The organism is Acidimicrobiales bacterium (genome assembly GCA_035512495.1).
Lineage (GTDB): Bacteria > Actinomycetota > Acidimicrobiia > Acidimicrobiales > CADCSY01 > DATKDW01.
In genome coordinates, this window is record DATKDW010000057.1 from 1 (window position 1) to 48,472 (window position 48,472).

General features: G+C 72.2%; 48 protein-coding genes, 1 rRNA gene and 1 riboswitch. Of the genes, 6 read left to right on the plus strand and 43 right to left on the minus strand.

The window, feature by feature from the left end; translation table 11 throughout:
* Positions 1-451 (minus strand): 16S ribosomal RNA (locus VMN58_07950); the annotation flags it as partial.
* Positions 452-939: 488 nt separating this feature from the next.
* Positions 940-2,217, minus strand: a complete 1,278-nt coding sequence (gene tyrS / locus VMN58_07955) for a tyrosine--tRNA ligase (GenBank protein HUF33121.1) — start codon at positions 2,215-2,217, stop codon at positions 940-942.
* 83 nt (positions 2,218-2,300) lie between these two features.
* On the opposite strand from tyrS, the gene VMN58_07960 reads away from it, so the two are divergent.
* Positions 2,301-4,682 carry a PBP1A family penicillin-binding protein gene (locus VMN58_07960; GenBank protein ID HUF33122.1) on the plus strand — a complete coding sequence of 794 codons (2,382 nt, stop codon included), beginning with the start codon at positions 2,301-2,303 and terminating at the stop codon, positions 4,680-4,682.
* Positions 4,683-4,734: 52 nt separating this feature from the next.
* Here the strand turns inward: VMN58_07960 and VMN58_07965 are convergent, their stop codons facing one another.
* The 17 genes from VMN58_07965 to infC form a co-directional block, all read right to left on the minus strand.
* On the minus strand, positions 4,735-5,118 hold the full coding sequence (locus tag VMN58_07965; GenBank protein ID HUF33123.1) for a thioesterase family protein: 384 nt from the start codon (positions 5,116-5,118) through the stop codon (positions 4,735-4,737).
* A complete protein-coding gene (gene argH, locus VMN58_07970; protein HUF33124.1) occupies positions 5,115-6,500 on the minus strand; it encodes an argininosuccinate lyase in 1,386 nt (461 codons plus the stop codon). Before argH ends, VMN58_07965 begins: the two co-directional genes overlap by 4 nt.
* Positions 6,497-7,711 carry an argininosuccinate synthase gene (locus VMN58_07975; protein HUF33125.1) on the minus strand — a complete coding sequence of 405 codons (1,215 nt, stop codon included), beginning with the start codon at positions 7,709-7,711 and terminating at the stop codon, positions 6,497-6,499. Before VMN58_07975 ends, argH begins: the two co-directional genes overlap by 4 nt.
* A gap of 85 nt (positions 7,712-7,796) precedes the next feature.
* A complete protein-coding gene (argR, locus tag VMN58_07980) occupies positions 7,797-8,279 on the minus strand; it encodes an arginine repressor (GenBank protein HUF33126.1) in 483 nt (160 codons plus the stop codon).
* Positions 8,276-9,175 carry an ornithine carbamoyltransferase gene (argF, locus tag VMN58_07985; GenBank protein HUF33127.1) on the minus strand — a complete coding sequence of 300 codons (900 nt, stop codon included), beginning with the start codon at positions 9,173-9,175 and terminating at the stop codon, positions 8,276-8,278. The genes argR and argF overlap by 4 nt, the downstream gene beginning before the upstream one ends.
* Positions 9,172-10,356, minus strand: a complete 1,185-nt coding sequence (locus VMN58_07990; GenBank protein ID HUF33128.1) for an acetylornithine transaminase — start codon at positions 10,354-10,356, stop codon at positions 9,172-9,174. Before VMN58_07990 ends, argF begins: the two co-directional genes overlap by 4 nt.
* Positions 10,353-11,210, minus strand: a complete 858-nt coding sequence (argB, locus tag VMN58_07995) for an acetylglutamate kinase (GenBank protein HUF33129.1) — start codon at positions 11,208-11,210, stop codon at positions 10,353-10,355. Before argB ends, VMN58_07990 begins: the two co-directional genes overlap by 4 nt.
* A complete protein-coding gene (gene argJ, locus VMN58_08000; GenBank protein HUF33130.1) occupies positions 11,210-12,373 on the minus strand; it encodes a bifunctional glutamate N-acetyltransferase/amino-acid acetyltransferase ArgJ in 1,164 nt (387 codons plus the stop codon). Before argJ ends, argB begins: the two co-directional genes overlap by 1 nt.
* Positions 12,370-13,386, minus strand: coding sequence for an N-acetyl-gamma-glutamyl-phosphate reductase (gene argC / locus VMN58_08005; GenBank protein ID HUF33131.1), 1,017 nt, complete (start codon positions 13,384-13,386; stop codon positions 12,370-12,372). Before argC ends, argJ begins: the two co-directional genes overlap by 4 nt.
* Positions 13,387-13,426: 40 nt before the next feature.
* Complete coding sequence (locus tag VMN58_08010) at positions 13,427-13,888, minus strand: SRPBCC family protein (GenBank protein ID HUF33132.1); 462 nt, start codon at positions 13,886-13,888, stop codon at positions 13,427-13,429.
* Positions 13,889-13,891: 3 nt separating this feature from the next.
* Positions 13,892-16,240, minus strand: a complete 2,349-nt coding sequence (gene pheT, locus VMN58_08015) for a phenylalanine--tRNA ligase subunit beta (protein HUF33133.1) — start codon at positions 16,238-16,240, stop codon at positions 13,892-13,894.
* Positions 16,241-17,272, minus strand: coding sequence for a phenylalanine--tRNA ligase subunit alpha (pheS, locus tag VMN58_08020; protein HUF33134.1), 1,032 nt, complete (start codon positions 17,270-17,272; stop codon positions 16,241-16,243).
* A complete protein-coding gene (locus VMN58_08025) occupies positions 17,269-18,336 on the minus strand; it encodes an ATP-binding protein (protein HUF33135.1) in 1,068 nt (355 codons plus the stop codon). Before VMN58_08025 ends, pheS begins: the two co-directional genes overlap by 4 nt.
* On the minus strand, positions 18,333-19,133 hold the full coding sequence (locus VMN58_08030) for an RNA methyltransferase (GenBank protein ID HUF33136.1): 801 nt from the start codon (positions 19,131-19,133) through the stop codon (positions 18,333-18,335). Before VMN58_08030 ends, VMN58_08025 begins: the two co-directional genes overlap by 4 nt.
* Before the next feature lie 16 nt (positions 19,134-19,149).
* Positions 19,150-19,518: a 50S ribosomal protein L20 gene (rplT, locus tag VMN58_08035; GenBank protein HUF33137.1), complete on the minus strand. Its 369-nt coding sequence runs from the start codon at positions 19,516-19,518 to the stop codon at positions 19,150-19,152.
* A 48-nt stretch (positions 19,519-19,566) separates the two neighbouring features.
* Positions 19,567-19,761 (minus strand): 50S ribosomal protein L35, encoded by a 195-nt coding sequence (rpmI, locus tag VMN58_08040; protein HUF33138.1) that lies wholly within the window; start codon positions 19,759-19,761, stop codon positions 19,567-19,569.
* Between the two features lie 2 nt (positions 19,762-19,763).
* On the minus strand, positions 19,764-20,498 hold the full coding sequence (infC, locus tag VMN58_08045) for a translation initiation factor IF-3 (protein HUF33139.1): 735 nt from the start codon (positions 20,496-20,498) through the stop codon (positions 19,764-19,766).
* Positions 20,499-20,715: 217 nt separating this feature from the next.
* Here infC and VMN58_08050 point away from each other — a divergent pair, with 217 nt between their 5' ends.
* Together VMN58_08050 and VMN58_08055 are read left to right on the plus strand one after the other, a co-directional pair.
* A complete protein-coding gene (locus VMN58_08050; protein ID HUF33140.1) occupies positions 20,716-21,129 on the plus strand; it encodes a hypothetical protein in 414 nt (137 codons plus the stop codon).
* 38 nt (positions 21,130-21,167) lie between these two features.
* The gene (locus tag VMN58_08055) at positions 21,168-21,680 is read left to right on the plus strand and encodes a hypothetical protein (protein ID HUF33141.1); all 513 of its coding nucleotides are present in this window, start codon (positions 21,168-21,170) and stop codon (positions 21,678-21,680) included.
* Between the two features lie 18 nt (positions 21,681-21,698).
* Here VMN58_08055 and VMN58_08060 read toward each other — a convergent pair whose 3' ends face one another.
* The 15 genes from VMN58_08060 to def all read right to left on the minus strand — a co-directional run bounded on the left by VMN58_08060 (position 21,699) and on the right by def (position 35,897).
* Positions 21,699-22,481 (minus strand): amino acid ABC transporter ATP-binding protein, encoded by a 783-nt coding sequence (locus VMN58_08060; protein HUF33142.1) that lies wholly within the window; start codon positions 22,479-22,481, stop codon positions 21,699-21,701.
* The gene (locus tag VMN58_08065) at positions 22,478-23,737 is read right to left on the minus strand and encodes an amino acid ABC transporter permease (protein ID HUF33143.1); all 1,260 of its coding nucleotides are present in this window, start codon (positions 23,735-23,737) and stop codon (positions 22,478-22,480) included. Before VMN58_08065 ends, VMN58_08060 begins: the two co-directional genes overlap by 4 nt.
* Positions 23,734-24,930: an ABC transporter permease subunit gene (locus VMN58_08070; GenBank protein HUF33144.1), complete on the minus strand. Its 1,197-nt coding sequence runs from the start codon at positions 24,928-24,930 to the stop codon at positions 23,734-23,736. Before VMN58_08070 ends, VMN58_08065 begins: the two co-directional genes overlap by 4 nt.
* A 65-nt stretch (positions 24,931-24,995) precedes the next feature.
* On the minus strand, positions 24,996-26,114 hold the full coding sequence (locus tag VMN58_08075; GenBank protein ID HUF33145.1) for an amino acid ABC transporter substrate-binding protein: 1,119 nt from the start codon (positions 26,112-26,114) through the stop codon (positions 24,996-24,998).
* A gap of 86 nt (positions 26,115-26,200) precedes the next feature.
* Positions 26,201-26,437 carry a cold shock domain-containing protein gene (locus VMN58_08080; protein ID HUF33146.1) on the minus strand — a complete coding sequence of 79 codons (237 nt, stop codon included), beginning with the start codon at positions 26,435-26,437 and terminating at the stop codon, positions 26,201-26,203.
* Between the two features lie 9 nt (positions 26,438-26,446).
* Positions 26,447-27,322 (minus strand): ATP phosphoribosyltransferase, encoded by an 876-nt coding sequence (gene hisG, locus VMN58_08085; GenBank protein HUF33147.1) that lies wholly within the window; start codon positions 27,320-27,322, stop codon positions 26,447-26,449.
* A 100-nt stretch (positions 27,323-27,422) separates the two neighbouring features.
* Positions 27,423-27,911, minus strand: coding sequence for a 6,7-dimethyl-8-ribityllumazine synthase (gene ribH, locus VMN58_08090; protein ID HUF33148.1), 489 nt, complete (start codon positions 27,909-27,911; stop codon positions 27,423-27,425).
* Positions 27,898-29,136, minus strand: coding sequence for a bifunctional 3,4-dihydroxy-2-butanone-4-phosphate synthase/GTP cyclohydrolase II (locus VMN58_08095; GenBank protein ID HUF33149.1), 1,239 nt, complete (start codon positions 29,134-29,136; stop codon positions 27,898-27,900). The genes ribH and VMN58_08095 overlap by 14 nt, the downstream gene beginning before the upstream one ends.
* Positions 29,133-29,723, minus strand: a complete 591-nt coding sequence (locus VMN58_08100; protein ID HUF33150.1) for a riboflavin synthase — start codon at positions 29,721-29,723, stop codon at positions 29,133-29,135. The genes VMN58_08095 and VMN58_08100 overlap by 4 nt, the downstream gene beginning before the upstream one ends.
* Positions 29,723-30,745, minus strand: coding sequence for a bifunctional diaminohydroxyphosphoribosylaminopyrimidine deaminase/5-amino-6-(5-phosphoribosylamino)uracil reductase RibD (gene ribD, locus VMN58_08105; GenBank protein HUF33151.1), 1,023 nt, complete (start codon positions 30,743-30,745; stop codon positions 29,723-29,725). The genes VMN58_08100 and ribD overlap by 1 nt, the downstream gene beginning before the upstream one ends.
* Before the next feature lie 40 nt (positions 30,746-30,785).
* Positions 30,786-30,913, minus strand: a riboswitch (FMN riboswitch).
* Positions 30,914-31,091: 178 nt separating this feature from the next.
* Positions 31,092-31,592 carry a MogA/MoaB family molybdenum cofactor biosynthesis protein gene (locus VMN58_08110; protein HUF33152.1) on the minus strand — a complete coding sequence of 167 codons (501 nt, stop codon included), beginning with the start codon at positions 31,590-31,592 and terminating at the stop codon, positions 31,092-31,094.
* Between the two features lie 23 nt (positions 31,593-31,615).
* Positions 31,616-33,265 carry a SpoIID/LytB domain-containing protein gene (locus VMN58_08115; protein HUF33153.1) on the minus strand — a complete coding sequence of 550 codons (1,650 nt, stop codon included), beginning with the start codon at positions 33,263-33,265 and terminating at the stop codon, positions 31,616-31,618.
* 62 nt (positions 33,266-33,327) lie between these two features.
* Entirely contained in the window at positions 33,328-34,455 is a 1,128-nt protein-coding gene (locus VMN58_08120; GenBank protein HUF33154.1) for a transcription antitermination factor NusB, read from the minus strand.
* Positions 34,455-35,333 (minus strand): methionyl-tRNA formyltransferase, encoded by an 879-nt coding sequence (locus VMN58_08125; protein HUF33155.1) that lies wholly within the window; start codon positions 35,331-35,333, stop codon positions 34,455-34,457. Before VMN58_08125 ends, VMN58_08120 begins: the two co-directional genes overlap by 1 nt.
* Positions 35,334-35,897 carry a peptide deformylase gene (def, locus tag VMN58_08130; GenBank protein HUF33156.1) on the minus strand — a complete coding sequence of 188 codons (564 nt, stop codon included), beginning with the start codon at positions 35,895-35,897 and terminating at the stop codon, positions 35,334-35,336.
* 84 nt (positions 35,898-35,981) lie between these two features.
* On the opposite strand from def, the gene VMN58_08135 reads away from it, so the two are divergent.
* The gene (locus VMN58_08135; protein HUF33157.1) at positions 35,982-36,599 is read left to right on the plus strand and encodes a methyltransferase; all 618 of its coding nucleotides are present in this window, start codon (positions 35,982-35,984) and stop codon (positions 36,597-36,599) included.
* Positions 36,596-37,132: a TrmH family RNA methyltransferase gene (locus VMN58_08140; protein ID HUF33158.1), complete on the plus strand. Its 537-nt coding sequence runs from the start codon at positions 36,596-36,598 to the stop codon at positions 37,130-37,132. Before VMN58_08135 ends, VMN58_08140 begins: the two co-directional genes overlap by 4 nt.
* 105 nt (positions 37,133-37,237) lie before the next feature.
* Here the strand turns inward: VMN58_08140 and VMN58_08145 are convergent, their stop codons facing one another.
* From VMN58_08145 to mihF, 6 genes are all read right to left on the minus strand, one after another.
* On the minus strand, positions 37,238-38,962 hold the full coding sequence (locus tag VMN58_08145; protein ID HUF33159.1) for a hypothetical protein: 1,725 nt from the start codon (positions 38,960-38,962) through the stop codon (positions 37,238-37,240).
* Between the two features lie 23 nt (positions 38,963-38,985).
* Positions 38,986-40,185: a methionine adenosyltransferase gene (gene metK, locus VMN58_08150; GenBank protein HUF33160.1), complete on the minus strand. Its 1,200-nt coding sequence runs from the start codon at positions 40,183-40,185 to the stop codon at positions 38,986-38,988.
* Entirely contained in the window at positions 40,182-41,390 is a 1,209-nt protein-coding gene (coaBC, locus tag VMN58_08155; protein HUF33161.1) for a bifunctional phosphopantothenoylcysteine decarboxylase/phosphopantothenate--cysteine ligase CoaBC, read from the minus strand. The genes metK and coaBC overlap by 4 nt, the downstream gene beginning before the upstream one ends.
* 29 nt (positions 41,391-41,419) lie before the next feature.
* Positions 41,420-41,740, minus strand: a complete 321-nt coding sequence (gene rpoZ / locus VMN58_08160; GenBank protein ID HUF33162.1) for a DNA-directed RNA polymerase subunit omega — start codon at positions 41,738-41,740, stop codon at positions 41,420-41,422.
* A gap of 67 nt (positions 41,741-41,807) precedes the next feature.
* On the minus strand, positions 41,808-42,347 hold the full coding sequence (locus tag VMN58_08165) for a hypothetical protein (GenBank protein HUF33163.1): 540 nt from the start codon (positions 42,345-42,347) through the stop codon (positions 41,808-41,810).
* An 8-nt stretch (positions 42,348-42,355) separates the two neighbouring features.
* Positions 42,356-42,676, minus strand: a complete 321-nt coding sequence (mihF, locus tag VMN58_08170) for an integration host factor, actinobacterial type (protein HUF33164.1) — start codon at positions 42,674-42,676, stop codon at positions 42,356-42,358.
* An 85-nt stretch (positions 42,677-42,761) separates the two neighbouring features.
* On the opposite strand from mihF, the gene VMN58_08175 reads away from it, so the two are divergent.
* A complete protein-coding gene (locus VMN58_08175; protein HUF33165.1) occupies positions 42,762-44,027 on the plus strand; it encodes an S-layer homology domain-containing protein in 1,266 nt (421 codons plus the stop codon).
* 79 nt (positions 44,028-44,106) lie between these two features.
* On the opposite strand, the gene pyrF is transcribed toward VMN58_08175, so the two are convergent.
* The 3 genes from pyrF to carB form a co-directional block, all read right to left on the minus strand.
* Positions 44,107-44,877 (minus strand): orotidine-5'-phosphate decarboxylase, encoded by a 771-nt coding sequence (gene pyrF, locus VMN58_08180; protein HUF33166.1) that lies wholly within the window; start codon positions 44,875-44,877, stop codon positions 44,107-44,109.
* Positions 44,874-45,866 carry a dihydroorotate dehydrogenase gene (locus tag VMN58_08185; protein HUF33167.1) on the minus strand — a complete coding sequence of 331 codons (993 nt, stop codon included), beginning with the start codon at positions 45,864-45,866 and terminating at the stop codon, positions 44,874-44,876. Before VMN58_08185 ends, pyrF begins: the two co-directional genes overlap by 4 nt.
* The coding region (carB, locus tag VMN58_08190; GenBank protein ID HUF33168.1) for a carbamoyl-phosphate synthase large subunit at positions 45,863-48,472 on the minus strand (2,610 nt) is incomplete at its 5' end. The genes VMN58_08185 and carB, both read right to left, overlap by 4 nt.

Consider the following 48,472-nt stretch of genomic DNA (forward strand, 5'->3'; position numbering starts at 1 on the left):
CCCTGCTGAAAGGGGTTTACAACCCGAAAGCCTTCATCCCCCACGCGGCGTTGCTGCGTCAGGCTTTCGCCCATTGCGCAAGATTCCCCACTGCTGCCTCCCGTAGGAGTCTGGGCCGTGTCTCAGTCCCAGTGTGGCTGATCGTCCTCTCAGACCAGCTACCCGTCGATGCCTTGGTGAGCCGTTACCTCACCAACTAGCTGATAGGCCGCGAAGCCCTCCCGAAGCGGAATCCATTTCCTCACCAGATCATGCGATCCGGTGGGGGTATCCGGTATTAGCTCTCCTTTCGGAGAGTTATCCCAGTCTTCGGGGCAGGTTCTTCACGTGTTACTCACCCGTTCGCCGCTAGGTCTTCCCCAGTGTTGCCACTGGTTGGACCTCGCTCGACTTGCATGTGTTAGGCACGCCGCCAGCGTTCGTCCTGAGCCAGGATCAAACTCTCCGTCAAGATCTCTCACAGCCTTCCCAGCCGTAGCCGGTCGTGCTGCTTCGATCGTGGAGAGCCGGTTCGGGTCTGGCGAGACCGTCACCGACTGGCATCAAGATATGGATTGTTGTCCGTATCCAAATGCGGAATTGCTTTGAATGAACGTCGACACGTCGAACCGAAGCTCGTCGTGCGGACGCCCGCACTCGCTTTTGAACCTTCCTCTGTTCTGTTTTCAAGGAGCGAGTCCTCGTCGGCACACCTCTCCCGTGGGAGCGTTCGTACCTTGCGTCCCGGGCCTTGGAGCATCGGACGTGCCGACGCTGCTTGCTCCTCGCTTGATGCTCGGAGCGCTCCGGGGGCGGAGAGCCATCATATCGACTCCGCCGTTGCTGTCAACTTCAGGGCCGATGCCCTTGCCCCTGCTCCTCGTTGCCGAGGCGCGTGCGGGGCGGAGCGCCACTCTACCGACTTCTCCTCGAGCTCCAAAGCGGGTTCCGCGCCCCTGGCTACGCCGTCGCGACGAGGAGGTGGTAGGTGCGCTTGCCCTTGCGCAGGAGCACCCAGCGGTCGTGGAGCAGCTCGGCGGTGGTGACCACGGCCTCCTCGCCGTCAACCCGGGCGCCGTTGACGTAGGCACCCGCCAGGTTGCGCCGGGCGTCACCCCGGGACGACGCCAGGCCGGACTCGACGAAGAGGCTGACGATGTCGATGCCCTCGGCCAGGCGCCCCCGGTCGATCGAGGTGGCATCGAGCTCCTCGACGAGCAGCTCGAAGGCGCCGAGGGGAGCTTCGACGGGGTCGCCCCCGAAGAGGACGGCGCTCGCCGCCTCGGCAGCGGCGGCAGCCTCATCCCCGTGGACGAGCGCGGTGACCTCCCGGGCCAGGCGTCGCTGACCGGTCCGCTCCTGCGGTGCCCCCAGATGGGCGTCGGCCACCGCCTCGCACTCGTCGACGGGCAGCAGCGTCAGCTGGAGGAGGAAGCGGCGCACGTCGTCGTCGGGGACCTGCACCCAGTACTGGTAGAAGGCGTAGCGGCTGGTGCGCTCCGCACCCAGCCAGATGTTGCCGGCCTGGCTCTTGCCGAACTTCTGCCCGTCGGAGCGGACGAGCAGTGGCCAGGTCAGGCCGTGGACGTGGCCTCCGGAGCGACGCCGGACGAGGTCGATCCCGGCGGTGATGTTGCCCCACTGGTCCGACCCACCCACCTGCAGCTCGCACGATTCGTTGGCGTGGAGCCAGGCGTAGTCGTGGGCCTGGAGGAGCATGTAGGTGAACTCGGTGTAGGAGATGCCTTCCTCGCCCGCCAACCGGCTACGGACCGACTCCTTGGCGACCATCTGGTTGACCGTGACGTGCTTGCCGACGTCGCGGAGGAACTCGAGGAGCGTCAGATCGGCCGTCCAGGTGGCGTTGTCGACCATCACCGCCGCCGCCGGTCCGTCGAAGCTGATCATGGCCCCGAGCTGGGCCTTGATTCCGGCCAGGTTCCGGGCGAGCGTCTCGTCGTCGAGGAGGTTGCGCTCCTCGGACCGGCCGCTCGGGTCGCCGATCATCCCCGTGGCCCCCCCGGCGAGGACGATCGGGCGATGGCCGGCGAGCTGCAGGCGGCGGACCGCCAGCACGCCGACGAGGTTGCCGATGTGGAGGCTGTCGGCGGTGGGGTCGCACCCCCAGTAGAAGCGCACCGGGCCCGCCTCGAACCGCGTGGCGAGCGCCTCGCGGTCGGTCGTGTCGTGGATCAGCCCGCGGGCGTCGAGGTCGGAGAGCACGTCCATCGGCTTCATCGTCGCCCCCTCCGGCCGACGGGTCCAACCTGATGCGCCCGCCATGCCACGTACTGGTCGCCGCTGGCGGCGACAATGGGCCCGTGCGCCGCCCCCCTCCCAGACTCCTCGCGACCCTGGTCGTGGTGGTCGCCCTCCTCTCCGGCGCTTGCTCCTACACCCCCGCCGAGCTCACCATCGCCGAGCCCCGGCTGGCGCAGTCGACCCGGATCCACGCCGCCGACGGCAGCCTCATCACCACCCTGCGGGCGGAGGAGAACCGCGAGAACATCCGCCTCACCGAGCTCCCCTCCCACGTCCCCGACGCCGTGCTGGCGGTGGAGGACGCCCGCTTCTGGCAGCACAACGGGGTCGATGTCCGGGCTGTGCTGCGGGCCGCAGCCGCCAACACCGCCGAGGGCCAGATCGTCGAAGGTGGCTCGACCATCACCCAGCAGTACGTCAAGAACACCATCCTCGACTCCACCCAGACCATCAACCGCAAGGTCGAGGAGGCGCTGCTGGCCATCCAGCTCGAGCGGAAGTACACCAAGGAGCGGATCCTCGAGCTCTACCTGAACACCATCTACTTCGGGAACGGCGCCTACGGGATCCAGGCCGCGGCCATGGAGTACTTCGGGGTCCCCGCCGCCGAGCTCGAGCTGGCCCAGAGCGCCACGCTCGCAGGCCTGATCCGGGCGCCCAGCGCCTTCGACCCGCACGACAACGCCGACGCCGCCGTGCGCCGGCGCGACAACGTGGTCCGTCGCATGCGCAGCCTCGACCTCATCTCCGAGTCCGAGGCGACCGCTGCCCTCGCCAGCCCCCTCGAGCTGGCCACCCGACGGGCGGAGGACCGCTACGACGCCCCCCACTTCGTCGAGCAGGTGAAGCGCTTCGTCCTGGACGACCCCCGGTTCGGGGAGACGCCGGGCGAGCGCCGCTCGCTGCTCTTCACCGGCGGCCTGCGCATCACCACCACGCTCGACCCGACGATGCAGGCCGCCGCCGAGGAGGCGGTGGGCCGGGTGCGTCCCCCCGAGCCCGGCCCCGAGGCGGCCCTCGTCTCGATCGAGGCCCCCACCGGCTTCGTCCGTGCCCTCGTCGGCGGTCGCGACTTCTTCGGCGGAGGCGAGCAGGCCAAGCTCGACCTCACCACGGGCGGCCCGGGTCGGCCCGCCGGCTCGTCCTTCAAGCCGCTGGTCCTCGCCGCCGCCCTGGAGGAGGGCATCGAGCTCGACACCGTCTACCGGTCGCCCAGCAGCATCGACATCCCGCTCACCAACGACGTGTGGCGGGTTCGGAACTACGAGGGCAGCGGAGGTGGCCGGTCGACGCTGCGCGAGTCGACGGTGCAGTCCTACAACACCGTCTACGCCCAGCTCATCCAGGAGGTGGGCCCCGCCGATGCCGTCGCCATGGCCGCCCGGCTCGGCGTGTCGTCCCCCCTCTCCGCCTACCCGTCAGCCGTGCTCGGCACCAATGACATCCACCCGATCGACATGGCCGCCGCCTACGCCACCTTCGCCAACCGGGGGCTGCGGATCCCGCCGGCCTTCGTGACCAAGGTGGTCCGCAGCGACGGCACCGTGCTCTACCAGCACCAGCACCGACAGACCCGGGTGATCGAGCAGTACATCGCCGACGAGGTGAACGACGTCCTGCAGGAGGTCGTCGAGCGGGGCACGGGGGTCAACGCCCGCATCGGGCGACCGGTGGCGGGCAAGACCGGCACCGGCCAGGACCACACCGACGCCTGGTTCGTCGGCCACACGCCCGACCTCGCCACCGCCGTCTGGGTGGGCTTCCCCAACGGCCGCGTGCCCATGGTCCCCCCGGTGACGCCGATCCGGGTGACGGGTGGCTCGTGGCCGGCCCAGATCTGGCAGCTCTACACATCCGCTGCCCTTGCCGACGTGCCCATCACGCACTTCGCCGTGCCGAACCGCCCGCAGCCCGACCTCAGCGAGGAGACCGAAGCCGTCAACCCGGGCCGGGAGCTGCCCACGGTGCGCGACGTGGTGGGCATGCCCTTCGAGGACGCCGTGGCCGCCCTCACCCGTGCCGGCTTCGTGGTCCAGACCCGGGAGGTGCCGAACAATGACTACCCGCCCGGCTACGTCGCCGCCCAGGTGCCGCGCGGGGGCGACCGAGCCGAGGGTGGCAGCACCGTCGTGATCGACGTGTCCAACGGCGAGGTCGCGGTCACGGTCCCCGACGTCTTCGGGCTCGAGGAGGCCGAGGCCATCCACCGCCTGCAGTGGCTCGGCTTCGAGATCGCCCTCACCCGTGAGCAAGAGCCGCCCTCACCCGGGAGCGAGGCACGCGCCGGCATGGTCTGGCGGCAGTCCCCCGCGGCAGGCACCACCTTCCCGCGGGGCTCCCGGGTCGCCATCTCGGTGAACCCACCGCCACCGGACCCTCCGCCCGAGGAGGCCGAGGAAGCCGAGGAAGCCGAAGAGAATGAGGACGGCGAGGAGCCCTAGCAACACCGTGCCGAGGAGGTCGGGCGCAACGCGGCGAGGGTCGCGCCGGGGGTCACGCCGAGAGGGCGGACCGGACCCCCCCGGGGGTCACCTTGGGGGTGTTGGCCCCGGGCTCCACGCTCACGTAGGTGATGGTGGCGGTGAACACCCTCCGCTCGCCCACCGAGCCGGTGAAGCCCACGTCGAAGCTGCTCGACCCCCACCGCGCCACGGCGACGTCGATCACGATCTCGTCACCCACCGTTGCGGGGCCGTCCCACTCGAGGACGGCCCGCTTCAGCATGAAGTCCCACTGGTGGGCTGACGGATCGAGCTCGATGGTCCGCAGCCAGGTCTCCACAGCATCGTCGCAGTAGGCGAGGTAGTGGGCGTTGAAGACCACCCGCTGCATGTCGACCTCGCCGTAGCGGACCAGGATCCGATGGCGGTAGGTCATCGCAGCGCCGCCAGCTGCTCGCGCTCTGCCGTGAGGTGGTCCCGGAAGCGGCCGAGCTGGACGGCGACGGGCACAGGCCCGGCCCCACCGGGGGTGGTGCGCCGTGTGACGGCGACCCCGGGGACGAGGAGGGCGGCCGCCTCCGGGCCGAGCTCGGGGCTGGCAGCCACCAGGTCCGCGAAGGAACCCTCTCCGCCGAGCGAGCGGCGGACGAGGGCCCCGACGATGGCGTGGGCGTCGCGGAAGGGCGTCCCACCGGCCACCAGGTGCTCGGCCAGGTCGACCGCGGCGGCGCCGGGGCTGTCGGCGGCAGCAGCCATGACGTCGGTGTGGAAGGTGGAGGAGGCCAGGAGGCCGGCCATGGCACCGAGGGCCAGCGCCACCTGCTCGACGGCGTCGAAGAGGGGTTCCTTGTCCTCCTGGAGGTCGCGGTTGTAGGCCAGCGGAAGGCCCTTGAGGGTGGAGAGCACCCCCGTGAGGTGCCCGATCAGACGACCCGCCTTCCCCCGAGCCAGCTCGGCGATGTCGGGGTTCTTCTTCTGCGGGAGCATCGACGACCCGGTGGACCACGCGTCGTCGAGGCCGAGGAAGCCGAACTCGTCGCTCGACCAGAGCACGACCTCCTCACCGATGCGGGAGAGGTGCACACCGATGAGCGCGAGGTCGAACAGCGCCTCCGCCACGAAGTCGCGGTCGCTCACGGCGTCGAGGCTGTTCTCGAAGCGGGAGGCGAAGCCGAGGTCGGCGGCGGTGCCGTCGGGGTCGAGCGCCAACGACGAGCCCGCCAGGGCGCCGGCGCCGAGGGGCGAGACATCGAGGCGGCGACGCGTGTCGAGCAGGCGGTCGAGGTCACGGCCGAGCGCCCAGGCGTGGGCCAGGAGGTGGTGGGCCAGCAGGACGGGCTGGGCCCGCTGCAGGTGGGTGTAGCCGGGGAGGTAGGCGTCACCCGCCTCCTCGGCCCGGTCGAGCAGCACCTGCTGGAGGCCGACGATGCGCTCGGCCACGACGACCAGCTCCCGCTTGCACCACAGCCGCAGGTCGGTGGCGACCTGGTCGTTGCGGCTCCGGCCCGTGTGGAGCTTTGCGCCCGCAGGACCGGCGATCTCGGTGACCCGACGTTCGACCGCGGTGTGGATGTCCTCGTCGCCGGCCCCGAAGGCGAACGACCCGTCGGCCAGCTCGGCCTCGACGGTGTCGAGGGCGGCGAGGACCGACGATGCCTCGTCGCCGTCGAGGATCCCGGCACGTACCAACCCCCGGACGTGGGCCCGGGAGCCGGCGATGTCGTCGGCCGCCAGACGACGGTCGTAGTGGAGGCTCACCGTGTAGGCGAGGAGCTCCTCCGCCGGGCCACCGTCGAAGCGGCCGTGCCAGAGGGTCATGTGGTCGGTGGGACCGGGGCCGTGCCGACGCCCTGCCGGGCAGCCCAGGTCTTGACGCCGAGGCCCCAGAGGCGCACGAAGCCCTCAGCATCTTCATGGCGGAAGCTGTCGGCGGCCTCGTAGGTGGCGAGGTCGTAGTCGTACAGACCGACGGGGCTGCGGCGGCCGGCCACGATGCAGCGGCCCGGGACCTCGCAGCGCAGGCGCACCTCACCGGTGACGTGGCGCTGGCTCTCCTCGACGAAGGCGTCGAGGGCCTGCTTCAGGGGCGAGAACCACAGGCCGTCGTAGACCAGGTCCGCGTAACGGGGCTCCAGGCGGGCCTTCTCGTGGGCCAGGTCGCGCTCGAGGGTGAGGTCCTCGAGGTCGGCGTGTGCCATCAGCAGCGCCAGCGAGCCGGGGCACTCGTAGATCTCACGGCTCTTGATGCCGACCCGGCGGTTCTCCACCATGTCGATCCGACCCCAGCCGTAGGAGCCGACCACCCGGGTGACCTCGTCGATGAGATCGTGCAGCGCCAGCGAGCGGCCGTCGAGGCTGACCGGCACACCCTGCTCGAAGCCGATCACGAGGTCGCGTGCCTCGGTGGCGGTGGGCGTGGTGATGTCGTAGACCTCCTCCGGCGGTGACTCCCAGGGGTCCTCCAGGATCCCGCACTCGATGGTGCGGCCCCACAGGTTCTGGTCGATCGAGTACGGGCTCTTCTTGGTCACCGTGATCGGGATCTCGTGGCGCTGGGCGTACTCGATCGACTCCTCGCGGGTGAGGCCCCAGCCCCGCACCGGCGCCAGCACCTCGAGGTCGGGCGCCAGCGCGGCGGTGGACACCTCGAAGCGCACCTGGTCGTTGCCCTTGCCCGTGCAGCCGTGGGCGATGGCGTTGGCGCCATGCTCGCGGGCGGCCGCCACCATGTGCTTGACGATGATCGGCCGCGAGAGCGACGACACCAAGGGGTACTTGCCCTCGTACTTGGCGTTGGCCCGCAAGGCCGGCACGACGTACTCCTCGGCGAACTCACGCCGACAGTCGACCACGATGGCCTCCACCGCCCCGGCAGCGAGCGCCCGCTGACGGATCTCCTCGAAGTCGCCACCCTGGCCGACGTCGGCAGCCACGGCGATCACCTCGGTGCCGAGCTCCTCCTGCATCCACTTCACGGCCACGGACGTGTCGAGGCCACCGCTGTAGGCCAGCACCGCTCGCTTCGCCATCGTTCGATCTCCTGTGCTCTGGGGGGTCGTCGGGGATGTGTCGGGAGTGTGTCGGGGTCGCCCGCTGCTCGATCGATCGAACGGGTCAGAGGCCGGCGAGGCCTCGGAGCCTGTCGGCCACTTCGGCGCCGGTGGCGTCCTCGGCGACGACGAGCAGCAACGTGTCGTCGCCGGCGACGGTGCCGAGCAGCTCCGGGAGGGCCGAGCGGTCGAGGGCCGAGCCCACCACGTGGGCCGAGCCCGGCGGGGTGCGCAGCACCACCAGGTTGCCAGACGAGCCGACCTCGACCACCCAGTCGGAGAACACCCGGCGGAGGTGGTCCTCCGGGGCGATCTGGTCCTTCGGGAGCTCGGGGATGGCGTAGACCGTCTCGCCACCCGGCACCCGGACCTTCACGGCTCCCAGCTCGTCGAGGTCGCGCGAGACCGTGGCCTGTGTGGCCACCACGCCGTCGCCCGCCAGCAGCTCGACGAGCTGGGACTGGCTGGTGACGGCCCGGTTCTCGAGGAGCCGGGTGATGCGGTGCTGGCGCTGCGTCTTGCCGAGGGGTGCGGTCGGCTCGCTCATCGCTCACCCCCGGCGAGGAGGTGGGCGAGGAGCCCTCGTGCCGCGTGCATCCGGTTCTCGGCCTGGCGCCACACCATGCTCCTGCCTCCTTCGAGGACCTCGGCCGACACCTCTTCGCCGCGGTGGGCGGGAAGGCAGTGCAAGAAGATGCCGGTCGGCGAGGCCGCGGCCATGAGGCGGTCGTCGACGGTGAAGCCCTCGAAGGCGCGCCGGCGGGTAGCGGCCTCCGCCTCCTGGCCCATCGATGCCCAGACGTCGGTGTAGACCACGTCGGCGCCCTCGACGGCGTCCTCCGGGCGCTCGGCCACCACCACCGACCCGCCGAGGGAGCGCACGCGGTCGAGGTCGACCTCAGGGCACTGGTACCCGCTCGGGCAGCCCAAGCGGACCTCGGCGCCCACCATGGCGCTGGCGATGGCCAGCGAGCGGGCCACGTTGTTCCCGTCGCCGACGTAGGCGATCACCCGGCCGGCGAGGTCACCGAAGTGCTGGCGGATGGTGAGCAGGTCGGCGAGGGCCTGCATGGGGTGGGCGAGGTCGGAGAGGAGGTTCACGACCGGCACCGGGCTCACCGCGGCCATGCGCTCGAGCTTGGCGTGCTCGAAGACGCGCGCCGCGATCACCGCGTGGTGGCCGGCGAGGACCCGGGCGATGTCCTCCGCGGTCTCCCGCACGTCGAGGCCGACCTCCTCGTCCCGCAGCGAGACGGGGTGCCCGCCGAGCTGCACGACCGCCATCTCGGTGGCGCTCCGGGTCCGGAGCGACGGCTTCTCGAACAACAGCACCGCCCCCCTTCCCTCGAGCACGCGGGGGGGAGCGGCGTGTTCGGCCAGGTCGAGCACGGAGGTGATCTCGTCGGGGGTCAGGTCGTCGACCTCGAGCAGGTGCCTGGTCATGCGAGGACCTCGGTCAAGATGGTCACGGCCTGGTCGATCTCGTCGTCGGTGACGATGAGGGGCGGCGCCAGGCGCAGGGCGGTGGGGGTGACGGCGTTGACGATGAGGCCACGTTCGAGGGCGGCGGCCGCCACGGCCGGGGCCTCGCCAGCCTCGAGCTCGGCGGCGATGAGGAGCCCCATCCCCCGCACCGCCGTCACGCCGGGGATGGCGGCCAGCGCGTCGGTCAAGCGGGCACCCTGCCGGCGGGCGAGGCCCGGGGCGTCGATCGATTCCATGGTGGCGAGCACGGCCCTGGCCGCGGCGGTTGCGAGCGGCCCGCCCCCGTAGGTGGTTGCGTGGTCACCGGGCCGGAAGGCCGCGGCGACCTCGGCGCGGGCCCAGCAGGCGCTGATGGGCACGCCGTTGCCCAAGGCCTTGGCGATGGTCACCACGTCGGGCCGGACGTCGAAGTGCTGGAAGCCGAACCACTCCCCCGTGCGCGCCAGGCCCGTCTGCACCTCGTCGACCATGAAGAGGATGCCGCGCTCGTCGCAGAGCCGGCGGACCCCGGCGAAGTACTCGGTGTCGGCCGGCTGCACGCCGCCCTCTCCCTGCACCGACTCGAGGAGCACGGCGGCCACGGTGGGGTCGAGCGAGGCCTCGAGGGCGTCGAGGTCGTGCCAGGCCACGTGCCGGAACCCCTCGGGCAGGGGCTGGAAGGCCTCGTGCTTGGCGGGCTGTCCGGTGGCGTGGAGCGTCGCCAGGGTACGGCCGTGGAACGACCCGTAGGCGCTCACCACCACGTGACGCCCACGGCCGCCGTAGCGGCGCGCCAGCTTGATCGCGCACTCGTTGGCCTCCGCCCCCGAGTTGGCGAAGAAGATCTGGCCGCCCCCGCCCACGAGGCGGTCGAGGGTCCGGGCGACGTCGGGTGCCACCACGTTGGCGTACAGGTTGGAGACGTGGACCAGCGTCGCCGCCTGCTCGGCGACCGCCTGGGCCACCGCCGGGTGGGCGTGGCCGAGCGACACGACCGCCAGGCCGGACAAGAAGTCGAGGTACCGCCGACCTTCGGTGTCCCACAGCTCGGTGCCCCTCCCCCGGACGAAGGTCACCGCGGGAGGGCCGTAGGTGGGCATGAAGGGGCAGCGCTCGTCGTCCGAGGCGCTCATGGCGGCGGCGTGGGACTCGGCGTTCACCGGCTCACCATGGTGCCGATGCCCGACCGGGTGAACACCTCGAGCAACAAGACGTGGGGCACCCGGCCGTCGAGGATGTGAGCGTGGCCGACCCCGGCGCGCACGGCGCCAGCGCACGACGCCACCTTGGGGACCATGCCGGTGGTCACGGCACCGCTCTCGACCATGGCGTCGAGCTCGTCGACGGCGACGGTGGAGAGGAGGCTCGCCTGGTCGTCGACGTCGGCGCGGATGCCCTCGATGTCGGTCAGGTACACGAGCTTCTCGGCCTCCAGGGCGATGGCGATGGCGCCGGCGGCGGTGTCGGCGTTGATGTTGTAGGACTGGCCCTCGGCGTCGGCGCCGATGGTCGCCACCACCGGGACGAGGTCCTGTGAGAGGAGCCGCTGCACCACGGCCGGCGCCACCGACTCGATGTCGCCCACGAAGCCCAGCTCGGGCGACCGGGGCCGTGCCCGGAGGAAGCCGGCGTCCTCGCCCGACAGGCCCACCGCCAGGGAGCCGTGCACGTTGATGGCCCGGACGATGTCGCGGTTGACCTTGCCGACGAGGACCATCCGGGCGATGTCGAGCGTCTCGGCGTCGGTGACGCGGTGGCCCCCGATGAAGGTGGTCTCCTTGCCCAGGCGCGACATGAGCTCGCCGATCTGGGGTCCGCCCCCGTGGACGACCACGACCCGCATGCCCACCGAGTGCAGGAGGGCGACGTCCTCCGCGAACAGGGACAGGTCGTGGCCCATGGCGTTGCCGCCGAACTTCACCACGATGGTCTTGCCGTAGAAGCGGCGGATGTAGGGCAGGGCCTCGGCCAGCACCGCCGCCTTGTCCCCCACGCTGATCTCCACCGCGCTCATTAGGAGGTCCCCATGTTCTCGTCGACGTAGGCGTGGGTGAGGTCGTTGGTGAGGATGCGTCCCCGACCCTCGCCGAGGCCGAGGTCGACGACGATGGTGATCTCCCGCTCGGCCATCACGGCGGCGAGGGCGTTGGCGTCGTGGGCAGCGGCGACGCCCCGGCGGCAGCTGGTGACACCGCCGTACGACACAGACGCCCGGTCGGGGTCGAACTCGACGCCGGCCGAGCCGACCTCGCTGAGGATGCGCCCCCAATAGGGGTCCTCGCCGTACCAGGAGCACTTGCAGAGCTGGCTCTCGGCCACCCGGCGGGCGGCGCGACTGGCCTCCTCGTCGGACGCGGCCCCGACGACCTCGATGGTGACCACCTTCGTCGCCCCTTCGGCGTCCCCCGCCATCTGCGCGGCGAGCGAGGTGCAGGCCTCGGCCACGGCGGCGGCGAGGGCGTCGGGGTCGACCGGGCCGGCGGCCCCGCCGGCGAGGAGGATCACGGTGTCGTTGGTCGAGGTGCACCCGTCGATCGACAGCGCGTTGAAGGACCGGTCGACCGCCGCACGCAGCAGCTCGACCAAGCCCTCCTCGGGGGCGGCGGCGTCGGTGGTCAGCACCGCGAGCATCGTGGCCATGTCCGGGGCGAGCATCGCCGCGCCCTTGGCCATGCCCCCGACGGTGAAGCCCCCGCCGTCGACGACGACCTCCTTGCGGACGGTGTCGGTGGTGAGGATGGCGGCGGCGGCGTCAACCCCGCCCTCGGCGCGCAGCGAGCGGGCCACCACGGGGATGCCGGCGAGCAGCGGCTCCATGGGCAGGGGGATGCCGATCAGGCCGGTGGAGCACACCAGGACGTTGTGAGCCCGGCAGCCCAGCTCGTCGGCCACGAGGGCGCAGGTCCGCTCGGCGTCCTCCCGCCCGGGCTCGCCGGTCGCCGCATTGGCGTTGCCACTGTTGAGCACCACGGCGCAGGCCTGTCCGCCGCCAACCTCGAGGTGGGCCCGGCTGACCTGCACCGGTGCCGCCGTCGCCCGGTTGGCGGTGAAGACCGCTGCCGCCGGGACCGGGTGGCCGTCGGCGGTGGCGACCAGAGCGAGGTCAAGGTCACCGCTGGCCTTGATCCCACAGGCGACGCCGGCGGCCACGAAGCCCGATGGTGCAGTCACACTCACGACACGAACCCGCTCAGGGGCAGACCGGTGGCCTCAGGCAGGCCGAGGGACAGGTTGGCGCACTGCACCGCCTGGCCCGACGCCCCCTTGACCAGGTTGTCGAGGGCACAGAGGACCACCACCCAGCCGGTGCGGGCGTCGTGGCGGGCACTGAGGTGGGCGCAGTTCGAGCCGGTGGTGGCCTTGGTGGAGGGAGGAGCCTCGTCGACCACGACGAAGGGCTCGCCCGCATAGGCGTCAGCCAAGGTGGCGAGGAGCTCCTCGGTGGAGGTGGTCCCGCTGGGTCGGGCGTAGCAGGTGGCGAGGATGCCTCGGCTCATCGGGGCGAGGTGGGGGGTGAAGAGCACCGAGGCGCCGGTGGCCTGTTCGATCTCGGGGGTGTGGCGGTGGTCGAGGAGGCCGTAGGCGCGGAAGTCCTCGTTGGCGGCACCGAAGGTGAAGCGGGGGTTCGGGGCCCGACCGCCGCCAGAGACACCGGTGGCGGCGTCGACGATCACCCCGGTGGTCTCGATGGCACCCGCCCGCACCAACGGCGTCAGGGCGAGGGCGGCCGCCGTCGGGTAGCAGCCGGGGACGGCGATGGCGGTGGCGCCCACCACGTCATCCCGAAAGAGCTCAGGGAGGCCGTAGGCGAAATCGGCGAGGTGACCGGGCGCGCGGTGGGCTTCGCCGTACCACGTCGGGTAGAGGGACGCGTCCCGGAGGCGGAAGTCGGCGGCGAGGTCGACGACTGCGCCCGCCCGCTTGCGCAGGTCGGGCACCAGCGCCTGGCTGGCCCCGTGGGGCAGGGCGAGGAACACCAGGTCGAGCCCCTCGGCCCTTGCCTCGTCGTACGGCTCGAAGACCAGATCGCCCGCCAGCGCTGCCAGGTGGGGGTACAGCGTCGCCACCCGGGTGCCCGCCTGGGTCTCCCCGGTGGCCCAGGCGACGTCGAGGTCGGGGTGCGCCAGGCAGAGCCGGAGCAGCTCCACCCCGGCATAGCCCGAGGCCCCGATGATCCCGATCCGTTGCACCGCGCCACCATACGCATCAGTGCATGACTATGCAACCGATCTACTGCAGGGCCCGTCTCCGGAACTGGCGGACACCGACACCGACGATCCGGTCGTGGCCCCAGACCATGGCGGGGCGCGCCACCCGGCCGAGGGCCACCAGGGTCGGCCGCTGGAGGCGCAAGGACCAGACGAGGCGGGCCTCGGTGCCCGCGTCGCCCGTGGGCGACGCGCACGCGGTCAGCTCCAGGCGGGCCGAGCCGGCGAGGTCACCGCTCACGGTCGTCGCCACCAGGCGCCCCGGTTCGACCTTGTCGAGGTGCAGGCGGATGTCGAGCCGGTACGGCAGAGGTGGTCGTACCGAGAAGGCGGCGGTGGCGCCGGTGTGCAGACCCCCGGCATCGAAGTCGTCCAGCCACGAGAACCACCGTGGGTACTCCTCCGTGCGGGCGAGGACGGACCACAGCTCGTCCGGACCGACGTCGAAGCGCCACCGCCGGTCGAAGGTGAACGGCGCCGCCAGGGCTCAGGCCCTGAGGGTGGCGGGGTGCGCGTCCTCGACGGCCTCGATCAGACGACCGCGGACGGCGGCGACGTCGTCGTCGGTGAGGGTGTGGTCCGGCGCCTGGAACCGAACGGTGTAGGCGAGGCTCCGCCGGCCGTCGGGCACCTGCGCGCCCCGGTAGACGTCGAAGAGCCACACCCCGGCCACCAGGTCGCCACCGGCGGCACGCAGGGTCGACTCGATGTCGGTCGCCGGCACCGCGTCGTCGACCTCGAAGGCCAGGTCGATGTCGCTCGAGGGGTAGCGGCTCACCGGCCGGAACGAGGCGGAACCGTGGGGGGCGGCGAGCAGCGCCTCCAGGTCGACCTCGAGCCAGGCGACCCGCTCGTCGATCCCGCTCGCCTCGAGCACGCCCGGGTCGATCTCACCGAGGGCGCCGACGGCGGTGCCGCCGACGACGACTCGGGCGGTGCGGGTGGGGTGCAGACCCGGGGCCGTGGCCGTCTCGATGCAGGCGCCCTCGAGGAGCAGGCCCTCGATGAGGAGCGACCAGATCCCGACCGCCTCGGTGGCGTCGCAGCCCGCCAGGGCAACGGCGACCATCTCACGCTCCACCGGGAGGTCCTGGCCCACGGGAGGGCGCCGGAACACGTTGCCGACCTCGAAGAGGTGGACGCCACGCTGCCGCCGACCGGCGTTGTAGGCCACCGACGTGAGGAGGCCCGGCAGCAGCGACGGGCGAAGCAGGCCCTCGTCGGCCACCAGCGGGTTGGCGACGACGACCGCGTCGTCGACGTCGAGGCCGCAGCGCCGGATGGCGTCCGCCGACAAGAAGGTGGTGCTCCAGGCCTCCGACGCACCGGCGCCGGCGAGGATCTGACGGACGAGGCGACGGTCGTGCTGGTGGGCCGTCAGGGCGCCGGTGAGGGTCGAGGTGGGAACGGTCTTCGGCACCGCGCTGTAGCCGTGGAGCCGGGCGACCTCCTCGATCACGTCGATCTCGGTGGCGCTGTCGGGCCGCCACGACGGGATGGTGACGTCGTGGTCGTCGCCGGCGGTCTCGGCGGTGAAGCCGATCGGGCCGAGCAGGTCGCGGATCCGGGTGGCGCTCAGGTCGGTGCCGAGGATGGCGTTGACCCGGTCGGTGCGCACCCGGACCGGCGTCCGGTCCGGCACCTGCCCGGCGACGTCGACCGGCGGCCCCGCCGCCACTGCCCCCGACGCGGCCAGCAGCTCGCAGAACCGGGCGGTGGCCAGGGCCGGCACCTCCCAGTCGCAGCCCTTCTCGAAGCGGGCCGACGCCTCCGTGCGCAGCTTGAGGCGACGGGAGGTCCGGGAGACCGCCATCGGGTCGAACCAGGCCGCCTCCAGCAGCACCTCGGTGGTGGCGGCGTCGATCTCCGAGGAGGCGCCGCCCATGATCCCGGCGATGCCGACCGGTACGTCATCGGCGTCGCAGATGAGGAGGTCGTCCGGGCCGAGGCGTCGCTCGGCGTCGTCGAGGGTCACGAGCACCTCGCCCTCCCGTGCCCGACGGACCCGCAGGCCACGGCCAGGAAGCCGCGCCAGGTCGTAGGGGTGGGTGGGCTGACCGAGCTCGAGCATCACGTAATTGGAGGCGTCGACCACGTTGTTGATGGGTCGCATGCCGGCGAGCGTGAGCCGGTTTGCCAACCAGGCCGGGGACGGACCCACGGAGATCCCGGCCACGACCTGGGCGACGAAGCGCCCGCAGAGCTCGGGTGCCTCGACCTCGACGGTGGCCGTGCCGGCGGCGGCGGCCTCGGCGGGCTTGGGCGTGGGGATGGAGAACGGGAGGCCCAGGCGGGCGGCGAGGTCGCGGGCCACACCCGCGACCGACATGGCGTCGGGCCGGTTGGCGTTGACCTCGAGGTCGACGACCACGTCGACGGTGATCCCCATGGCGTCCGCGAAGGGAGTGCCCACCTCCAGGCCCTCGGGGAGGACGAGGATGCCGTCGGTTCCGCCGGGCAGGCCCAGCTCGTCGGCAGCGCAGATCATCCCGTGGGACTCGACGCCCTTCATCTTGCGGGCGCTGATGGCAAAGTCGCCGGGCAAGACCGAGCCCACCGTGGCGAGGGGCACGAGGTCGCCCTCCTCGAAGTTCCAGGCGCCGCAGACGATCTGGACGGGCTCGCCGCCGGCATCGACGACGACCCGGCGGATCTTGTCGGCCTTCGGGATGGCGCCGATCTCGAGGACCCGGGCCACCACGACGCCGTCGAGGCCCTCGCCCACGCGCTCGACCGACTCGACGGCGAGGCCGAGGTCGTTGAGCGTGGCGACGATCTCGTCGAGGGGCTGGTCGATGGGCGCGAAGTCGCGGAGCCAGGAGAGGGGGAGGCGCATCTAGAACTGCTCCAGGAAGCGGATGTCGTTGGTGACGAGCTCGCGCATGTCATCGATGCCGTGTCGCTGGATCGTCATGCGGTCGATGCCGAAGCCGAAGGCGAAGCCCGACCACTCGTCGGGGTCGTAGCCCACCGCCCGGAAGACGTTGGGGTGGACCATCCCGCACCCGCCGAGCTCGAGCCATCCCGTCCGACCGCACGACTTGCACCCCGTGCCGGTGCAGAAGACGCACGTGATGTCGAACTCGGCCGACGGCTCGGTGAAGGGGAAGTACGAAGGACGCAGCCGCGTGGTGATGCCCTCGCCGAAGTAGGCACCGGTGAAGGCGTCGAGGGTGCCGGCCAGGTCGCCGAAGGTGATCCCCCGGTCGACCACGAGGCCCTCGATCTGGTGGAAGTTCGGCAGGTGAGAGGCGTCGGCGGTGTCCTGGCGATAGCACCGCCCGGGCATCACCGAGTAGATCGGGGGCTCCATGGACTCCATCACCCGGATCTGGACCGGCGAGGTGTGGGTCCGCAGCAGGATCGTCTCCGGCTCGCCCAGCTCGAGGTAGAGCGTGTCGTACATGTTGCGGGCCGGGTGGCTGGGCGGGAAGTTGAGGGCGCCGAAGTTGTACCAGTCGGTCTCCACCTCGGGACCCTCCGCAACGGTGTAGCCCATGCCGACGAAGACGTCCTCGAGGCGGTCGCGCGCCTGGGTGACCAGGTGGAGGTGGCCACGGCGACGGGACGGCCGCACTTCGGTGAGGTCGAGCCGCTCGGCCTCGAGGCGTACGGCTCGCTCGAGAGCCTCGAGCTCGGCGCGACGCCCGGCCAGCACGGCCTCGACGGCCTGACGGACCTCGTTGAGGGTCCGACCGGCCTCGCGTCGGCGTTCGGGCTCGAGCTCGCCCAGGCCGGCCTTGAGCGACGAGAGCCGGGAACGCTTGCCCAGCACCTCGGCCTCGACGGCCTGCAGCTCGGTCAGGGTCGTCGCGGCGGCGGCGCGCTCGCGTGCCTCGGTGGTGATGACGGTGATGTCGTCGGTCACGAGGGCTCCATCAGCTTTTCGAACGCGTCGGTGGGCAGGGTGAAGCGGAACACGCTCCCCTCCCCCACCGCCGACTCCGCGGTCAGGCGCCCCTCGTGGGCCTCCACGAGGCCTCGGCTGATCCAGAGCCCGAGCCCCGATCCCGTCGGGCGGCCGTGGTCGCGCCGGAAGAACTTCGTGAAGACATTCGGCAGATCTGCCTCGGGAATCCCCTCGCCCCGGTCGTGGACCGCCACGACCACGTCAGCCTCCTCGACAGCGACCATGATGCGGATCTCGGTGGGGCTGGCGTACTTGGCGGCGTTCTCGACGAGGTTGGTCAGCACCTGTTCGACCTTGTCGGGATCGGCGTAGACGAGGGGGACCGCGGCGTCGATCTCGACCGCGCACGCCAGGTCCTCGTACTCGAGGCCGACCTTCTCGACAACCGAGGTGGTGAGGGCGGCGAGGTCGACCATCTGGCGGCGCAGGGTGAGACGTCCGGTCTCGAGGCGGCTGATGTCGAGCAGCTCGGTCACGAGGCGGGTCACCCGGTCGGCGTCGTGGTTGACCTGCCCCAGCATCATCAGCTTCTGCTCGTCACCGAGGCGGTCCCACCGGTTGAGCAGGAGCGACGTGTAGCCCTTGACCGACGTGAGCGGCGATCGCAGCTCGTGGCTCACCGTGGAGATGATCTCGATCCCTGACGGTGCCCGCCGGCCGCGACGGGACCGCGCCCGGAGGACGAGCACGGCGCCGGTGAGCGCGCCGTCGGACGACCGCTCGTAGCGGCCCGCCACCGCGGCGGCCACGGTGGTCCCGTCGGGGCGGCGCAGGGTGACGTCGTGTTCCGGGATCCCGCGCACGGAGGTGAGGTGGGCCGATGGGTGCCACCCACTCGTCCAAACCGGCACCTCGGCGCTGGTGTCGGGCGCCAGGAGGTCGCCACAGGGCGTGCCCACCAGCTCGTCGAGCGGTCGGCCGGTGAGGGTGGCGGCTGCCGGGTTGGCGGCGGTGACGACACGGTCGGCATCGACCAGCAGCGTCGCCACCGGCAGCGCGTCGATGGCGAGTGAGGCCGTCATCGGGTGCACCTCCGGCGCTGTCGGAGCGCTTCGAAGCAGACGATGGCGGCGGCCATGCCGACGTTGAGCGACTCGGCCCGCCCTGCCATCGGGATGGTGACGGCCTCGTCGAGCGAGGCGCTGAGACCTTCGGGGAGGCCGTGGGCCTCGTTGCCGAGCACGAGGGCCACCGGCGTCGTCAGGTCGGCCTCGTCGTAGGCCGTGCCCCCGCGAGCCACGGTCCCCACTCGGCGCAGACCGGCGGTCGCCAGGTGCCCGAGGACGGCGGCGGGCTCGCCGCCGTTGACGACGGGGACGTGGAACAGCGAACCGGCCGAGGCGCGCACCGTCTTCGGGTTGAACACGTCGACGGAGCCATCGCAGAACACCACCGCCCCGGCACCGGCGGCCTCGGCGCTGCGAAGGACGGTGCCGGCGTTGCCGGGGTCGCGCACATCGACGCAGACGACCACGAGGGTGGCCTCGGAGACCGACGTGAGGGCCACGTCGCAGAACGGCGCCAGCGCCACCACCGGCTGCGGGGTGACGGTGCCGCCGACGCGCTCCAGCACGCCCGGCTCGAGGTGGTGGACCCGCGCGCCGGCGTCGAAGGCCCGCTGCACCACGTCGTCGACCCCTGTCGCCCCGGGCGCGACGAAGACCGCCTCGAGGGCGGCGCCGGCATCGAGGGCCTCGCTCAGCAGCTTGGCTCCCTCGAGCACGAAGACCCGCTCCGAGGCGCGGACGCTCCGACGCCGGGTGAGACGCCGGAGCCGGTCGACCTTCTGGTGTCGGGTGCCGAGCGCACCCTGGGTCACCACCCCCGGATGTCCGCTACGACGCCTGGCTGGCGCCGGCGTCCTCGGCCACCTTCACCAGCGCCGCGAAGGCGGTGGGGTCGGTGACCGCGAGGTCGGCGAGGACCTTGCGGTCGACCTCCACCTCGGCGAGGCGAAGGCCGTTGATGAAGCGGCTGTAGCTCATGCCGTGCTCGCGGGCAGCGGCGTTGATGCGCTGGATCCACAGCTTGCGGAAGTCGCCCTTGCGGGCCCGGCGGTCGCGGTAGGCGTAGCGCCCGGAGTGCATGACCTGTTCGTTGGCGGCGCGGAACGAGCGGCTCTTGTTGCCGTAGTAGCCCTGCGCCTGCTCGAGGATCGCCTTGTGGTGCTTCTTCGCGTGGACGGCGCGCTTGACCCTGGCCATCGTTGGCTCCTTTCAGAGTGGGGTGTGCGGTCGGTGGGGTGGTGGGGCCTAGCGGCCGAGGAGCTGACGGACGGTTGCCGCGTCGTTCGGGGAGAGCTGGGTCTCGCGGTTGAGGCGCCGGGTGACCTTGGACGGCTTCTTCTCGAGGATGTGGTTCATCCCGGCGCGGCGGCGCATGATCTTGCCGCTGCCGGTGATCTTGAAGCGCTTCTTGGCGCCCCGGTGGGTCTTGGTCTTCGGCATCGCTATGTCTCCCTGTCGTTCGATGCGGCGTCGCTCGGTGTGGCGTCGTTCGGTTCGGTGGCGTCGGTGGCGTCGGTGGGGTCGCTCGGTGCGGTGGCGTTCGATGTGGCGTCGTTCGGTGCCGTGGCGCCGTCGGTGGCGTCGGGTGCGGAACCGTCGGTGGTGGCGGCGTCTACGGCCTCGAGCGCCTGCTTGCGTGCCCACTCGGCCTGGACCCGCTTGTCGGGCGCCAGGACCATGGTCATGTTGCGCCCGTCGAGCTTGGGCGCAGCCTCGATCTTGGCGAGGTGCTCGTTCTCCCTGGCCACGCCCTCGAGGATCTTCATCCCCAGCTCGGGGTGGGCCACCTCGCGGCCGCGGAACATGATCGTGATCTTGACCTTGTGGCCCTCCTCGAGGAACTCGGTCACCTTGCGGGTCTTGGTGTTGAAGTCGCCCTTGCCGATCTTGACCCGGTACTTCATCTCCTTGATGGAGATCTGGGTGGTCTTGCGCCGGGACTCCTTGGCCTTCTGCGCCGCCTCGTACTTGAACTTGCCGTAGTCCATGATCCGACAGACCGGCGGACTGGCCTGGGGTGCGACCTCGACGAGGTCGAGGTCGGCCTCACGCGCGATGGTGAGGGCCTCAGGAAGGGGCTTGATCCCGATCTGCTCGCCTTCGGCGGACACGAGACGGACCTCTCGTGCCCGGATGCGATCGTTGATCCGGGGCTCGTTGGTGACCGGTGCGGCTATCGGGCATCACTCCTGTGGTGGTGGCCGGCGGCGCAGGGCGTCGGCGGCGGCGTCCGGAAGTGGAGGGCCCGCCACGCTGCGCACGACCCGGGGGCCATGTACCACGAAGAGGTGCGACCCGCCGCACACGCCCGAGGGCGGTGGACGGGTGGGGCTGGACGCCCGAAACCTCCGAGCGGGCCCGCTTCCGATGGAACTGCGCCGTTAGGGTACCACCATGAGCTCGATCTGGACACCTGGCGGCGAGCGACCCGTGCCGAGGCCGGGTGACGCCCCGCAGCAACCCCCCGCGGCTGACCCGGCCGGGGCCCCGGGGGCGGCGCCGACCACCGACGAGGAGGCACAGGTGCGCGCCGAGATGGAGGCCATGGAGCGCGAGCTGGCCTCCACCCCCGCGGCGGTGGTCATCGCCAACCACGCGGTGGGCCTCTTCCAGCTGGCCGCCATCCACCTCAACCAGCGCCCACCCCAGCTCGACGACGGCCGCCTGGCCATCGACGCCCTCGCCGCCCTGCTCGACTCGGTGTCGGGCCGCCTCGGTGACGACGAGACCGCCCTGCGTCAGGGCCTCGACCAGCTGCGCATGGCCTTCGTGCAGCTCGCCGGGACGGAGGCGCCCGACGAGGGCTGACGGTTTCCCGGCCCCCGCGCAACGGGTAGCCGAAGGGCATGGCCAAGCCCCAGCAAGCAGAGCTCCGTCGTAGCGGCTTCACCGCCTCCCTCGACCCCGACAGCGTCGCGTCCGAGCGGGAGGCCCGGGATCACCCCGGCACGAGCGCGGGTCCGGACGGACCGGTCCCCGAGGACAACCTCCCCGGTCACCACCCCGACGAGGAGCAGGACAAGCCCAGCGGCGACGACTTCGTGGCCAGGGCCAAGGAGCTCGCCGAGGAGGCGCAGCAGGCACCAGCGACGAAGGCGGGCGCCAAGAAGGCTGGGGCCAAGAAGGCCGTCCCCAAGAAGGCCGTCCCCAAGAAGGCCGTCGCCAAGAAGTCCACCCCGGCGTCGCCCACCACGACGAGCGCACCCACCGCTGCGCCCGTGTCGGCAGCCAGCCCGCCGGCGCCCCCGGCGACCGGCTTCCTCGTGCCTCGGACCACCTACGGGAGGATCGTCGGCGTCGTCGCCGAGACCCCCATCCGCCTCGCCGGCCTCGTCATCACCCATCTCCGCCGCCGGTAGGCCACCGGGTACCGCCAGCTAGAGGATCTGGGAGAGGAAGAGCTTGGTGCGCTCCTCGTCGGGGTCGTCGAAGAAGTGCTGGGGGGTGCCGACCTCGACGATCTCGCCGTCGGCCATGAAGACCACCCGGTCGGCGACCTCACGGGCGAATCCCATCTCGTGGGTCACCACGATCATGGTCATGCCCGAGCGGGCCAGCTCCTTCATGACGTCGAGGACCTCACTGATCATCTCCGGGTCGAGGGCCGAGGTCGGTTCGTCGAAGAGCATGACCTTGGGCTGCATGGCCAGCGCTCGGGCGATGGCCACCCGCTGCTGCTGGCCGCCGGAGAGCTGGCCGGGGTACTTGTCGGCCTGCTCGGGGATGCGAACCCGCTCGAGCATCTCCATGGCCACCTGGCGTGCCTTGGCCTTCGGCCACCGTCGCACCTGACGGGGGGCCAGGATGACGTTGTCGATGACCTTCAGGTGCGGGAACAGGTTGAACTGCTGGAAGACCATGCCGACCTCGCGCCGGATCTCCGCGATGTTGCGGATGTCGTCGCCCATCTCCGTTCCGTCGACGACGATCCGGCCCCGGTCGTGCTCCTCGAGCCGGTTGATGCAGCGGATGAGGGTCGACTTGCCCGATCCGGAGGGCCCGATGACCACCACCACCTCCTGGCGCGCCACCGAGAGGTCGATGGCGTTGAGGGCCTGGAAGTCGCCGAACCACTTCTCCACCCCTTCGCACAGGATCATCGGGGTATCGGGCGACCCTGCTGCCCCCGCCCCTGCATCGGTCTCGGTCACGTCGCTCATCGCTCCCCCACCCCGAACCGGCGCTCGAGGCGCTGGCTCTCCCTCGACATCGTGTACGAACCGACCCAGAACACGAACATGGCGAACACCAGCGTCTCGGTGAGGCGGCCCTGACCCCGGAAGTCGGCCTGCTGGGGGATGATGAACGCCACCCGCAGCACCTCGGGCAGCCCCACCACGAACACCAGGGACGTGTCCTTGAACAGGCTGATGAACTGACCCACCAGCGCCGGGATCGACGCCCGTAGCGCCTGGGGCAGGACGATGAACGCGGTGATCCGGGTCGGCGAGAGCCCGAGCGCCTTCGCTGCCTCGGTCTGGCCTCGGGGGACCGACTGGAGGCCACCGCGGACGATCTCGGCCACGTAGGCCGACGTGAAGACGGTGAACACCGCGATGACGCGGACGATGTCGCCCGGGGCGAGGCCCTGCGGCACGAAGAACCCGAGCGTGAGCACCCCCATCAAGATGAGCGCGACCAGGGGGACCCCCCGGAACAGCTCGATGTAGGCGACGCTCAGGACCCTCGCCACCGGGAGGTTGGAGCGGCGGCCCAGGGCGAGGACGAGGCCCAGCGGGAAGCAGAGGCTGATGCCGGCGGCGGCCAAGAAGACGTTGAGCAGGAGGCCGCCCCACCCGCCCCAGGGCACTCCGCCGAAGCTCGAGAGCACGATCACCATCGCCACCGGCACGAGGGCGACGGCCACGAACCCGGCGGTACGGCCCCGGCCGCGGAGGCGCCGCCCGAGGGCGCGGCACCCGAGGATGAGGGCGATGTCGATGACCACCAGGAGGAGGGGGCCGAGGCTGCGGGTCAGGGCGAGCAGTGCCACCACCAGGAGGGCGAGCGGCCACGTGCGCCCGGCCACCGAGCGCACGGTCCGGGCCCGGCTCCGGTGCGGCCCCGCCACCCCCTGGAGGAGGCCGGCCAGGAGCCCGGCCCCGGCGGCCCCGATCGACACCGCGGCCGAGGGTCGCCACAGCTGGGTGCGGTCGTAGCGCCCCACCATGAAGGTGGTGAGGTTGCGGCGGACGATCTCCCACTCCGCCGTCACCAGGACGAAGCGGAGGAAGCGATAGCCGAAGTAGGCCAGCAGGCTGCCGACCACGACGGTGATGATCCCGTCGGCCGGTGTGCGGAAGAGGTTGGCCTTGACCCACTGGCGTGGCGGGAGGCGCAGCTCGGGCTGCGTGGGATCGGGCGCGGGGCCCGCGTCGACACCGGCGGCCAGCGAGGGCACGGCCGGGTCGGTCATCGCTCCACCAGGGTGAGCCGGCGGTTCACCAGGTTGGTGAGCATGGCGATCGACAGCGAGACCCCCAGGTAGATGACGATGAGCAGGGCGAAGGACTGCAGTGCCGGGCTCCCGTTGGCGATCAGGTCGCCGGTGATCTTGGTCAGCTCGAAGTACGAGATGGCCACGGCCAGCGACGAGTTCTTGGTGAGGTTCAGGTACTGGTTGGCCAGTGGCGGGACCGCGATCCGGAACGCCTGGGGCAGGACCACGAAGCGCAGGCGCTGACCGCTCGACAGCGCCACCGCCTTGGCCGCCTCGTCCTGGCCTCTGGGCACCGACTGGATGCTCCCCCGCACGATCTCAGCGATGTGGCTGGCGGTGTAGAGCACGAGCGAGACGAGCAGGGCGAAGTACTCCGGCCCCATCCGCATGCCACCGGCCACGAGGCGTCCGTCGGCCTCCGGGACGGTGATCCCGATGGGATGTCCCAGCGCCACGAAGGCGGCGCCGGCCGCGACCATGAACGCCACGAGGCCGAGGCCGACTCGATGGTGCGGTATCCCGGTGGCATCGAAGCGACGGGTGCGCCACCAGGCGGTGGCCGCCGCCGCGACCAAGCCCACCAGCGCCACGACCAGTGCCGGCCCGGCGCCGTCGGGCAGGGTCGGCCAGGTGATGCTGTTGCCCCGGTTGGACAGCACCAGCACCCCGGGGATCTCGATGGCCTCCACCGCCGGCGGCAGCTGCAGGACCACGACCAAGTAGGCGAAGATGATGATGATCAGCAGCGGGATGTTGCGGATCGCCTCCACGTAGAGGCGGGCGCCGGTGCGCAGCAAGAAGTTGCCGGAGAGCCGGGCCACGCCGAGCGCGACCCCGAGGACGGTCGCCAGCACGATGCCGGCCACCGACACCCGCAGGGTGTTGCCCAGGCCGACCCAGATGGCGTCCATCCGGCTCTGGCCAGCGCGGAAGTCCGAGCCGGGGACCTGGAAGCCCGCCGACTGGTCGAGGTAGCTGAAGCCGGTGTCGATGCCGAGGCCGGCAAGGCCCGACCGCACGTTGTTGAGCAGCCAGGCGAGGATCGCCCCGACGACCGCGAGCACGACGACCTGAGCCACCACCCGCAGCACGCGGACATCGCGCCACGGCGGCGGGCGGGTGGCGTTGCGCTGGGCGTCAGCGGGGCTGCGCGGCGACGTGGTCGTCATGGCCGGTGGTGCATCCCGCTGCCACCGGCCCAAAGGTCGGTGGCAGCGGGCTCACCCGATCGCGCCTAGCGGTAGGGCGGGGCGTAGAGGATGCCCCCGTCGGTCCAGAGCGCGTTGATGCCGCGCTCGAGGCCGAGCGGCGTGAGGTGCTCCTCGAAGATCTCGGCGTAGTTGCCGACCTGGGAGATCACCTGGTAGGCGAAGTCGGCGGGGAGGCCGAGGCCGGGATCGGGCTCGGCACCGCCCTCCTCCTCGGGCTGGCCGAGGAACCGTCGGATGTCGGGGTTGTCGCTGTCGAGGAAGTCGTCGACGTTGGCGGAGGTGATCCCGAACTCCTCGGCCTGGATGGTGGCGAAGATGGCCCAGTTCACGGCGTCGAACCAGCCGGTGTCACCGTCGCTGACGGCGGGGCCGAGGGGCTCCTTCGAGAACACGTCGTCGAAGATCACCAGTGCCTCGGGGCCGCCCTCGGACTCGGGGTAGGTGGACCGCAGCGACAGCAGCTGGGTGGCGTCGGAGGTCCAGCCGTCGCACCGGTCGGCGACGAAGGCCTCCTGCACCAGGTCGGTGTCGGCGAACGAGAGCGCCTCGGTGAGGGTGATGTCCCGGCGCTCGTACTCACCGGTGAGGTTGAGCTGGGTGGTGGTGCCCTCGACGAGGCAGATGGTCGTGTTGTCCATGTCCTCCATGGAGCCGAAGCCGCTGTCTTCCTTGACCATCATCGTCTGGCCGTCATAGAGCGTGGTGGCGGCGAACGAGGCGGCCTCGCTGCCGTCGCGGGTGGCGGTCCAGGTGGTGTTGCGGACCAGCACGTCGATCTCGCCGGACTGGAGGGCGGTGAAGCGGTCGGCGGTCTCGAGGGGCACCATGTCGACGGCCTCGGCGTCGCCGAGCACGGCGGCGGCGATGGCCCGGCAGAAGTCGGAGTCGAAGCCGGTGTACTCGCCGTCCTCACCCAGCACGGCGAAGCCGGGCAGGGCGTCGCGGGTGCCGCACTTGACCACGCCGGCGTCGAGCACGGCTTGGAGGCGGTCGCTGCTCTGGCTGAGCTCGACCTCGCGGGTCGTGTCGGTGCCGTCACCATCGGCGGTGCCGGCGTCGTCGCCGGCGCACGCAGCCGCCAGCAAGCTCAGCACCACTGCGGCACAAACGGCCTTCCACACTTGGGTCTGCTTCGTCTTCACACGCACTCCTCTGCTCGGCGGCTCCCGGCCCACCACGCCGACGCGTCGAGGCGGCGAACGGTGGGGACCGCGACGTGACGCTGACCCTACCCGCGGCCATCGGCCGAGGCGATGACCTCCATCTCGATCGCCGTCGCCTCCCAGCGCCCGAGGCGCCCGGCGACGACGTGGAAGGACACCGCCACGGCCTCCTCGATGGTGCGCGACCCATCGGCGATGGCGGTGCAGTGGAAGAACAGGTCGCGGCCGTCGTCGGTGCGCACCGTGCCGTAGCCGCGATGCTCGTCGAACGTCGAGACCACCCCGTGGCGCCGCTCCCCCACCCGCTGCCCCTAGTGGATGATCTTGGAGAGCGGAAGCTCGATGATGTCGGTCGCCCCTGCGTCCTTGAGCGCCGGGATCAAGGTGTTGATCTGGGACTTGGAGACCACGGTCTCGACCGCGTAGCCACCGTCACCGAAGAGCTTGGACACCGTGGGGACCTTCATGGCGGGCACGATGTCGATCACCCGGTCGAGGTCGGCCTCGCCCACGTTGAGCTTCACCAGCACCTTGCCCCGCGCCTCGAGCGACCCCTGGAGCAACGTGTGCAGCTGCTGCATGGCGTGGCGCTTCTCGGGGTCGGCGAACGCCGCCGGGTTGGCGATCAGCTCCGTGTAGCTCGACAGGATCGTGTCGACGATGCGCAGGCGGGCGGCGCGCAGGGCACGCCCCGTCTCGGTGCCGTCGACGATGCAGTCGACGATGTCGGGGACCTTGGCCTCGGTGGCGCCGTAGGAGAGGATCACCTGGGCGTCGATGCCCTTCGCCTCGAAGTAGCGGCGGGTCAGCTCGGGGTACTCCGACGACACCCGCACCCCCTTCGGGAGGTCTTCGATGACCCGGACGTCGGACTCCTCGGGGACGGCCACGACGATGTTGAACGGCTTGGCCGTGGCCTTCGAGTAGTTGAGGGTGCCGAGGGTCTCGACCTCGCTCGCCGTCTCCTCGATCCAGTCGCGCCCCGTGATGCCGACGTCGAAGAGCCCGTCGGCGACGTAGCGCGGGATCTCCTGCGGGCGCAGGATCCGGACCTCGGTGACGCGGGGGTCGGCGATGGTCGCCTTGTAGGCGACTTCGGAGCTGCGGTTCACGGCCAGGTCGGCCGACTCGAACAGCTCGAGGGTGGCCTTCTCGAGGGAACCCTTGGGGAGGACCAGCTTCAGCACGGGTGACGACCCTACCGGTGGACCGCCGATCGGACCGAACCGGTTCTGGCACCAGATCCGCGCCGGGCGACGGCGCGGTGCTGGTGCCAGAACGGTCTGGTCAACCGCCCTTGGGGAGCTGGCGCAGCAGATCGACCATCTCGATTGCTGCCTCCGCCGACTCGTACCCCTTGTTGCCGGCCTTGGTCCCGGCCCGCTCGATCGCCTGCTCGATGGTGTCGACGGTGAGGACCCCGAAGATCACCGGCACGCCGGTGTCGAGCTGGGCCCTGGCGACCCCGGCGGCGCACTGCCCGGCCACCTGCTCGTAGTGGCCGGTGGCGCCCCGGATGACGGCGCCGAGGGTGATGACGGCGTCGTGGTCACCTGACTCGGCCAGGCGCTTCGCCACCAGGGGCAACTCGAAGGCACCGGGCGCCCACGCCTCGGTGATCGAGGCGGCGTCGACGCCGTGGCGCAGGAGGCCGTCCCGCGCCCCCGCGAGGAGCCGCTCGGTGATGAGGTCGTTGAACCGCCCACAGGCGATGGCGATGCGCATGCCGTCACCCCGCAGGCGACCGACGTAGTTGGTGTGGTCAGCGGACGTCATCGAGGCCCTCCAGCAGGTGACCCATCCGCTCCTTCTTGGTGCGGAGGTAGGTGATGTTCTCGGGGTTGGGGACGGTCTCCAGCGGCACCCGGTCGACGATCTCGAGGCCATAGCCGGCGATGCCGTCGCCCTTGGCCGGGTTGTTGGTCATGAGGCGCATGGTGGTGATGCCGAGGTCGACGAGGATCTGGGCGCCGATGCCGTACTCGCGGCTGTCGACGTGGAGGCCGAGGTCGGTGTTGGCGTCGACGGTGTCGCGGCCCTCGTCCTGCAGGACGTAGGCCTTGAGCTTGTGGCTGATGCCGATCCCGCGCCCCTCGTGGCCGCGGAGGTAGACCACGACGCCCAGGCCCTCGTCGTCGATCTTCTGCATCGCCGCCTGGAGCTGGACCCCGCAGTCGCAGCGCAACGACCCGAAGACGTCACCCGTGAGGCACTCGCTGTGGACGCGGACCAGGACGTCCTCCTGGCCCTGGACCGCGCCCTTCACGAAGGCGAGGTGGGTCTCCCCGTCGAGCACCGAGTCGTAGGCGTAGCAGGTGAAGTCGCCCCAGTCGGTGGGGATCCGCGCCTCGGAGACCCGCCTGATCAGCTTCTCGCCCTGCCGGCGGTACCGGATGAGGTCGGCGATGGTGATCATCAACAGGCCGTGCTCGTCGCAGAAGTGCTCGAGCTCGGGCATGCGTGACATGGTGCCGTCCTCGTTGACGATCTCGCAGAGCACGCCAGCCGGGAAGAGCCCGGCCATCCGGGCGAGGTCGACGGCCGCCTCGGTGTGGCCGGCGCGCTTGAGGACGCCGCCCTCGCGGTAGCGCAGCGGGAAGATGTGCCCGGGCCGGGCCAGGTCCTTCGGCGTGGTGGCAGGGTCGATGAGGGCGGCGATGGTGGCGGCGCGGTCGGCGGCGGAGATGCCCGTGGTGGTCTCGTGGCGGTGGTCGACCGAGACGGTGAAGGCCGTGCGGTGGATCTCGGTGTTGTCGGCCACCATGAGCGGCAGGTCGAGGTCGTCGCAGCGGGCGCCGGTCAGCGGCATGCAGATCACGCCGGAGGTGTGACGGACGAAGAAGGCGATCTTCTCGGGCGTTGCGAACTCCGCCGCCATGATGAGGTCGCCCTCGTTCTCGCGGTCCTCGTCGTCGACCACCACCACGATCTCGCCCCGGCCGATGGCCGCGATGGCGTCCTCGATGTTGGCGAGGCGGTCGCTCGGCGCGGCGCCGGTCACGAGAGGTGTCCAGCGAGGAGCTTCTCGGCGTACTTGGCCATGACGTCGACCTCCAGGTTGACCCGGTCGCCCGGGCCCTTGTGGCCGAGGGTGGTGACCTCGGCGGTGTGCGGGATGACGGCGACGGTGAAGCCGCCGTCGTCGACGTCGACGACGGTGAGGCTCACCCCGTCGACGGTGATGCTGCCCTTGGCGACCACGTAGCGCGCCAGCGCCGGCGGCAGAGAGACCTCGAGGTCGGGCACCGGGCGGACGACCTCGCCGACCGCGTCGACGTGGCCTTGCACCAGGTGACCGCCCAGGCGGTCCATCAGGCGCACCGGGCGCTCCAGGTTCACCGGATCGCCTGGCGCCAGAGACCCGAGGTCGGTGCGGGCCAGGGTCTCGTCGCTCACGTCGGCCTCCCACCACCCTTCATCGCCGTCACCGCCAGGAGCCTCGAAGGCGACCACGGTCAGGCAGCAGCCGTTGACGGCGGTCGAGTCACCGATGTGGACGCCGTCGAGCACGGCGCGGGCGGCGATGCGGATGCGACCGCCATCGCACCGGACCACGCGTCCCAGCTCCTCCACGATGCCTGTGAACATCAGGCGGGCACCTCCTCGGGGCGACGGACGTCGCCGAGGTCGGACGTGGCCGGCACCAGGTCGAGGCGGACGTCGGCGCCGAGCTGGGTCACCGCCGCCACCCGGCCCTCCCAGACGTCGGCCATGGTGGCGGCGCCGGCACCCGCGAGGGCGCTGCGCCCGTCGTCGCCACCGAAGAGCTTCGGGGCGAGGTACACGACGTAGCGGTCGACGACGCCGGCCCGGTGGAACGCCCCGGCCACGCCTGCGCCGCCCTCGACCAGGACCCGCAGCACGCCCCGGCGGCCGAGCTCGTCGAGCACCGCGCCGGGCTCGCCGCTCAGCTCGAGGGCGGGGTGGACCCGCGCGCCCTCCGGCGCCTGCCCGAGGACCACCCGCAGGGGGTCGGGGCCCTCCACGTGGCGGACGGTGAGGCTGGGGTCGTCGGCGCGCACCGTCCCCGCTCCGACGACCACGGCGTCGGCCTCGGCGCGGAGGGCGTGGGCGTCGGTGCGGGCCTCGGGACCGGTGATCCACTGCGAGGTCCCGTCGGGGGCGGCGGTGCGCCCGTCGACCGACGACGCCCACTTGAGCACGACCCACGGCCGGCCCGTCCGCCGGTGCTTGAGGTACGGCGCCAGCTGGCGGGTGACCTCGTCGCCTTCCACGCCGACCTCGACCTCGATGCCGGCGGCTCGCAACCGGTCGATGCCCCGCCCCGCGACGCGCTCGTCGGCGTCGACCACGCCCACGACCACCCGGCGGACACCCGCGGCGACCAGTGCGTCGGCGCACGGTGGGGTGCGCCCGTGGTGCGAGCAGGGCTCGAGCGTCACCCATGCGGTGGCGCCACGGGCAGCGGGCCCGGCGGAGACGAGGGCGGCGGCCTCGGCGTGGAGGCCCCCGGGCGGGGCGGTGGCGCCCTCGTGGACGCGCCCGTCGGGCGTGGCGAGCACGCAACCGACCCACGGGTTGGGGGCGGTGGTGCGGCGCACGGCGTGCGCGAGGGCCATCGCCCGCCGCATCGCCTGCTTGTCGTCCACGTGCCCTCCTCGATCGGCGGGCGCGCGGCGAGAACGCAGCGCGCCCTCGCTCCCATCCGGACTGTCACCGTCGGCCCCGGAGTTCCACCGGATCGGCCCCCGCCCGGGAGCGGGGGTTCGCGGGCTCTCACCGCCGGTCTGGGCTTCCACCATTCCCCGCGAGGGGCGTGTTGTGTGACCTATGGCTTGTGTGACCTGAACGTGTCGTTCTTCAGGAAGACGACTCTACCGCACCGACCGGTCGTTCCGCCACCGAGCGTTTCGGATTCGACCGCGCGTCGCGGGGCCCGTCGCCCGCTCAATCTCCGTTCAGCGGACTCAGCCTGCGGCTGAGGTTTCTTCCTCCTCAGTGGAGGCGGTCGCCGGCCTGGAGGCGCAGGGCGTGGGGGACGACGTCGAGGACGGCGGCCAGGCACTCGACCGCGCCGCCGGTGGAACCGGGGGTGTTGAGCACGAGGACCCGTCCCACGGTGCCCGCCACGCCGCGGGAGAGGCGGCCCAGGGGGTTCACCAGGCGCATCGCCTCGGCCATGCCCGGCGCCTCTCGATCGAGGACCGCCCGCGTGCCCTCCGGGGTGAGGTCGCGGGGCCCGAACCCGGTGCCGCCGGTGGTGACGACCAGGCCCGCCCAGCCGCCGCACAGCTCGCGCAGGGCGGCGGCGACCTCTTCGACACCGTCGGACACGACGCGCTGCTCGACGACCTCGAAGCCGGCGTCGAACAGCGCCGTCGCCAGGGCGACACCGGAGCGGTCCTCGCGGGTCCCGGCCACCACGCCGTCGGACACGGTGAGGACCTTGGCCTCCAGACCCTCTCCGGGTCGGCGCGCGTCGTCGACGTCGGTCACCCGCCCGACCGTAGTGCCGGCGCTCAGGCCGTCGGGTCGCTCGGGGGGTGGTCCCGCTCGGTGCGGGTGAGGGTGCGGAGGCCCGCGCCACCGGCGGCGAGGATCAGGGCGAGGAGGATGGCGATGGCCCAGCCGGGCACGTCCCGATCAGTGCCGAGGTCACGGCCGGCAGTTTCCAGGGTGATCCCGGTCGTCGGCGCCCTGCGCTGGACCCGAACCCGCTCGGGCGGATCGAGCGCCACGTCGGCGACGTCGTCCGGTGACGCCTGGAACAGCTCGCCGTCCGGTGCCGGGGGCGGCGGCGGCGCCTCGTCGGCCTGCTCGACGCGGACCGTGAAGAGGTTCGAGAGCAGCCCGAGCGACGAGGTGAAGCGGCGGCCGGTGACCGTGCGGACCCCGGCGTCGCCGTCGAGCTCGATCTCGAGCGCCCGGCCTGACGGACCTGCCTCAGCAACCCGCACCGACCGGAGGCTCCCCGGGTAGCCGAGGCGGGCGGCCACGTCCGCGGTACCGACGGTGACCTGCCAGGGTCGAGGATCCCGGGTGAGGTAGGGCGCGGCGCGCAGGTAGGAGACGTTGCTGACGCTCGTGCCGAAGCCCTCCTGTGGGGTCCCGGTGTGACCGCCGGCGTTGGCGGAGTAGAAGCTCAGCGCCAGCCGGTCGGCATCCATCAGCACCACCCCCCGGGTGGCGACGACCGCTCGGTCCATGGCGGCGTACTCGGCCTCTTGGCCCAGGTACACCTGGCAGCGCTGCGTGTCGCAGATCTGGCCCGAGACGGCCATGGCCCGCAGCGCGTAGGTGCGCGCCGCGATGGCCTGGGCCTCCAGCCCCGACGCCGGCCAGCTCGGGTCCCGGACCTCGCCCATGCCTCGGAGGTAGTCCTCGACGTCGACGTGGTTCACCAGGCGGAGACCGCCACCGGCGTTCGTCGCCTCGATGACGCCCCGGTAGTGCGCCCCCCGGTCGGGCACCCCGACCTCTCCCTCGGTGGGGACGGCCCAGAGCGGCTCCGGCGAGCTCGGGCCCGTCGACGGGTTGGGTTCGCCGTCCGGGGGCGCCTCGTCGTCGGCAGACGGGTCGGACTCGTCGGGCGCCGCCGTCGTGGTGGTGACGCCGGACAGCGGCGAGGTGGTGGTCGTGGTGGAGGTCGACGACGTCGAGCTGGTCGGGAGGCTCGGCAGCGGGGAGGTGGTGGTGGGCGACTGCGCGGGGAAGGCGGCGACGCGCTCCTCGCGCGCCCCGCCGGTGGACGCCGGCTGGACGACGCCGGCGCGCTCGGCCCGGTAGGTGCCGTCGAAGGAGAGCACGGCCGTCTCACCAGGCGCCATGCGGAGGGGGAACCCGGCGTGCTGGGCGCCCATGAGCGGGCTGCGCACCTCGCCGCCCCCCGGGAAGGTGACCTCGGCCCGACCGTCGTCGCGTGCCACGACCACCACCCGCACCGGGCCGCTTGCGCTGCCGAGCTGGGTGCCCGGGTAGAACTGTCCGAGGATCTGGCCGGTGGAGGCGCCGTCGGTGCCCATCCAGAAGGCGCCGTCCTGGGCCATGCCCACCCCGTGGCCCCACCCGCGGCCGTCGATCACGACCACCTCGAACGAGGCCCGGGCCGGCACCACCGAGACGGCGACCGCCGCGGTGACGGCGAGCAGCGACGCGACGAGGACGGACACGGCACGGCGCGCGGCACCATGGTGACGTACGTCCGGCGCGCCCGACGCCCCCGGTGCCATCGTCACCCGGCCTCCGGTCGACGCAGCCGCAGGAGGCCCATCCCGTCGGTGCCGGCAGCCTGGGGCAGCAGCAGCGCACCACGCCCGTGCGGACGCCAGGGCTCACCCGGGGCCGGCAGCGCTTCTAGGACAGGGTGGCGCTCGCCCAGCCAGGCATCGACCTCGACCGTCTCGGAGGCGGTGAGGGTGCACACGCTGTAGGTGAGGGTCCCGCCCGGTGCGACCAGCGCGACCGCGGCGTCGAGCAGCTCCCGCTGCAGCGCCGCCAGGCGGATCACCTCTTCGGGGCCCACCCGCCAGCGGGCATCGGGGCGACGGCGCAGGACGCCCAGGCCCGAACACGGCGCGTCGACGAGCACGTGGTCGAAGGCGCCGGGACGCCACGGCGCCCGCCGGCCGTCGGCGACTGCCACGTGGACCGTCTCGGCACCCGTTGCCTCGGCGTTGCCCGCGACCATGGCGACCCGGGCGGGGTTGATGTCGCTGGCCAGCACGACGGCCCCGGTGCCGGCCATGAACGTGGCCTTGCCCCCGGGAGCGGCGCAGATGTCGGCCACCCGCTCCCCCGCGGCCGCGCCCACGCTCGCCGCCACCCACTGCGACGCCAGGTCCTGGGTGTAGCCGTCGGGGCGCTCGGAGACCTCGGGCGCCTCGTTCATCTGCTCCAGAGCGGCCACCGCGTCGTCGTGGCCCAGGTCGTCGGTGAGGCGGTCGAGCACCCAGTCGGGGTAGCTCAGGCGCACCGCCTCGCTCGGCCACTCGACCGGTGCTGTCGAGACCCGCCGCAGCACGGCGTTGACCAGGCCCCTCGACCGGCGTGGTGCGACCTCGACCGTGGCCGACACCGCTGCGTGGGCGGGCGTGCCGAGCATCTGGAGCTGATAGGCGCCGAGGCGGAGCGCGGCCCGGGTTGGCGGGTCGAGTTGGCGCATCACGAAGCGGTCCACCAGGTGGTCGCACGCCCGGCGCATGCGGGTGGTGCCGTAGACGAGCTCGGTGGCGAAGCCGCGGTCGCGCATCGTCAGCCCGCTGTCCGCCAGCATCGACGGGAGCAGCAGGTTGGCGTAGGCGCCGTCCTCGATGGCGATGAGGGCGTCCGCCGCCAGGCGCCGGGCGTCGGGTTCCGTCACTACTGGCCGAGACGGTCGTCGGGGCCTGGGCGGGCGCCGTTGCGCCAGGCGTCGGCGGCCTGGGCGCCCTTGCCCTCGGGCTGGACCTCGACCAGCTCGAGCCACCCGTCGCCGGAGCCGACGGCGACGCCGTCGATCCCGCCGGGCTCGAGGGAGCGCGCCCCTTCGCCCGGGCGGGCGGCCAGCACCTTGAGGCGCTTGCCCCGGAACGTCGTCCAGGCCCGACCGAGGCGGGTGAGGGCGTGGATCTCGGCGGCCGGACGGGACCAGTCGATCCGCAGCTCGGCCGGGTCGATCTTGGCCGCGTAGGTGGCGACGCCCTGCTGGGGTTCAAGCTCGCCGAGACCGGCGGTGAGGTGGGCCACCAGGAGGTCGGTGCCCACGGCCACCAGGCGGTTGCGCAGGGACTCCACCGACTCCATCGGGTCGATCGCCACCACCTCACAGGCGTACACCGGCCCGGTGTCGAGCCCCTCCTCGAGCGCCATGAGGCACACGCCGGTCTCCCCGTCGCCGGCGAGCACCGCCCGCTCCACCGGGGCGGCGCCCCGCCAGCGGGGCAGCAGCGAGAAGTGGAGGTTCACCATCGGGAGCCGGTCGAGGACGTGAGGCTTGACGAGGCGCCCGTAGGCGACCACCACCCCGAGGTCGGCGCCCGCCTCGACGACGTCGTCGACCCGGTCGGTCACTGGGATGCCGAGCTCGACGGCGGCGGACTTGACCGGGCTCGGCACCAGGGCGCCGCCCCGGCCTCGCTTGCGGTCGGGCTGGGACACGACGAGGGCGACGTCGAAGCCGGCTGCGACGAGGGCGCGCAGCGGCGGGACGGCGGCCTCGGGACTGCCGAGGAAGACGAGCCGCTCGGGGCGGGGACCCACCTAGGAGAGGCCGGGCAGGCGCAGGCCCCGCTGGGTGCGGTCGGCGTCAGCCTCGTCGAAGCCGGTGGAGGCTCGGAGCTGCTGGTCGCGCAGCGCCCGCTTGGCCTCCTTGCGCTGGTCGTCGTCGAGGCGCTCGAGGAGGAGGATCCCGTCGAGGTGGTCCAGCTCGTGCTGGAAGATCCGGGCCAGGTACTCGTCGGCCTCGATCGACAGCTCGTTGCCGTCGAGGTCGTAGCCGGTGAGGTGGACCTCCTTCGGGCGCACGATCTCCCATGACAGCCCGGGGACGGAGAGGCACCCCTCCTCATAGGTCCACTCACCCCGGCTCTCGCTGATCGTGGGGTTCACGATGACCTTCGGGCCTTGCTCGTCCTGGGCGTCGTAGACGAAGATCCGCTTCTGGACGCCCACCTGGGGGGCGGCCAGCCCGACGCCGGGAGCCTCGTACATCGTCACGATCATGTCGTCGGCCAGGCGTGCCAGACGGCCGTCGATGTCGGTGACCTCGGCGGCGCGCTGCTGCAGCACCGGGTCGCCGACGAGGCGGATCTGGTAGGGAGCCATGGACGGCAAGGCTAGCGTCGGCCACTGCGCGATCCGCACGCCCGGATCACCGCGCGCCTGCCGTCCGACCAGGAGCGACCGCCCGTGGGGCACTACTTCGACGCCGACCCCGCCGTCGCCTCGCAGCGCCGCACCGTGTCCCTGACGCTGCCCGACCTCACGCTCCAGCTGGCCACCGATCGGGGGGTGTTCGCGCGCGATGCCGTCGACCCCGGGACCAAGCTGCTGCTGCTGGAGGCCCCACCTCCGCCGCCAACCGGCGACCTCCTCGACCTGGGGTGCGGCTACGGCCCCATCGCCGTGACGCTCGCCCGCCGCTCACCGGGCAGCACCGTCTGGGCGCTCGACATCAACCGGCGGGCCCTCGCCCTCACCGCCGCCAACGCCGAGGCAGCGGGCGCCACCAACGTGCGCGTCGCCGAGCCCGACGACGTGCCCGAGGACCTTGCGCTCGACCTCATCTGGTCGAACCCGCCGGTCCGCATCGGCAAGGCCGACATGCAGGCGATCCTGACCCGGTGGCTCCGACGCCTCTCCCCCGCTGGTCGCGCCGTGCTGGTCGTGCACAAGCACCTGGGCGCCGACTCCCTCACCCGCTGGCTCGAGTCCTCCGGCTGGCCGACCTCGCGCCTGGCCTCGCGCATGGGCTACCGCCTCCTGCAGGTCGATCCACACGCCGGCGCGGCGGGAGCGGGGACGTGAAGAACCTCGGCGACACCGACCTCAAGCGCCTCCACCGCGAGTGGCGCCGACGCACCAGCGGGCGACTCGCCCTCCTGCTCGACAGCGTGCAGACCCCATTCAACGTGGGCACCATCACCCGCACCGCGGCCGCCGAGCGGGTCGACCACCTCTTCCTCGCCGGGTCCACGCCCGCACCGTCGCACCTCAAGGCCCGCAAGACCTCCCTCGGCACCGAGCGCTACCTCACCTGGACGCACTTCGAACAGGTGGCCGGCGCCATCGATGCGGCCAAGGATGCCGGCTACCGACTGGTGGGCATCGAGCTCGCCGACGGTGCCGTCCCCCTCCACGAGGTCGAGATGGGCGACGACGTCTGCCTCGCCCTCGGCCACGAGGACAAGGGCCTCTCCTCCTTGACGCTGGCGGCCTGCGACGCGGTGGCGTTCATCCCCCAGCTCGGCCGGGTCGGCTCGCTCAACGTCTCCCAGGCCGCCGGCATCGCCATCTACGAGGCCCGCCGCCGCTCCTGGAGTGCGGCTCACGGGTCCTGACCCCGAGCGGGGCCTTCCCACCCTCCGCAAGCTCCGGGCGGGCCCCTCCCCTCGGCGCCACCCGCTCGCAGGCTGTCATGCAGACTCGGCTTCGCCGAGGCGATTTCACAGGCGGTGGGGGTCCACGGCGACCCGCAGGCGACCCGGTGGCCGGGGGACGGCGGCGAGGGCGTCGCACAGGAGGCCGTGGTCGGGGGCGCGCACCAACCAGGTGCCGTCGACCGGGCCGAGCACCTCGACGCCGAGCGCGCCCTTCGCCCGGAGGTCGGCGGCGTAGCGCTCGGCGCTCGCTCCCGACACCTGCGCCAGGGCGGTGACCGGGGGGAACTGCAGCGCCTCGCGGCGCTCGACCTCAGCGGCCGACACCCGCGCCGGGTCGGCCAGCAGCGCCGCCTGCACCACCTCGTGAGACGGCAGGCGGGTCTGGAGCACAAGCCGACCACCGCCCGACTTGCCCCCGAGGAGGCGGGCGGCCCGGGCGACCAGCGCCATGGCCTCCTCGGCCGCCCGGTGACGGGGCGCCAGAAGCTCGGCGTCGAGGTCGAGGAAGGCCACGGCGTCGGCCCCGGTCACGCGGTGGAGCACGGCCTCGGTCCCGACCAGCACCGTGGCGGCGTCGATGTCGGCGGTGGTGTCGGAATCACCGGTCACCTCCACCACGGGCACACCGCCCAGGCGCTCGAGGTCCTCGCGGGCGCGCGTGACGCCGAGCCTGCGCACCTTCAGGCGCCCGCCGCCGCAGACGGCGCACACCGGCGGGCGAGACGTGGCGCACCGACCGCACACCAGGGTGGTCTCCTCCCCGGTCGACACCGCCGCTCCGCACGCCTCACAGCGCGCCAGCTCGGCACAGGCAGCACACGCCAGGAGGCGGTGGCGGCCCTTGCGGTTGAGGACGCAGACCACCCGACGCCCGGACCGCACCAGGTCGACCAGCGTCGACGAGTAGAGGTCGACCCGGAGCGGGTCCTCCCGCCGGCGGTCGACCACGTCGACCACCGGCCACCCGGCTCGCTCCGCCGGCCGTGACGGGACCACCAGGGCCATGGCGGCCTGGGCCTCGAGGGAGGGGCACGGTGAGGTGAGCACACAGCGAGCCCCGGCCCGACGCGCCCGCTCGACGGCCACGTCGCGCGCGTGCCACGTGGGGGCTGCCTCCTCTTGGTGGGCCTCGGCGTGTTCGTCGAGCACGATCACGCAAGCGAGGTCGACCGCCGGTCCCCACGCCGCGGCGCGGGCGCCCACCACCACCCGGGCCCCGGCGGCGGCCGAGGCCCACTCCCTCGGCAGCAGCGCGGTGGAGAGCCCGGCGCGCCGCAGCCGCTGGGCGAGGCCGCTGGCGTCGGCCGACCCGGCGGCCACCACGAGCGTCGTCCCGATGGCGGCGGCGGCCACCACGAGGGGCAGGACGTCGGCCGACGGAGGCAGGCGGACCACCGACTGCCCGGCGGCCAGCGCCCGGTCGGCCAGCGGGTCGCGCACCGTCGCCGCCGGGGGCTCCGCTGCGTCGGTCCGGGGCAGGCCACGGACCGCGCCCGGCGGCGACGCGGTGCGCAGCAGGTGGGCGGGCCGCCCGGCCCAGCGCCACGCCGCCCACCGGGCCAGCTCGATCAGGTCAGGGGCGGGACCCCAGCCCGTCACCTTGGCGAGGGGCAGCAGTGTGACGCCCGCCGGCGGCGACACGTGGTCCTCGACCACCCAGCCGCCGACGCGGCGGCCGTGGAGCACCACTCGGACCATGGTGCCGACCCGGACCGCATCGCCGAGCGCTTCGGGGACGAGGTAGTCGAACGTCTTGTCGACAGCGGGGCTGTCGGGCAACACGCGCACGACGCGCTGCCCGGCGGCGCCCGCTAGAGCGCCAGTGCCGACTTGAGGTCGTCCAGCTTGGGCGTGGCCTCCCACGAGAACTCCTTGGCCGAGCGGCCGAAGTGCCCGTAGGCGGCGGTGCTGCGATAGATCGGCCGGCGCAGGTCGAGGTCGCGCACGATGGCGGCGGGACGGAGGTCGAACAGATCGTCGACGGCACGCTCGATGGCCCCGGGGTCGACCGTTTCGGTCCCGAACGTCTCGACCAGCAGCGACACCGGCCGGGCCACGCCGATGGCGTACGCGACCTGGACCTCGCAGCGGCTGGCGGCGCCGGCGGCGACGACGTGCTTGGCCACCCACCGCGCGGCGTAGGTCGCCGAGCGGTCGACCTTGGAGGGGTCCTTGCCCGAGAAGGCGCCGCCGCCGTGGCGGGCCATGCCGCCGTAGGTGTCGACGATGATCTTGCGGCCGGTGAGGCCGGTGTCGGCGTGAGGGCCGCCGAGCTCGAAGGTCCCGGTGGGGTTGACGTAGACCTCGAGGTCGTCGTCGGCCAGGCCCGCGGGCAGCAGCGGGTTGATCACGTGCTCGCGCAGGTCGGGCTTGATCAGCGTCTCGGCGTCGAGGCCGGGCTGGTGCTGGGTGGAGATCAGCACGGTCTTGAGCCGGACGGGGCGGCCGTTCTCGTAGTCGAACGTGACCTGGGTCTTCCCGTCAGGGCGTAGGTACGGGAGGATCCCGGCCTTGCGGACCTCGGACAAGCGGTGGGCGAGGCGGTGCGCCAGCCAGATCGGCATGGGCATGAGGTCGTCGGTCTCGTCGCAGGCGTAGCCGAACATCATCCCCTGGTCGCCGGCGCCCTGGGCATTGAGCTCGTCCTCGGTGGACACGCCGGTGCGGCGCTCGAAGGCGCGGTCGACGCCCTGGGCGATGTCGGGCGACTGCTCGTCGATGGAGATCATGACGCCGCAGGTGTGGCCGTCGAAGCCGAAGGACTCGCGGTCGTAGCCGATCTCGCAGATCGTCTGGCGAACGATCTTGGGGATGTCGACGTAGGCCTCGGTGGTGATCTCGCCCGCCACGACGGCCAAGCCGGTGGTGAGCATCGTCTCGCAGGCGACCCTCCCCATGGGGTCCTCGGCGAGGATGGCGTCGAGGATGGCGTCGGACACCTGGTCGGCCATCTTGTCGGGGTGGCCCTCGGTGACGGACTCCGAGGTGAAGGTGTGGTGGCGACTGCTCACGTTGTCTCCTGATTGGGGGCGGTGCGGGAGGCCAGGGCCGCGTCGATGACGGCGCGGGCGACCGCCCGCTTGTCGGCCAGGGGCACATCTTTGTCGATCCCGGAGGCGGTGATGATCGTCACCGCGTTGGTGTCGTGCTCGAAGCCCACCCCGACAGCCGACACGTCGTTGGCCACGATGAGGTCGAGGCTCTTGCGGACCAGCTTGGCGCGGGCGTTGGCGCTGACGTCGTCGGTCTCGGCGGCGAAGCCGATGAGGGTCTGGCCGGGGGGCTTGGCGCGCCCCAGCCCGGCGAGGATGTCGGGCGTGGGCTCGAGCACGACCTCTGGTGTGCCGTCGGCCTTCTTCAGCTTGGCCTCGGCCGCGACCTTGGGGCGGAAGTCGGCGACGGCGGCGGCCATCACGATGATGTCGGCGGTGGCCGACCGGGCGAGGACCGCCTCCTCCATCTCGGCGGCGCTGTCGACGCGGACCACCTCGACCCCCGGGGCGACAGGCCGGTCGACGGTGGTGACGATGGTGACCTCGGCCCCGCGTCCGGCGGCTTCGTCGGCCACGGCGTGGCCCTGCTTGCCCGACGACCGGTTGCCGAGGAAGCGCACCGGGTCGATCGCCTCGCGGGTGCCGCCGGCGGTCACCAGCACGCGCAGGCCGGCCAGGTCGGCTCCCCGAGCGAGCACCGCCTCGCAGGCGGCGACGATGTCGGCGGGCTCGGGCAGGCGTCCCATGCCGACGTCACCACCGGCGAGGTGCCCGGCCACCGGCTCGACCACGTGGACCCCCCTGCCCCGCAGGGTGGCAAGGTTGGCCTGGACGGCGGGCTGCTCCCACATCTCGGTGTGCATCGCCGGGCACACCACGACCGGCGCCCGGGTGGCGAGCAGCGTGGCGACGAGCAGGTCGTCGGAGAGCCCCATGGCGTAGGCGGCGATCACCCTGGCGGTGGCCGGGGCCACGACCACGAGGTCGGCACCCTGTCCGAGGGAGGTGTGGGGGCTGGGCTCGGGGCTGTCCCACAACGACGTGCGGGCCGGCTCCGACGCCAGGGCAGAGAACGTGGTGGTGGTGACGAAGTGCTGGGCGTCGGGGGTGAGCACCGGGCTCACGTGGGCGCCGGCGTCGACGAGCCGGCGGCACACCTCGATCGCCTTGTAGGCGGCGATGCCGCCTGAAACCCCGAGGACGATGCGACGACCGGCCAGCATGGGCGTTCCCGGGGCGTTTGCGCCGGGCGTCAGGCCTCGTCGGGCGACTCGGCCGCGGCCAGGGCGTCGGCCTCGGCCTGGGCCTCGGCGGCGAGGGCGGCCTCGTCGATGCGCTCGTAGGTGATCTTGTCGGCGGCGATCTCCTCGAAGGCGATCGAGAGCGGCTTGCGGGAGGTGGAGCTGACCTGGGGCGGCACGATCGCGCCGAGGCCCTCGCCGAGGTGACCGAAGTAGGAGTTGACCTGGCGGGCCCGGCGCGAGCCGAGGGTCACCAGGGTGAACTTGGAGTCGACCCGCTCGAGCAGGTCCTCGATGGGCGGGGTGATCATTGAGTCCTGCGGCCACGACATGGGTGCCAACGCTACCAGCGCACGCCCCCGGGACCCGCACCGGGCTGACCGGCGGCGGGGTTCAGGGCTAGCCGGTGGCCCGCCGGGCGGCGAGGGCAGCGGCGGCATCGGCGACGGCGCGGTCCAGGTCGTCGTTGACGACGACGTGGTCGGCGATGGCGAGGCCGCGCTCCTCCTCGCTGTCGCCCTTGGCGAGGCGCCGGGCGATGCTCTCGTCGTCGTCGCCCCGGTCCCGCATCCGCCGCTCCTGCTCGGCTCGGGACGGCGGCCGGATGAAGAGCACGAAGGCGTCGGGGAACGTCTCCTTCACGATCTGTGCGCCCTGGAGGTCGATCTCGAGCACGACGTCGCTGCCCCGGGGCGGGTCTGGACGGGGGGTGCCCTTGAGGTCGCCGTAGACCTCGAACCACTCGAGGAAGCCGTCGGCCTCGGCGTGGGCGATGAACGTCTCGTGGTCGACCCAGACGTACGCGTCCTCGGCCTCCTCCGGCCGGCGGGGCCGCGTCGTCCACGACCGGCTGAGCCACAGGCGCGGGTCGTCGGCCACCAGGCGGGAGACGATCGACCCCTTCCCGGCTCCCGACGGTCCGGCCACGACGACGATCAAGGGCCGGGTCAGACCGGGGGGTACTTGCTGAGGAGCTCGTCGCGCTGGTTGTGGCCCAGGCCCCGCAGGCGCCTCGTCTCCGAGATGCCGATCTCCTCCATCAGGCGCCGCGCCTTGATCTTGCCCAGGCCGGGCAGCGACTCCAGCACCGAGAGGACCTTCATCTTGCCGACCATCTCGTCGACGTCGGCCATCGCCAGCAGCTCGGGGAGCGAGGTGGAGCCCATCTTGAGCTTCTCCTTCAGCTCAGCCCGCAGGCGCCTGGCCACAGCCGCCTTCTCGAGGGCGGCCTGGCGCTGTTCGGGGGAGAGGCTGGGGGGCATCGGCATGGCGGTGGACCATAGCGCAGCCTCAATGTCCGATCGCTCCCCGCCGACACCTCCAGTGATGTCCTCACGTGTACCGTTGCCAGCCATGGCCCGCATTGCCCCCTCCTCGGCGCGCGCCCTCGCGGGTCTCACCCTCGCCCTGGCGCTGGGCCTGGCCCTGATGGCGGTCCCCGTGGCGCCGGCTGCTGCGGAAACGACGATCGACTCGGTGGTCGACATCACCTACCCGGCAGAGCCCGGGACCTCCTTCACCGACGACTACGACGACCCGCGGGGCGGCGGCCGGACCCACTGCGCCACCGACATCATCGGCCCCAAGCACTCCGAGATCTACGCCGCGGTGGGGGGCACGGTCACGTTCATGCCGATGGAGAAGCCCTCGTACGGCTACATGATCCGCATCGCCGGCGACGACGGGCGCAAGTACAGCTACGTGCACCTCAACGACGACACGCCCGGCACCACCGACGCCAGCGCCGGGCCCGAGCACGCCTACGCCCCCGGCCTCGAGGAGGGATCCGTGGTGACCCGCGGCCAGCACATCGGCTGGATGGGCGACTCCGGCAACGCCAAGGGGGGCCCCGACCACCTCCACTTCGAGATCCACGACCCCGCCGTCGAGCACGCGCCCTGCGAGGTCGGCGGCATCAACCGCATGAACCCCTTCGGCTCCCTCGAGTCGGCGGTCGAGCGCGGCGACTACGCCACGGCGTCCGCCTCCGGGACCAGCACCGCCAGGGGGATCGAGCAGGCCTGCCCGCCCGACCGCGTAGAGGCCGCCCGCTACCCCGACGTGGCCGGCACCCACCAGGACGCCGTCGACTGCGTGAGCTGGTGGGAGATCGCCCAGGGCCGCACCGACGGGACCTACGCCCCCGTGGACCCGATCAGCCGGGCCCAGCTGGCCTCGTTCGCGGTGCGCCTGGCCGAGGCGGTCGGGTCTCCCCTACCACCGGCGACCCACGACCACTTCGACGACGACGACGGCTCGGTGCACGAGGACGCCATCAACCGGGTGGCCGACGCCGGGATCATGGGCAGCGCCGACCGCAGCTTCTCCCCCGACCTGGCCGTCACCCGCGGCTCGATGGCCACGGTCGTGGCCGGTACCCACCGAGTCCTCGCCGGCGCCGAGCTCCCGAGCAGCGACGTCTCGTTCAGCGACGTCCCCTCCACCCACCCGCACCACGCCAACATCGGTCGCGTCAACGGCGCGGGCATCGCCGTCGGCTACGGCGACGGCACCTTTGGCCCCGACGTCGCGGTGACGCGCGAGCAGATGGCGACCTTCCTCGCCCGCCTCCTCGACCTCGCAGTCGAGGATGGCTGGGCCTCTGTGCCTGCCAGCTGACCCCACCCACGGGTCTCGAGGAGCTGTTCTGGCACCAGGAACGCGCCGGAACCCAGCGCGGATCTGGTGCCAGAACGGATCAGGTCGTCTTGGCCGGCGGCGACAGGCTGGCGACGAGGTCGTCAGCGGCCTGCTCCGGATCGGCGGCGCCGGTCACGGTGCGCCCGATCACCAGCAGGTCGGCGCCGTCGGCGAGCGCGGCATCGGGGGTGGCGGTGCGGGCCTGGTCGTGGGTGTCGGCGCCCGCCGGGCGGGTGCCGGGCACCACCTTGACGAGGCGTGGTGCGAGCTCTCGCACGAGCGGGAGGTCGGGCGCCGCGCAGATGAGCCCCCCGCACCCGGCCTCGAGGGCGGCCGCCACGCGCTTGGGGAGGATGTGCTCGGGGGCATCGCCATCGCTGGTGAGCACCGTCACCGCCAGGGCGGTGGGAGGCTCGAGATCGGCCCGGAGCGCGGCGTCGATGAACCCGTCGACGCCGGCCCGAAGCATGACCGGGCCCCCCATGGCGTGGATCGTGAGGTACTTGACCCCGAAGGCGCCGATCACCGCTGCCGACTTGTTGACGGTGGTGGGGATGTCGTGGAGCTTGAGGTCGGCGAAGACGTCGTAGCCGGCATCCTGGAGAGCGCCGATGGCGGTGGGTCCGGCCGCGGTGTAGAGCTCGAGGCCCACCTTGGCCACGCCGAACCAGGGCTTGAGCATCCGCGCCATGCGCATGGCGGCCACGAGGTCGTCGACATCGAGCGCCAGCGCCAGCTTGGCCTGCAGCTCCGGCGGCGCCCCCTCCTCGTCGTCCTCGAGGTCGTCCTCGTCCTCGGTCGTGGTCTCGGTCGTGGCCTCGTCGCTCACCGTTGGCTCCTCCCCGGGGCGTGCACGGCCCCTATCACCTCGTCGATCGCCGTCACACCCTGTCTCGTCGCCCACCGTCCGAGCTCGTCCAGCACCCTCGCCGGCGCCCTCGGGTCGGCGAAGGTGGCGGTGCCCACCTGGACCGCAGAGGCCCCCGCGAGCAGGAGCTCGGCGGCGTCGGTACCGCTCACCACCCCACCCACCCCCACGATCGGGAGCTCGGGCAGCACGGCGTGGACATCGTGCACCGCCCGGACCGCGACCGGGTGGATGGCGGCGCCGGAGAGACCGCCCCCACCCGCCCCCAGGCGGTAGGTCCGGGCCTCGACGTCGATGGCCATGCCCGCAACCGTGTTGATGAGGGTGACCGCCTCGGCCCCGCCCCGATGCGCCGCCCTGGCCACCTCCACGAGGTCGGTGACGTTGGCGGTGAGCTTCGCCCAGCGGGGCCGACCGCACGCGGCCGTGGCTGCCATGGCCTCCTCGGTCTGGGCGGCCGACTGCGCGAACAGGTGTCGGCCGCCGTCGAGGTTGGGGCACGAGAGGTTCACCTCGACGGCGACCACCTGCGGCGGCGCACCGGCGAGGAGGGCGGCGGCGGCGGCATAGTCGTCGATGCTGCGCCCCCAGATGCTCGCCACCACGCGGGCACCACCGGCGACCAGGTCGGGCAGCTCGTCGGCCAGCCAGGCGGCCACCCCGGGGCCCTGGAGCCCCACGCTGTTGATCATCCCCGCGGTGGTCTCGTGCACCCGGGGGGCGGGGTTGCCCGCCCACGGATCGGCCGAGAGCGACTTCACCACTACCGCGCCGAGCGCCCCGAGGTCGAGGTACCGCCCGAGCTCGGCGCCATGGCCGGCGGTGCCCGACGCGGTCATCACCGGGTTGGGGAGGGTGACCGAGCCCACCCGGGTCGTGAGGTCGACGCCACGACGCCTCCGGCCGAACGGCAGCAGCCGGCCGAGGCTCCCCGGCCGGCGCACCGTCACAGCCCGAGGCCGAGCTGCCGGGCAGCCGGGTGGTGGTAGTCCTGCAGCGCCCGTACCCGCAGCTCGTGCGCCGACCAGTCGGCCATGCCGTTGGCGGCTGCAAGCGCCGCCGCCACGGTCGTGAGGCATGGCACCCGGTTGGCCGCGGCGGCGGAGCGGATGTACGCCCCGTCGGCCCGCGGCCCACTGCCCCGAGGGGTGTTGATGACGAGGTCGATGTCGCCTGCACGGAGGAGCTCGACGGCCGTGACCGCCTCCGGGTCGGCGATGCTGGTGCCGTCGGCCACCTTGTCGACCACGGTGGCGACCACGACGCCCTCCTTCTGGAGGAAGGCGGCGGTGCCGCTGGTGGCGGCGATGGCGAAGCCGAGATCGGCGAAACGTCGGGCGGCGATGAGCCCGTTGGCCTTGTCGCGGTCGGCGAGCGACAGGAAGACCGTGCCGCCGCTCGGCAGCCGCTCGCCCGCCGCGATCTGGCTCTTGGCGAACGCCAGGCCGAAGGTGCGGTCGATGCCCATGACCTCACCGGTGGAGCGCATCTCGGGGCCGAGCAGGGTGTCGACGTCGGGGAAGCGGTTGAACGGCAGCACCGCCTCCTTCACCGACACGTGGCCATCGGTGTTGGGCTCCACCAGCAGACCCTCGGAGCGCAGCTCGACGAGGGTGGCGCCGAGCATGACCCGGGCCGCGCACTTGGCGAGCGAGGTGCCGGTGGCCTTGGCCACGAAGGGCACGGTGCGACTCGCCCGGGGGTTGGCCTCGATGACGAAGACCTGGCCCTGGCGCACGGCGAACTGGATGTTGATGAGGCCCCGCACGTCGAGCTCGTCGGCGATGGCGCGGGTGTAGCCCTCGATGACCTCGATGACCGAGGCCGGCAGCGTGGGGGGCGGGATCACACAGGCGCTGTCGCCGGAGTGCACGCCCGCCTCCTCGACGTGCTCCATGACCGCGGCGATGAGAACGTCGCCGGTGGCGTCGCGGAGGGCGTCGACGTCGACCTCGATGGCGTCCTCGAGGAAGCGGTCGATCAGCACGGGCCGGGTGGACGACAGTCCGCCCTCGCGGCCGAGGCTGCCGGCCCCGGCAAGCTCGGCCATGGCCGAGGTGAGGGCGTCGGCGTCGTAGACGATCGACATGGCCCGCCCGCCCAGCACGTAGCTCGGGCGCACCAGGGCGGGGAAGCCGATCCGCTCCACCACGGCGAGCGCCTGGTCGAGGTCGAAGGCGATGGCACCCGCCGGCTGGGGGATGTCGAGACGGGCGCACAGGGCGTTCCAGCGCTCGCGGTCCTCGGCCAGGTCGATCGATTCGGGCGACGTCCCTGCCACCAGGTGGGCAGGCAGCCCCGCCGCCAGCTTCAGCGGTGTCTGGCCCCCGAGGCCGACGATGATGCCGGCGATCTCGCCCGAGGCCATCTCGGCGTCGAGGACGTTGGCCACGTCCTCGGCGGTGAGCGGCTCGAAGTAGAGGCGGTCGGAGGTGTCGTAGTCGGTGGAGACGGTCTCGGGGTTGCAGTTGATCATCACCGTCTCGTAACCGGCCGCCGAGAGGGCGAAGCTGGCGTGGACGCAGCAGTAGTCGAACTCGATCCCCTGGCCGATGCGGTTGGGGCCCGAGCCGAGGATGATGACCTTGGGCTTGGCGCTGGGCTGGACCTCGTCCTCGTCCTCGTAGGTCGAGTAGTGGTACGGCGTGGCGGCCTCGAACTCGGCTGCACAGGTGTCGACGGTCTTGTAGACGGGGCGCACGCCGGCCGCGAGGCGAGCCGCCCGCACGGTGCCTTCGTCGGCGTGCCACAGGTGGGCGAGCTGGGCGTCGGAGAACCCGAGGCGCTTGGCCCGCAGCCACGACCGGCGGGTCATCGCCTCGAAGCCGACCTCGGCGAGGTGGGCCCGCTCCTCGGTGATGAGGCTGATCTGATCGAGGAACCACGGGTCGACGCGGGTGGTGGCGTAGAGGCGGTCGATGGTGATGCCGCGGCGCAGCGCCGCTTCCAGCTGGAAGGGGCGGTCGGGGGTGCCGATGGCGGCGCGGCGAACCAGCTCGTCATCGTCGAGGTCGTCGAGCGCCGCCTCGCCTGGATCGCAGTTGAGGCCGTGGCGGCCGGTCTCGAGCGAGCGCATGGCCTTCTGCAGCGACTCGGGGAAGGTGCGGCCGATCGCCATGGCCTCGCCCACCGACTGCATCTGGGTGCCGAGCACGCCGGTGGAGCCAGGCAGCTTCTCGAAGGCCCAGCGGGGCACCTTGGTGACCACGTAGTCGATGACCGGCTCGAAGCTGGCCGGGGTCTTCTTGGTGATGTCGTTGGTGATCTCGTCGAGCGTGTAGCCCACGGCCAGGCGGGCCGCGATCTTGGCGATGGGGAAGCCGGTGGCCTTGGATGCCAGCGCCGACGAGCGGCTGACACGGGGGTTCATCTCGATCACCACCATGTCGCCGGTATCGGGGTCGAGGGCGAACTGCACGTTGGAGCCGCCGGTCTCCACGCCCACGCGGCGGATGCAGGCGAAGGCGGCGTCGCGCATGCGCTGGTACTCGACATCGGAGAGGGTCTGGGCCGGCGCCACGGTGATGGAGTCGCCGGTGTGCACGCCCATCGGGTC

What these genes read in the sequence shown, in the direction of transcription:
- tyrS (HUF33121.1), bottom strand. Translation starts at nt 2,217, where the DNA reads ATGAAGCCGATGGACGTGCTCTCCGACCTCGACGCCCGCGGGCTGATC.
- VMN58_07965 (HUF33123.1), bottom strand. Translation starts at nt 5,118, where the DNA reads ATGACCTACCGCCATCGGATCCTGGTCCGCTACGGCGAGGTCGACATG.
- argH (HUF33124.1), bottom strand. Translation starts at nt 6,500, where the DNA reads ATGACCCTCTGGCACGGCCGCTTCGACGGTGGCCCGGCGGAGGAGCTC.
- VMN58_07975 (HUF33125.1), bottom strand. Translation starts at nt 7,711, where the DNA reads ATGGCGAAGCGAGCGGTGCTGGCCTACAGCGGTGGCCTCGACACGTCC.
- argR (HUF33126.1), bottom strand. Translation starts at nt 8,279, where the DNA reads ATGAGCGAGCCGACCGCACCCCTCGGCAAGACGCAGCGCCAGCACCGC.
- argF (HUF33127.1), bottom strand. Translation starts at nt 9,175, where the DNA reads ATGACCAGGCACCTGCTCGAGGTCGACGACCTGACCCCCGACGAGATC.
- argB (HUF33129.1), bottom strand. Translation starts at nt 11,210, where the DNA reads ATGAGCGCGGTGGAGATCAGCGTGGGGGACAAGGCGGCGGTGCTGGCC.
- pheT (HUF33133.1), bottom strand. Translation starts at nt 16,240, where the DNA reads ATGCGCCTCCCCCTCTCCTGGCTCCGCGACTTCGCGCCCATCGACCAG.
- VMN58_08025 (HUF33135.1), bottom strand. Translation starts at nt 18,336, where the DNA reads ATGACGGCCTCACTCGCCATCGACGCGCTGCCGGTGGCGACGCTGCTG.
- rplT (HUF33137.1), bottom strand. Translation starts at nt 19,518, where the DNA reads ATGGCCAGGGTCAAGCGCGCCGTCCACGCGAAGAAGCACCACAAGGCG.
- rpmI (HUF33138.1), bottom strand. Translation starts at nt 19,761, where the DNA reads ATGCCGAAGACCAAGACCCACCGGGGCGCCAAGAAGCGCTTCAAGATC.
- VMN58_08050 (HUF33140.1), top strand. Translation starts at nt 20,716, where the DNA reads ATGAGCTCGATCTGGACACCTGGCGGCGAGCGACCCGTGCCGAGGCCG.
- VMN58_08055 (HUF33141.1), top strand. Translation starts at nt 21,168, where the DNA reads ATGGCCAAGCCCCAGCAAGCAGAGCTCCGTCGTAGCGGCTTCACCGCC.
- VMN58_08060 (HUF33142.1), bottom strand. Translation starts at nt 22,481, where the DNA reads ATGAGCGACGTGACCGAGACCGATGCAGGGGCGGGGGCAGCAGGGTCG.
- VMN58_08065 (HUF33143.1), bottom strand. Translation starts at nt 23,737, where the DNA reads ATGACCGACCCGGCCGTGCCCTCGCTGGCCGCCGGTGTCGACGCGGGC.
- VMN58_08070 (HUF33144.1), bottom strand. Translation starts at nt 24,930, where the DNA reads ATGACGACCACGTCGCCGCGCAGCCCCGCTGACGCCCAGCGCAACGCC.
- ribH (HUF33148.1), bottom strand. Translation starts at nt 27,911, where the DNA reads ATGACGTCCGCTGACCACACCAACTACGTCGGTCGCCTGCGGGGTGAC.
- VMN58_08100 (HUF33150.1), bottom strand. Translation starts at nt 29,723, where the DNA reads ATGTTCACAGGCATCGTGGAGGAGCTGGGACGCGTGGTCCGGTGCGAT.
- def (HUF33156.1), bottom strand. Translation starts at nt 35,897, where the DNA reads ATGGCTCCCTACCAGATCCGCCTCGTCGGCGACCCGGTGCTGCAGCAG.
- coaBC (HUF33161.1), bottom strand. Translation starts at nt 41,390, where the DNA reads ATGCTGGCCGGTCGTCGCATCGTCCTCGGGGTTTCAGGCGGCATCGCC.
- rpoZ (HUF33162.1), bottom strand. Translation starts at nt 41,740, where the DNA reads ATGTCGTGGCCGCAGGACTCAATGATCACCCCGCCCATCGAGGACCTG.
- mihF (HUF33164.1), bottom strand. Translation starts at nt 42,676, where the DNA reads ATGCCGATGCCCCCCAGCCTCTCCCCCGAACAGCGCCAGGCCGCCCTC.
- VMN58_08175 (HUF33165.1), top strand. Translation starts at nt 42,762, where the DNA reads ATGGCCCGCATTGCCCCCTCCTCGGCGCGCGCCCTCGCGGGTCTCACC.